The sequence below is a fragment of the Ensifer sp. Root954 genome (assembly GCF_001429005.1).
In the GTDB taxonomy this organism is placed as follows: Bacteria; Pseudomonadota; Alphaproteobacteria; order Rhizobiales; family Rhizobiaceae; genus Ensifer; species Ensifer adhaerens.
The window spans coordinates 519-56901 of sequence record NZ_LMJM01000023.1; the positions used below are offsets into that span (position 1 = coordinate 519).

A 56383-nucleotide genomic window follows, 5' to 3' on the forward strand; every position below is an offset into this window, starting at 1 on the left:
TGACATGAACGAGGAATCGACCCGCCTGAAGGCTCTGCAGACGCAGCAGCAGCTCGGCATCCAGGCACTCACGATCGCTAACACCAACTCGCAGAACATCCTGTCGCTGTTCCGTTAATCGATCGACCGAACATGACGGGCGATCTTCGCCCGTCACTTCGAAAAGAAGCCGCACATCCCCCGTGGATCCTGCGGCTTTTTCGTTTTGCGCTCCGGTATTCCATGGCCGCCAGGCGTGCCGCATGCCGCCGGCATTCGTTCCATGGGTGACGGTACGCATCTTAACGCTTCGTCCATCTTCCCTTATTTTTGTTCACCTTTGTTACCGACTTCCTAACGGCATTAACCATTTGTTAACTATGAGATCGTTACATCTTGGTTAAGAGCGAAGGGTCGCCTCCAGGGCAAAACAGGGGCGATTCGCATGATGCCAGTCCCATCGCTGCCGGTAACACTCCGGAATGTCCTTAGGAATTCATTCGGGACAGGTGACCAATGACAAGCATCATGACCAACACCGCCGCCATGGCGGCTCTCCAGACATTGCGTTCGATCAACTCCGACATGGCGGAAGTCCAGGACCGCATCTCCTCGGGCTACCGCGTGCAGACGGCTGCCGACAACGCCGCCTATTGGTCGATCGCGACCACCATGCGCTCCGACAATGCCGCGCTCTCCACCGTTCAGGACGCCCTCGGCCTCGGCGCCGCCAAGATCGACACGGCCTATGCGGCAATGAATTCGTCGATCGAGGTCGTCAGCGCGATCAAGAGCAAGCTCGTCGCGGCGAGTGAGCCGGGCGTCGACAAGCTGAAGATCGACAAGGAAATCACCGAGCTCAAGAACCAGCTTATCTCGGCCGCCCAGTCCGCATCCTTCTCCAGCGAAAACTGGCTCTACAACGCCGCCACAGCTCCGGTCGGCACGAAGTCCGTCGTGGCCTCGTTCAACCGTGACGCCAACGGCAATGTGTCGGTCACGACGCTCGACTTCGACACCTCGCAGTCGATGCTGATCGACAAGCAGAATGCGAGCCGAGGCATCCTGACCAGGAACTATGACGCCTCCCAGCTCACCTCTCCGCCCGGCACGGCGGGCGCGCGCCTGTACCACCTGATCGGCGCACCGGCGACGACGCCAATCGGTACGACGGCGGAAGTCAAGCTGACCGCATCGACGACGCCTGCCGAAATGGCCGATATGATCAGCGTCGTCGAACGTATCCTCAACCAGCTGACGGACGCCGGCTCCACGCTCGGCGCCATCACCAAGCGCATCGAGTTGCAGGAGGGCTTCATCGCCAACCTGATGGATACGATCGACAAGGGCGTCGGTCGTCTCGTCGATGCCGACATGAACGAGGAATCGACACGGCTGAAGGCGCTGCAGACGCAGCAGCAACTGGGCATCCAGGCGCTCTCGATCGCCAACACCAATTCCGAAAACATCCTGCGCCTGTTCCAGCAGTAAGGCGCAGCGGAGGACAGCGGCCGGAAGCGGCCGCCGATCCGCCAAACTGAGCCCATCACCCCGCATGCGGGTAACGGCACTTTGAGTTCTGCCACGTCGTCGGTCACGGCACCCGGTGGAAACGGTTGGACCGCGCTAATTGCCCTGGCGCGGTCCAACACATTCATTTTCGCACAAGTTTGACCGAATAGCCTTCCCTCGCAGTCCTGTCGGATGACTGCCGGCCAAAATGACCTTTGCGCCGCCGCCTGCATCAGATCGCTCCGGGAACAACCGACCCCCGGATCACGCTGATGTACGTCAAGAATGCTGGGTCTGCCGTATCCGACGGTCGGGCCCGAGGGAGACATGTCAGCAGTGCCAGGAGCAATGGAAGTCCGCGCCAGGGAGCGCCGCCTCTCAAGCAGATGGGGATCGCCGCATTGCCGCAGGTCCGCTGCAGGGGGCCGGCCATGAGTGCAATGCTCTCCCGTTATCTCAAGGACTTCAGCGCACCGAAAGTCGAGCTGTCGCTGATGCCGCCGAAATATTTCCCCGATCTGGATACCGACTATGCCGATGGCGAGCGCCTCGGCGCGAGACCAGCCATGCCGGAAATCGATATCGACGCCGAACGCCGGCGCGCCTTCGCCGAAGGGCGGGCCGAGGCGACCGCCGAACTCGTCTTCGAACAGGAAAAGCAGATAGCCGAACTTCAGGCGGCGCACGCGGCCGAACTCGAGGCGCTGACGCGGCGCTTCGAAGAGGAAACCGCGATCCGTCTCGCGCTGCGCATCGACGAAATGACCGAGGGGCTTGCCGTCGCACTCGGCGATCAGGCCGCCCGCGTGCTCGCGCCCGTCATGGGCGATGCCCTCATGCAGCGCGCCGTTGCCGATATGGCGCAGATGCTGCGCCAGGGACTTGTGGCCGGCGAAGGCTGCACCATCGTCGTCAAAGGCCCGGCGTCTCTCTTCGAGGCGCTGAAGCGCCAGCTCGGAGAAGATATGCCGTCCTTGCGGCACGTCGAATCTGACGATGTCGATCTCGCCGTCGAGATGGATGGCACCATCCTCGTGACGCGCATGGCCGCCTGGGCCGATACAGTTCGGAAAGTTCTCGCATGAGCGACGAAAACCACCACAACGGCAAGCACGAGATCATCATCGTCAAGCGCCACAGCGGCAGCCATGATGGTCACCACGGCGGCTCCTGGAAGATCGCCTATGCCGACTTCATGACGGCGATGATGGCCTTCTTCCTCGTGATGTGGCTGATCAATGCCGCCAACGAAGAGACGAAGGCGGCGATCGCTTCCTATTTCAACCCTGTGCAATTGACCGACCAGAAGCCTGCCGAACGTGGCCTGAAGGACCCGGCCAAGGATGCGCAGGGCGAAGAAACGCAGCAGCGTTCGAAGGTTGACGGCGAGCAGGAAAAGTCCGGTGGCTCGGCCAAAACCGGCGATCAGCTGACGGCGACGTCGGGCGAAGAGACGAAGTACTCCGACGCCGACTTCTTCGAAAACCCCTATTCCGTTCTTTCCGAGATTGCCCGCGAGGTCGGCCAGCAGGCCAACATCAGCGTCAAGGGCGAGGGCGGTGCGGCCCAGTCCGGCCCGGCCACCGGCGCCGATGGCGGCGAAGCCTATCGTGACCCGTTCGATCCGGACTTCTGGACCAAGCAGGTCGAAGTGAAGGACGCCGGCAACACGGCCGAAACCGTTGCTGCCCTTGCCGACAAGTCGACGGAGCCCGCAGGCGCGACGCCGGCCGTCAAGAAGTCCGAGGCGGACGCGTCGCAGGAGCCGCATGAAGCGGCCGACAAGCAGGCCGGTGACGGCAAGGACACCGATACGGGAGCTGGCAAGGACCCGGCGGACGCCGCAGCCGGCGAAAAGCCGAAGACCGAGGCCGCCGAGGCCGACGCCAAGGAGCAGGCGGCCGAACTCCAGGCCGAGCTGAAGAAGCAGCTTGCCGGCGAGGCGGGTCAGCTGGCCGAGGGACTTGTCGTGACACCCGCTGAAGGCGGCCTGATGGTGACGATCAGCGAGCGGACCGATGCGCAGATGTTTGCCGTCGGCTCGGCCGTGCCGCAGAAGGAACTGGTACTGGCGATGGAAAAGATCGGCCATCTGCTGGCTGAGCGTCAGGGCGCGGTTGCAATCCGCGGCCATACCGACGGCCGTCCCTTCAAGGATGGCACTTATGATAACTGGCGCCTCTCCGCCGCCCGCGCCCAGAGCGCCTATTACATGCTCGTCCGCGGTGGCCTGAAGGAAGATCGCGTCAGCCAGATCAGCGGCTTCGCCGACCGGCGGCTGCAGATCCCCGGCGATCCCTACGCCCCGGGCAACCGCCGCATCGAGATCCTCTTGCAATCGGCTCCGGGTTAAGCACCATGCTGAGACGCCTGCGAACCGCTCTGATGGCCTGCTGTGTGCTGGCGACCCCCGTTTTAACCGGAGGTGCCAGGGCGAACGATATCGAGGAGCTCGCACCCTTCAAGATGATCCGGTCGCTGCAATATGTGCAGGACTCGGTCGTCCTTGGCGACCATTCGGCGATCGAAATGCAGCGCTTCATGCTGGGCGCCATCGACAAGCGCCTGCGTGCGGCCGACGCGGCGGTCTTCCGTGATCCGCGCAACGTCGATGCGGCGCTGGTCTATGCCATGAGCGGCGGCAATCCGGAGACGCTGAAGTACCTTGCGGATCACGATGTGGCCGGGAACTTCGATTCCCGCGTCACCGAGGCGCTGACGCAATATCTGAATGGCAAGGGCGGCCTGATCGTCGAGAGCCTGTCCAAGGCCGCGCCTGAGTACCGCAGCGCCCGCATCGGCCCTTATCTCTACCTCATCCTCGGCAACGCGACGTCGCAGCAGGATCCTGTGGGCGCGATGAAGTACTACGACTGGGCCCGTCTCGCGGCCCCGGGTACGATCATCGAAGAGGCTGCCCTGCGTCGCTCGGTTTTCCTCGCGGTTCAGGCGGGCGACGCGGACAAGGGCTTCCGCTATGCGTTGACCTATGCCCGCCGCTACCTGACCTCCCCCTATGCCAGCCAGTTCGCGGATGTCTTCGTCGAACTCGCCGTCGCCCATTTCGATGGCGGGGCGCAGGGGCGAATTTCGGAGATCCTGGGTTTCATGGACGCGCCGCGCCAGCGCGAAGTCTTCCTTCGCGTCGCCCGCCGCGCGGCGATCGCCGGCAAGCAAGAACTCGCAAAGCTCGCGTCTGAACGCGCCGAGGCGCTCGGCGCAGACGGCGCGCCGCAGCCGAAACTGCTTGCCAGCTTCTATGCCGGATTGGCCTCGGTGCCTTCCAATGACGTGTTTGCCGCGACGGCGAGCCTGGCGGCGATATCGGATGCGGAGCTTTCGCCGCGCGACCGCGCCTTGCGCGACGCTGCAAAGGCGGTTGCGGACGCCGTCGTCCGGCCACCTGTCGGTGAAAGCCTCACGCAAGCGATTGCGTCTAAACCCGATAGACCGGTTGAGGCGAACGCGTCGGCCGCAAGCGAGGAAACTGGCAGCGGCATGAGCCCCTTTGGAAGCGGGCAGACCCCGGCGGTTGCGCCGGAGACCGTGGCCGCATCCGGCGCTGACGAGGTGGCGGACCCGAAGCACGATGGCTTCGTGGCGAAAGGACGATCGAAGATCGAAGAGATCGACGCTCTCCTGAAGGGAGAAGACAAATGAGGGCTGAGGACACCCTGCGCATGCCTCCGACACCTGTCGGAACGGGAAGCGGACGAGCGGGCGGCAAGGAGCAGGCCGGTGGTGCATCGGCCGGCGCGTTTGAAGATGCCGTGGCCAATGCCGGGCGGCAAAGAAACAACGACCAGCCGGGTTCAGGCAAAGGCGGCAACGACGCCGCTGCTGGCAGCGACGCGGAGGCGGGAGCCTTGATCGACAAGGACAATATTGCCAAGGCCGCGGGCAGGGCCCTGACACGCAGCATCAGCCTTGGTCGCAACGACCAGTTCGACGAACACGCGCTGCGCGACCATTTCCAGGCGGCCGAGCACGGCGTTGGCGGCAAACGTGCCGTCGACAAGACCGATCCGGCCAAATCGGCTGCCGTGTCCGATGATCTGGCTCAAGTGGAGGCCGATGAAGACCTCGCCAAGCGCATTGCCACCTTGACGAAAGGCATTGGCAAAGCGCCGGCAGATGGCGCCTCGGTCGATGGCGACGTCAGCGCCGGCGGCGAGGGCGCAGAAGCCAAGCATACACCGACAGCGATGGACGATCTGCTGACGCTGCTGGGCGGTGCCCAGGCGACGCAGCCTCAGGGACAGACGGCGGCCGCGCGCCAGGCAGCGGATGGCCAGATTGAAGGCGCGGCGCCCGTTGCCGGTGGCAGCGAGCATGGCGCGAAAGCCGAGGCACAGGCGGGCGAGAACGACCCCGACCGGCTCTTCCGCTTCGCCCGGGCTGACGGCAAGGGACAGGCCGTTTCCATGAGTCTCTCGAAGGACGGTGATGCGGCGTTCGACGCTGCCCGCTCGCAAGGCTCCGCCAAGGTCGAGAATGTCACCGTGCTCGAGGCCCGGCGTTATCTCGGCATCTCGATGAGCCCGAACACCAGCGCCGTGGCAGACGCCATCGCCGGTGAGGCCACCACTTCCCTGCAGCCAAGTGCTGCACTCGGTCAGCCGGGCGCGTGGACGCAGGCCGGCAAAACGCTCAACACCCTGAAGATCCAGCTTCACCCGATCGAGCTTGGCCTCGTCACGGCCACGCTGCGCCTGAAGGATGACGAACTGCAGGTCGAGCTGAAGGTCGAGAACGGCGACGCCTTCCGGCAGTTGCGCGACGACCAGAACGACTTGGTCAAGGCGCTGCGCGCTCAGGGCTTTGCGGTCGATCAGGTGAACATCGTGTTCAACTCCGGCGGCGACACGTCGTCCGGCGGCGGGTCGCAGGCGCAGGCGCAAGCCCAGGCCGGGCAGCAGGGCCGAGAACGCGCCGATGGCAACGGCCAGGGACGACAGCAGCGACAGGACGACAGCCAGTCTTCGGCGGCGGAAAGGTGGGTTGGCAATGGCGGGACGGACGATGCGGCTGCCGGCACTGAGCGCTCTCGTACTGGTCACGTCTACATGTAGTGCTTTTGCCAGCGCGGACGCAGGCGTCTGCGAGCGCGAGATCATCAGCGCAGCGGCGAAGTACGATATCCCGGCCGGGATCCTCTATTCGGTCGGGCTGACCGAAACCGGCCGCAAGGGATCGCTTCAACCCTACGCGATGAACATCGAAGGCAAGGCCTATTTCGGTAGCAGCGAGCAGGACGTTCTGACCCAGTTCGGCAACGCGCGGGCACAGGGTGCCAAGCTCATCGATCTCGGCTGCATGCAGATCAACTATTACTTCCATGGCGAGCATTTCAGCTCGCCGCAGGAGATGCTTGACCCGCGCAAGAATGTCGAATATGCCGCGCGCTTCCTGGCCAATCTCCATGCGAGGCACGAGACCTGGACAATGGCCGTTGCGCGCTATCACGCAGGCCCGAACAACGACCCGGCGCAGAAGAAATATGTCTGCCGGGTGATCGCGAATCTCGTCGCGACCGGCTACGGCAAGTGGACGCCGAACGCCACGCAGTTTTGCCAATAAGCAACCATCAATTGTATTAGCATCCCATTTGCCGCATTGTGGCGACAATGCGCGGACAATGTGACCGCAAGCGATTTGTCGTAGTCCGTTAACTTTTCCACATTATTTTAGTGCCGCCTTGAGGCGGGTGCTACTAGATATAGATCAAATCGGCGAAACATGGTTAATCAATTATTAATTCCACCCAGTAACTTCCTCTAGTTGTTCATGAATCCCTCGATTCGTACCTCTCAATCAGTGCGGAGCCATACTGATTCGGAGGCGGGCGAATGATCGTAGTGGTTGATGAAAGAGAGCTGGTGAAGGACGGGTATACGTCCCTCTTCGGACGTGAAGGTATTCCCTCGACGGGTTTCGATCCCAGGGAGTTTGGAGAGTGGGTAAACGCGGCTGCCGATTCGGATATAGATGCCGTGGAAGCGTTCCTGATCGGGCAGGGCGACACCACCTTCACGCTGCCGCGGGCCATCCGCGATCGCTCGATGGCACCGGTCATCGCGATGAGCGACACGCCGTCCCTCGAAAACACGCTTGCACTCTTTGATTGCGGCGTCGACGACGTTGTGCGCAAGCCTATCCACCCCCGCGAAATCCTTGCCCGCGTCGCCGCGATCCGCCGGCGCCTGAAGGCGATCGCCAACTTTACCGACATTGGTCCGATCCGCGTTTTTGCCGACGGCCGTGATCCGGAAATCAACGGCGATGTCTTCGCCCTGCCGCGCCGCGAGCGCCGCATTCTCGAATATTTGGTCGCAAACCGCGGCCGTCGCGTCTCCAAGTCGCAGATCTTCAACGCGATCTACGGGATCTTCGACGAGGACGTCGAGGAAAACGTCGTCGAAAGCCACATCAGCAAACTGCGCAAGAAACTGCGCAAGAAGCTCGGTTTCGACCCGATCGATTCGAAGCGTTTCCTTGGCTACTGCATCGACTGGAACTGAGCGCCACGCCGATGGGCGGGCACTGAACCAAGACAGGTTCACGCAAGGCCCGCTTCCTAGTGTCGCCGTAACAAGGAAATGAGGATCCGATATGAGTCTCTATGGCAGCATGAGAACGGGTGTGTCCGGTATGAACGCCCAGTCGAACCGTCTGGGCACGGTCGCCGAAAACATCGCGAACGCCAACACGACCGGCTACAAGCGCGCCTCCACTGAGTTCTCGTCGATGATCCTGCCTTCGGGCGGCGGCAACTACAATTCCGGCGGTGTCGAAACGCAGGTGCGCTACAGCATCTCCCAGCAAGGCGGCACCAGCTATACGACGTCGGCGAGCGACCTTGCGATCAACGGCGGCGGCTTCTTCATCGTTTCGGGCAATGGCGGTGAGAACTTCCTGACGCGTGCCGGCTCCTTCGTTCCGGACAAGAACGGCAACCTCGTCAACACCGCCGGCTTCACGCTGATGGGCTACGAGTACAAGGCCGGCGTCGATCCGACCGTCGTCGTAAACGGTTTTGACGGCCTGGTACCGGTCCAGCTCAAGGACGAGGGCCTGGTCGCCGCCGGCTCGACCAAGGGTACGATGGAAGCAAACCTGCCGTCGGGCGCGGCCGTCAACGATCAATCGAAGACCTCGATGGTTGTTTACGACAGCCAGGGCAACACCCGCATCCTCGATTTCACCTACACCAAGACAGGTCCGAACGCCTGGGGCCTGAGCGTCGTCGATCGCACATCGGGCACTACAGTCGGTACCCAGACCATGACGTTCGACGCGGCCGGCAAGCGCATCGGCGCCGTCCCCGCGACGCTGACGACGACGGCCATCAACAACCTGCCCGGTACCGGCGCCAACCTTGGTGCGATCACGATCGACACCTCCAAGACCACGCAGCTCGGTGGAGACTTCAGCAGCACCGGCGGTGGCATCGACGGCAGCAAGCCGAGCAAGATGTCGGGCTTCGAGATCGACAAGGAAGGCATCGTTTACGTCAAGTATGGCGACGGCAACCTCATCCCCAAGTTCCGGATCGCCCTTGCGACCGTCCAGAGCCCGGACAAGCTGCAGCCGCAGTCCGGCAACGTCTACTCGCAAGGGGCGGATTCAGGCGTTATTGTCACCGGTTTTGCCGGCTCTGGCGCTTTCGGCAACATCCAGTCCAAGGCACTCGAAAACTCCAACGTCGATATCGCCAACGAGCTGACCTCGATGATCGAGGCGCAGCGTAACTACACGGCAAACTCCAAGGTGTTCCAGACCGCCTCGGACCTGCTTGACGTGCTTGTCAACCTGAAACGGTAATTGAAAGAGATACGGTCCGCGTCATGTCGCTGTCCTCCGCAATATCCATCGCACAGCAGGCCTTCAGCAACACGGCGCAACAGACCGCGATCGTGTCGAAGAACATCGCGAATGCGGGCAATGCGGATTATTCGCGTCGCCTTGCCCTCTTGGGCAGCACCGGCAACGGCGCGCAGGTCGTATCCATCTACCGGGCACAGAACGAGGCGCTGCTCAAGCAGAGCATCGCCAGCATCGGCGAAGCCTCCGGCCAGGCGCGGCTTCGCGATGGCCTGGAACTCCTGAAATCGGCTCTCGGCGGTAACAACTACGAGACTGCGCCGTCAAAGCTGCTGTCGGAGTTTCGCAACAGCCTGCAGACGCTGGCCTCGACCCCGGGCAACAAGACGATTGCGGCGGCAGCGGTCACCAGCGCCCAGGACCTTGCCGATTCCCTGAACAAGACCTCTGCCACCGTGCAGAACATGCGCGAAGATGCCGACAAGGAAATCGCTCTTGAGGTCGACAAGCTGAACAGCCTGCTTGCGGACTTCGAGCGGGTGAACAACGAGGTCAAGTCGGCGACTGCATCCGGTGGCGATGCGAACGATGCGCTTGACCAGCGCGACAAGATCCTGAAGCAGATTTCGGAGATCGTCGGCATCTCCACCGTTACGCGCGGCAACAACGATACGGTGATCTTCACCACCGACGGCACGGTGCTTTTCGAGAACATTCCGCGCCAGGTGACGTTCGCGCCGACAACGACCTATGACGCCACCGTCACCGGCAACAAGATCTTCGTCGACGGCGTACCGATCGCCCCCGGAAGTGGCGCAGATACGACCGCCAAGGGCAAGCTTGCGAGCCTCGTGCAGCTGCGCGACGACATTGGGCCGAAGTTCCAGTCGCAGCTGGACGAGATCGCCCGTGGTCTCGTCGAGCTTTTCAAGGAAGGCAACCCCAGCGGGGTGCCGCCGGTTCCCTACCAGCCGGGCCTCTTTACCTGGGGAAGCGCGGGTGTGCCGGCTGCCGGCACCGTCGTTCCCGGACTGGCATCGAAGATCACTGTCAACGCTCTGGCCAAGGCCAACCCGCTTCTTTTGCGTGACGGCGGCTTCAACGGCGTTGTGTCGAACCCTGGCGGTGCGGCAAATCCGAGCCCCGGTTACACGGGCCTTCTCGACGGCTTCATCAACAAGATGGGCGAGAACATGACGTTCGACCCGTCGACCGGTCTCGACGGAACCAGCAGCCTGCTGAACTTCGCGACCGGGTCGGTCGGCTGGCTGGAGCAGACCCGAAAGACGGCATCGACCGCCGACGACAACAAGCGCGCTATGCTGTCGCGCACCCAGGAAGCGCTCAGCAAGCAGACCGGGGTCAGCATTGACGAGGAACTGTCGCTGCTGCTCGATCTCGAACAATCCTACAAAGCATCGGCCAAGCTGGTGAGTACCGTGGACGCCATGATGGCGGCCTTGATGGAAGCTGTGAGGTAATCATGAAGACGTCCTACGTTTCTAATCTGGCGATCCAGACCGCCATGCGCATGACGATTCAGCAGAACCAGATGGATCTGCTGAAGGCGACCCAGGAGCAGACGACGGGTCGGCACTACGACGTCGGCTTGACGCTTGGTGCGACGGCGTCGCGCTCGCTCAACCTTCAGCGCGAGATCGACCGGCTGAACTCGATGAAGAGCACCAACTCGGTCGTAACCCAGCGCCTCTCGGGCTCGCAGGGTGCGCTGGAAACGATGGCGAAAGCGGCCGAAAAGGTGCGCGACACGCTCGTTACCTACAAGGGCAACGATGCCGCGAGCCAGCTTAAGATCCAGAAGACCGAGATCTTGGGCGCGCTGCAGACCTTCACTGCCGCCGCAAACACGTCCTTCAACGGCGAGTTCCTGTTTTCGGGCATCAATACCGACGCCAAGCCTCTCGCCGACTACACCGCTACGTCGGCGGCAAAGACTGCCTTCGACGCTGCGTTTACGGCGTTCAAGACCGCCAACAGCATCACGTCCGACGACCAGATCACCGTCACCCAGATGCAGGACTTCATCAAGAATACGGTCGAGCCGATGTTCACCGGTACGGGCTGGGATGCAAATTGGTCGGACGCATCCAGCCAGAACATGACGAGCCGGATCAGCGCCAGCGAAGTCATCGAAAGCTCGACCAACGCCAATACCAACGGCTTCCGCATGTTTGCCATGGCAAGCGTAATCACGGCCGAGCTGATGGACAAGAACGTGACCCCCGAGGTGCGGGCGGCGATCGGTGTCGAGGCGTTGCAGTATGCAGAGCAGGGCATCGCCGGCCTCAATGCAGAGCGCAGCCAGCTCGGTATTTCGGAATCGCGGGTGAAGAAGGCGAACACCTCGATCGACGCGCAGCTCAAGCTGGTCAACACGCATGTCGCCGACCTCGAAGGCATCGATCCGATCGAGACATCGACCCGGATCAACACGCTCAAGGTGCAGTTGGAAACGTCCTATACACTAACGTCGCGACTACAGCAGATGAGCTTGCTCAATTTCCTCTAGTGTGAGGAGCCGGACAAACATGAAGGATGTCTGAATGTACCAATTTTCCTATGCCGAGATCATGGAGGACGGCGTCGCCGACTCCAAGAATCGAGAACGGCAGGTACTCGATCGCTCGATCGCGCTCATGGAAGCAGCGAAACAGCAGAAAGGGTATTCGAGAGAGGCCATCGAGGCCATCTACTTTACCCGGCGCCTGTGGATCCGTTTCATCGAGGATCTGCGTGCACCGGAGAACCAGCTGAACGAAGAGCTGCGCGCCAATCTGATTTCGATCGCCATCTGGATACTCAACGAGACGGAAAAGATCCGCAAACGCGAATCCTCCAACTTCCAGGGCATAATTGACATTACCACCATCATCAGGGATGGACTGAAATGAAGAGCACACTGCGTATCTCGCTGAAGTCGGGCGAACGGATTTTTGTAAACGGCGCGGTGCTGCGCGTGGACCGGAAGGTCGCGGTCGAGTTCCTGAACGATGTGACGTTCCTGCTCGAAAACCACGTGCTGCAGCCCGAAGACGCAACGACGCCGCTGAAGCAGCTCTATTTCATCGCGCAGATGATCCTCATCAATCCGGAAGGCGCCGAGCAGTCGACCGCGATGTTCCGCAAGTCGATCGTCATGCTGCTCAACTGCTTCAAGAACGAAGAGATCCTCGCCGAACTGAAGCGCGTCGACGGGCTGGTGACCAACGGCCGCGCCTTCGAAGCGCTCAAGGCGATCCGCGGCCTCTATGCCATCGAAGACCGCATTCTCAACACGCAGGAAATCACGCCGGCAACAGTCGAGCAGATTCGCAAGGAGATCGCACCATGGCGGTAAGCGGCGTCAGCAACAACGGCTACACCCCGAATGTTTCGGCCCAGGATTCGGGCGGCGACGCCGCCAAGGCATCGCTCAACTACGAGAGCTTCCTGAAGCTGCTCGTCGCCCAGATGAAGAATCAGGATCCGACGCAGCCGATGGATGCGACGCAGCAGATCGCCCAGCTTGCGACCTTCTCGCAGGTGGAGCAGACGATCAAGACCAACAAGAACCTTGAAAGCCTGCTGCAGCGCACGTCGCTGAGCGAGGCGGACGCCGTCATCGGGCGCACCGTCACCAGCGAAGACGGCAAGACCACTGGCGTGGTTAAGGAAGTGAAACTATACTCTGACGGAATCATTGCGGTGCTGGATAACGGCAAGGAGCTTGTTATCGGCCCGGGCGTCAAGGTGAAGTGATAACTCCATGAATGAGGCGGATGCCCTCGATATTGTACAGGCCGCGATCTGGACCGTGATCGTGGCCTCAGGGCCCGCCGTTCTCGCCGCCATGGTTGTCGGCGTCGTCATCGCCTTCATTCAGGCGCTGACCCAGGTCCAGGAAATGACGCTGACATTCGTCCCGAAGATCCTTGCCGTCATGATCACGGTTGCCGTGTCCGCGCCCTTTATCGGCGCCCAGATTTCGATCTTCACCGACATCATCTTCTCGCGGATCCAATCCGGTTTCTGAAGCCGCAGCTTTAAAGCTTGTTCGCATGCAGCGGCATGAAACCCTCGCGCAAGCTTGGGTCGCTATCTCCGTCTCTATAGTGGGGCAGCGCGTGTGAATGCTGCCTTGATCTCATGATGAGACGGAAGAGACATGGCACAGCAAGCAGCGCTGATCATCCCGAAAGTAGCACCGAAGGGCCGGGACGTCGGCTTCGCGCTCGGGATCGTCGCGATCCTGTCGATCCTCTTCCTGCCCATCCCGCCCTTCCTGATCGACATGGGGCTCGCGTTCTCGATCGCCTTTTCCGTGCTGATCCTGATGGTCTCGCTGTGGATCCAGCGTCCGCTCGAGTTCTCCTCGTTCCCGACCATCCTGCTGATCTCGACCATGGTGCGCCTGGCGTTGAACATCGCCACCACCCGAGTCATCCTTTCGCACGGCCACGAGGGCCACGGCGCTGCCGGCGGCGTCATTTCCGGCTTTGCCAGCCTCGTCATGTCCGGCGATTTTGTCATCGGTCTGATCGTCTTCCTGATCCTCATCACCGTGAACTTCATCGTCATCACCAAGGGTGCGACGCGTATCGCCGAAGTCGGCGCGCGCTTCACCCTCGATGCGATCCCCGGCAAGCAGATGTCGATCGACGCCGACCTGTCGGCGGGCCTGATCGACGAGAAGGAAGCCCAGCGCCGCCGCCGCGAACTTGAAGAGGAAAGCTCCTTCTACGGCGCCATGGACGGTGCTTCCAAATTCGTGCGCGGCGATGCGATCGCCGGCCTGATCATCACCGCAATCAACATCTTCGGCGGCATCATCATCGGTTACCTGCGTCATGGCATGCCGATCGGCGAAGCGGCCGACGTTTTCGTCAAGCTGTCGGTCGGCGACGGTCTCGTCTCGCAGATCCCGGCGCTCATCGTCTCGCTCGCCGCCGGCCTTCTGGTGTCGCGCGGCGGCACCGCCGGCTCCACCGACCAGGCGGTCGTCGGGCAGCTCGGCGGCTATCCGAAGGCGCTGATGGTCGCCTCCGGTCTTATCATTCTCCTGGCGGTCGTTCCCGGCCTGCCGTTCCTGCCCTTCGCCGTGCTCGGCGGCGGCATGGCGTTCCTGAGCTGGCTCGTGCCGCGCCAGATCGAGGCTGCCAATGCCGCGCGTCGCGCCGAAGAGGCGGCCAAGGTCCAGCAGACCAAGGAAGGCGAGCAGGATTCGGTCAAGTCGGTGCTGAAGACCGCTGAGATCGAGCTGCTTCTCGGCAAGCAGGTCTCGACCCGCCTGCTTGGCGCACACCAGGAACTCGCCTTCCGCGTGGGCAAGATGCGCCGCAAGTTTGCTGGCCAGTACGGCCTCGTCATTCCCGAGATCAAGGTTTCGGACGACATCAGCATTCCGGACAAGGCCTACCACATCCGCATCCACGGCACGACGATCGCGTCCAACACGGTGCGCGTCGGCGAAGTCCTGGTGGTCACCGGCGGCGGTCGCCGGCCGAGTGTTCCGGGCGACGAGATCCGCGAACCCGCCTTCGGCATGCCGGCGGTCTCGATCCTCGAAACCTTTACCGAGGACCTCAAGCGCGAAGGCTTTCATCCGATCGATAACGTCTCGGTGGTGTTGACGCATTTGAGCGAGGTGATCCGCAACAACCTGCCGCACCTGCTTTCCTATAAGGACGTCAAGGTGCTGATCGAGCGGCTCGATCCGGAGTACCGCAAGCTCGCCGACGAAATCTGCACCTCGCACATGTCCTATTCGGGCCTGCAGGCGGTGTTGAAATTGCTGCTTGCCGAGCGTGTCTCGATCCGCAACCTGCATCTGATCCTTGAAGCGGTCGCCGAACTCGCGCCGCATGTGCGCAAGACTGAGCAGATCGTCGAGCATGTGCGCGTGCGCATGTCGCAGCAGCTTTGCGGCGACCTCGCCGACAACGGCGTCCTGCGCGTGCTCAGGCTCGGCAACAAGTGGGACATGGTCTTCCACCAGGCGCTGAAGCGCGACGCCAAGGGCGAGGTCGTCGAGTTCGACATCGATCCGCGTCACCTCGAAGAGTTCAGCGAGCAGGCGACGAAAGTTATCCGTGAACATCTCGATCGCGGCATGCCCTTCGTGCTGGTAAGTTCGCCCGAATCCCGTTCTTATGTGCGCATGATCATCGAGCGCCTCTTTGCCACCTTGCCCGTGCTCTCGCATGTCGAGCTTGCCAAGGGCCTTGAGATCAAGATCATCGGCTCCATTTCATGATCACCGACCCGGAGGGCACGGTGCTGGCGCTGTTTGCGGCCTTCTGCCGGATCGGCGGCTGCATCATGATCATGCCCGGGTTCTCCAGCGCGCGCGTTCCGATGCAGGTGCGGCTGTTCATTGCAGTCGCGGTTTCCATGGCGATCCTGCCGGTCATGTGGACGGACATCTATCCGCAGGTAACCGGCAAGGGGCACAGCTACATCTACTTGATCGCCGCCGAGACGGCGGTCGGCGCGGTCATGGGCCTTGTCGCCCGCTACTATGTCCTTGGACTGCAGTTCACCGGAACGGCGATCACCATGTTGATGGGCTTTGCCTCGCCGCCATCGTCGGACGTGATCGAAGATACGCCCGAAAACCAGGTGACCAGCTTGATCAGTTTCGCCGGCCTGATGGTGCTGTTCATGCTGGATTTCCATCATGTGATGATCGAGGCGATCGTTCAATCCTATCGGGCCATGCCGATCGGCACTCCCTTCGACCCGCAGGGTGTGCTGATCACGCTCACGGATTCGCTGGCGCAGATCTTCATGATCATGTTGAGACTCGCGAGCCCCTTCATCATCTATGGCCTGCTTTTCAACGTGGCGATCGGCATGGTGAACAAGCTGGCGCCACAGATCCCGATCTACTTCATCTCGCAGCCCTATCTGATCATGGGCGGCTTGTTCCTGCTCTATCTCGGTATCGCTGCGATGCTGCGCCTGTTCGGCGACGGTTTCGCGCTGGTCATGCAGGGAGGATAGCCGCATGAAGACCCGCTCGCAGAAGCTCAAGCGCCTGGTCGCCGTCCAACGCCATCTGGAGCAGATGGCGGAGGCGGATTTCGTCGAGATGGTGCGGCAGCGCGAGGTCCTGGCTGAGACGATCGATGTCGTCGTCGATGCCATGGGCTCGGCTCATCCGATGCACCGCATGTTCTCCGGCCACTATTCCTCGCAGATCGGACGGCTTGTGCAGAAGGACCAGATGCTGCACGGCATCCAGCAAACGCACGAGGCGCGCATGCTGAGGGAGCGCGCGAAAGCCGACCGGCTCGAGGAAAACATGAAGGAGGCCCGCCAGTCCGAGGACCGCGAAGAGGCCGACAATTCCATCTACGACCTGATCGATCAACACGTTACGGGCAACGCGCCAGCTTCCCGTAAGCTTGACGGGCGATAGTACGTCATTCCCGGTTTGCTCCGATGGCGGAGCGGATCCGGGCCGACCAATGCCCAGGCTCGATTTTGAGAGGATTCGTCATGGCCATCTCTCCGCCCAGCGATCTGGTGATGGATGTCGTGCGCGCCGCCGACCCCACCGAAGTGCAGGAAGCGCAGGCGCGGTTGAAGGCCAACCGTGCCGCGTTCAAGGCGACGAGTCTGGCGGAAAACGGCAACGGCTTTGCCGCTGCCGTCAACGTTCTCAATCTGTCGCCGGAAGGTTCGAGCGGGCTCGGCGACCTCAACAACCGCGTCGAACAGAAGAAGATTCCGGAGACCTATCGCAAGTTCGAGGCCATGGTGCTGCAGAACTTCGTGAAGTCGATGCTGCCGACCGAAAGCGAGAACGTTTTCGGCAAGGGCAATGCGGGTGATATCTGGAAGAGCATGATGGCCGAGCAGATCGGCGACGTGATCTCCAAGAGCGGTGGCATCGGCATTGCCGAACAGCTCGCGGGCGCCGAAGGCACCGATCGGGTTCAGGCATCGCTGGACGGTAACAGCCGAAACCTCGCCGCAAGCCTCGTGCAGGAATACGAGCGCAAGACGCTGACCGGCTTTACGACCGACAACGACAAGAACAAGCAAGCCTAGGGCGGGTGGGGGAACTGCTTGCAGTTTTCCGTCCGCACTTCGCTCTAATTCATAGAAATAGTTCGCGCTTGAGAATCCGGTCGATCCGACCAGAAATCATCGTGATCCAAATGGGAGTTGATTCATGGAAGCCATGGCATCCAATGACGTCCGGATCCAGAACGTGCTCGGCCGCCTGGAAATGATCCTCGACAACGAGAACAGCCGGATCGGCATCGACCCGGAATTCGATATCAAGACATCGAACGCGCACAAGAGCCGTTGCCTCTACGAACTGACGATGCTGCACCGTGACATGCTGCCGGGCGAAAACTCTTCGGCTTTCTCCTCGCATGCTCTGCACCTGCGCGAAAAGCTGTCGGTCAATTCGCAGAAGGTCGAGGCCCATCTCGAAGCCGTTCGCGCCGTCGTCGACCTCCTGAAGACCGCCGCCCAGGATGCCGATGCGGACGGCATCTATTCCGAAGCGCAGTTCCGCTATAGCGATTTCTGATGCTGAAGCTCGTTTTCACCGGGGTCTGGGTCTGCGCGGTCACGCTCGGATCCGTCTACTTCTCGATGCAAAGCGCCTCCGCGCCCGCCGTCCCGGACGGCGAGGCTGCCCGGCGCGCATCGGAGCAATATGTTCCCGGTGAGATGATCACCATTCCGGTCATCCGGGATGGTTCCGTTCAGGGCTACTTCCTGACCAAGCTTTCCTTCTCCGCCACCAAGGAGGGGATCAACAATCTTCGCGCGCCACTGCGCCAGATGGTCACCGATGAACTCTACGATTTGCTCGTCGGTTCGAAATTCATCGACATCGCCGACACCGGTACGTTCGACCTGCCCACCTTCAAGACGACGGTAAAGGACGGCCTGAACAAGAAGCTCGGCGACGAGGTGATTACCGAGGTGCTCGTCGAGCAGCTCGAATATCTGACCAAGGAAGACGTCAAACGCGTCGCCAACAGCCAGAATGTGCCGCGGCAAAAGCCGGTCCCGATCACCGACAAGAACGGCAACGTCGCCGGCGACAAGTTGCCTGAAGGCGCCGTCAAGGCAAGCAGCGCGCACTGATGATTGTTGGAAGGGACGCCCGGGTGGGTTTCCGCTCGGCCGCTTGCCCTCGACGAGGCGGTATCCGTCAGTTCTTTTCCGGGGTGCGGTACTGCTCGTTGATGAGGCCGAGTTCCGCCATCAGCCGGCCGATCGCCACATAGAAGTGGTATAGTCCGGCCGCTGCCAGCCCGCTCTTGTTCCACAGTTCCAGCCCGCGCGGCACCGATGCGCCAAGCAGCGCCAGCGATTTGCCGAAGGTCCTGAGCCGGCCTTTGAAGCTCGGGTCACGCCGATGTTCGAGCATCGTCGAGATCGCGCCGTTCCTGAGGCTGCGCGCCCGGATCCAGGATGCGCTGGTGCGGCGGGCGGGCACGGTCTCGGCAACCCAGGCGTCGGTTGCCCAGGCAAAGGAAAACCCTTTCGCCTTGCAGCGGCTGTAGAAATCCGCATCGCCGCCGCCGATGAAGTTGAAGGCGGGATCCAGGAAGGGTTGCGGCATCGCGTCCAGCACTCCACGCGTAACGAGCACGTTGCCGGAGGAATAAAGGATGGGCACCGGCCCGGTCGCGTCATAATGGGGCGTGAAGACCGGATGGCGTTTCCACTTCTGCCCGCCATCGCCTTCGAAAACCGGAAGCTGCGGGCCGCCGACCATATCGGCACCGGTCGTTTCCTGTGCCGCGATGAGGCAATCGAGCCATTCGGGCGCCGCCACTTCGTCGTCGTCGATGATCGCGATCGCCTTGAGGTTCGGGTAGGTTTGGAGCGCCGTCGCCCAACCGGCATTGTAGGCGTGGCAGTTTCCGCGCTGATGCGCGACGATCACGACAGAATCCGAAGGATGTCCCAGGAAGAAGTCTTTGGCCGCCGCAGCCCCGGCCAGCCCGTCGGCATCGTTTTCGACGACGACCGTGGCGTAGGAGATGTCAGGCCTTTGGGAAACAATGGTTTTCAGCGTCTTGACGACATGATCCGGCCGACGGAACGTCGGCAGCACGACGACGAGTTCGATGTCGCCGGCGTCTTCCAGCTCTGTCCGGAAGTAGACGGAAATGTCCTGGCCGGTCGTCGTCATGGCGAAACCTGTAGAAGCAAAATTGTGTCGCAATACAGCAGATCTTCCTAAACAGATGCTGAACCCTGGCGGCAGATTTTGAAAGGGGTCTTTAAGCGCTCCTTCACCCCATGCTGCTAATGAAGGCCGCAGTTCCATTCATGACGTGTGGCAAAATGCATCTGGTCCTGGTCTCTTCGCTCGTTCCCGTCGCCAATCCGGCGTCCGGTTTCGACATTGCCAACCGGGCTGTGCTCGATGGTCTGCGCGCGCTCGGTCACCGCGTCAGCGTCATCGGTTTTCTCCAGCCGGGACGCGTGCCCGCGCCCGATTGCGATATGCATCTTCTCGGCGAGCTGGAAGTCACCAATGCCAAGGTTGGCACGTGGCAGAAGTTGAGCTGGCTCGCGACGGCCTTCCTCAACCGCACGACCGTCTCATCCGGCAAGATGCTGATGGTGTCGTCGAGCCGGATTCAGTCGATCCTCGAGAGCCTCGCTCCGTTCGACGGTCTCGTGCTCAACTCGGTGCAACTGCCGGCCGCTTTCCAGCAGGTTTTCCGCCCCCATCCGTCGATCTATGTCGCGCACAATGTCGAGGCGGATTCTGCCTTTGAGAATGCCGAGCGGGCCAAGGGTACGGTCGAACGCTTTCTTTTCCGGCGCGAGGCGCAGTATCTCGAACGCTACGAGCAGCAACTGGCGCAGAATGCGGTGGCCGTCTGGACGTTTGCGGAGGCCGATCGCTTCGGCTTCGGCCGCGCCGTGAGCGACCGGGCCTTCGTGCTGCCGCTGGTCACCGGTTGGGATGCGGCAGTAGTGCCGACAGAAGCAGCCGACCTCCAGCAGGACCTCGGCTTGATCGGGACCTGGAGCTGGCGGCCGAACCGATTGGGGCTCGACTGGTTTCTCGCCGAGGTCGTACCGCATCTGCCGCAGGATCTTTCGATCGCGATTGCCGGCCAGATGGACGGCATACCGGCGGTTTCCCATCCCGGTGTTCGCTTCGTCGGACGGGTTCCTGATGCACGCGCCTTCGTCACGGAAAGTGCGGTCATACCGCTCGTCAGCCGGGGCGGTACGGGCGTCCAGCTGAAGAGCATCGAGACCTTCGAGCTTGGCATGCCATCCGTGGCGACGCAGGCGTCGTTGCGCGGCATCGAGGCGCTTCCTGAGAATTGCGCCGCGGCCGAAGATCCGGCCGAGTTCGCGCGCCTGTTGGTCGACAAGGTCACCCGCGCGCGCGGCGGCGACCGCCAACGCCTTGACGGTTCGGTCTTCCATCGCGCCCAGAAGGCGAAGCTGATGCGGGTCATGCGCAATGTGCTGGCCGGCCTCGCTCCGAGTGCCTCGGCCGAGACACCCTCGGTTCCGCCCGAGCTGAAGGTCCATGACGGGGGGCGGTCGTGACCAAGACGACCACCGGCGCGAACGCCGCCCTGTCCGGGCGCCTCATCCTGGGCATGCCGGTGGTCGATTTCGATTGGGGGAGTGCCTTTGCCTTTGCGGCCGACGCGCTGTCGCGCCCGGGCGGGCAAACAACGCTCGCCTTCCTCAACGCCAACAATGCCAACCTGATGATGCGCGACGGCGAGTACCGCGAGGTTCTCGGTCGCCAGGTCGTCTTTCCCGACGGTCACGGCGTCGATATTGCTTCCTATCTCTTTTACGGCAGCATGTTCCCGGCCAATCTCAACGGCACGGACTTCGTGCCGGCGCTGCTGACCTTCATCGACCGGCCGCTGCGCGTTGCGATGATCGGCGCCCGTGCGAAGGTGCTTGCGCGCGCGGCCGAGAATTTTCGCAGGCACGCGCCATGGCACGAGTTCCTCCCCGTTTCCGACGGGTTCTTCGATCGTGACCACTCCGAGCAAGTGCTTGCCGATGTCCGGGCGCTGAATGCTGATATCCTGCTGGTGGCGATGGGAAGCCCCGGTCAGGAGAAATGGGTCGATGCCCATGTGGGGCCGCAGGACGCCCGGCTGGTCATTACCGTCGGCGCGCTCTTCGATTTCGTCGCCGAGGCGTTTCCGCGGGCGCCGAAGTTCCTGCGCCGGATGCGGCTGGAATGGTTCTTTCGCCTGGCGGTCGAGCCGCGGCGCATGTGGCGTCGCTATGTCCTCGGAAACCCGCTTTTCCTGTTTTACGTCCTCTGGCACAAGCTGTCGGGGCGGGCGCGGGAAAACGTCGCCGACACCAGCCTTCGGACGGGAACATCGTGAACGGTCAGACCATGCGCACAGCCATTGTCACAGCGTCCTACGCCAATGACTTCGAGCGCTGCCGGCTGATGTGCGAAAGCATGGACCGCAAGCTTCAGGGCGATTGGAAGCACTATCTGCTGGTTGCCGATTTCGACGTTAAGCTCTTCCGGCAACTGGAGGGCTCCAGACGCCAGGTTATCAGCGAACGCGATCTCCTGCCCTGGTGGCTGCATCCCGTCACCGACCCGCTTTCGGGCGGCCGCCGGAAGCTGTGGCTCAGCCCCTTTGGCCTGCCGCTGCGTGGCTGGCATGCCCAACAGCTTCGCCGCCTGGTGCTCGCGCGCCACATCGACGAGGCGGCGATGTTTGCCGTCGATTCCGATGTCGTCTTCCTGCGCGCCTTCGATCCCGGCAGCCTCTGGCAGGGAGAGCGGTTGACGCTCTACCGCAAGGACGGGGCGATTAATGCGCAAATGCGCTCCAACCATCTCGAATGGCTCGCCCATTCCGACAGGCTTCTCGGGATCGGCCCCTACACGTTGCCGGCCAACGACTATATCAACACGCTGATCGCGTGGCGCACCGATACCAGCCGCAAGCTGCTCGAGCACATCGAGACGCTGCACGGTCGGAACTGGGTGAGGGCGATGACCCGCACCCGCGCCTTCTCCGAATGCACGATCTACGGGCGCTTCGTCGACGAGGTGCTGGGCGGGGAAGGTCATGTTCCCTCTGATGCCGCGCTCTGTCATGTGCTCTGGTTCGAAGACAGCTACCGGCAGGATCTCTCCGGTCTCAGGGCGTTCTTGAAGGACATGGCGCCGCATCAGGTCGGCATCGGCGTGCAGTCCTTCGTCGGCCACGATCTCGACGATATTCGCCGGGCGGTGTTCGAACTCGCGGCCTGAGGCATCTGTCTTGCTTCAGATGACCCGATCAGTCGGCTTTCTGAGCGCCGAATAGGTCAGTCCGAACGAGAGCGCGTAGAGGACCAGGAAGATCCCGTTGAGCGCCGGCGCCCAGGTCGCGACATCGGTCGTCGTCTGCAGCAACAGAACCAGCAGCCCCACCTTGACGACGCCGGCAATCAACAGGTTCAGCATGCGCCGCACAGTGCGGCCGGTCGCGTAGAGCAGTTCGGAGTGGTACTCGATCAGGTTGCGGAACGAGGGCACGAGCACGATCATCGCGACAATCGGCGCGGCTGCCGACACGTTGCGCCCGAGGCCATCGGGGAAGACCCACAGATAGAATGCCATGGCCGCGATGGCGGCAAAGGACGCAAGCGCCACCAGGAGTTCGATCGAGAGCCGGACACGCCAGCGAGCAATCGCCTCGGGCGTTCGCATGATGCGCTGGACGAGCAAGGTGTTGAACGACCGCACCGGTAGCGCCGTCAGGTCCGCCAGCCGCATCAGGATGGCATAGAGGCCGGACACCGCCGGCCCGCCAATGGCGAGTACCGCAATCTTGTCGAACTCCGATTGGATGTAGAAGAGCACCTCGGCGCCGGCGACCGACACCGAATCCGCCCAGCGCCGGAAGTAAAGCCGTGGCTGCCAGCGCAGCCGGACAGGCGGGTAGAACCAGAGAAGGGCCACCAGAAGGCCGAGCGCATTCGCAAGCAGATAGAGGTAGGACCAGGCTTCGAGCGTTTTCCAGGGGAGCAACGCAAGGAACAGGGCAGCGGCGGTGCGGATCGCCGTTCCGATCACCACGAGGAGGGCGCCGCGCCCGAAGCGACCCAGACCGTTCAGCACGATGACGGCGGTCTCCAGCCCGCGCCAGCAGAGGATCTCGGCCAGCATGAAGGCAGCAAAAGTGCCGGCAGCCATGTCGCGGGAAAAGAGGGCGAGGAAGGTGATCGCGCAGATGATTGCGATCAACGGCAGCGACAGCACGGCGCCGACCAGGAAGCCGGCGCTATAGGTGCCGACAAGCAGCGGCTTTACGGTCGCGACCCGATAGAGCGGCGACATGAAGCCGAAGGCAAGCACGCGCGATATCATGATGCCGGCGGCAGACGCGGTCGCGAACAACCCGAAGTCGGCGATGGCGAGCGTGTTGGCAACGGCGATAAAATAGACGAGCGACAGCACGAGCCGGCCCGCCGAACCTCCGGTCATCGAGAGGTAAGCGTGGATGAGCGCCCGGTGGCGGAGATAAAGCGCTTTGATGCGATGGGGCACGGCCGACATTTCCAGTAGCGCGTTTCCCGCTCGATGCCGATGGAAACGCTCTATCTCCTTGATATCTCGCAGTTCCAAGGGCAGGGCGCGCAAAGCGTTCGCCTGGAATTGCGCTCGTCCCTCCGTCATAGGCGGGAAAGCTTAATAAGGCGTGAGATCACGCCGTTCGCGCCGTCACTTCCCGTCGAAATTAACGATTTGTTTTCCATGTTTCCTTAGGTTGGCTTCACTATTCGGAATTCGCCGTTTCGGCAGCCGCGGGATCAGTCATGTTCAACATCGACGACGAGAAACGCCCGGTTCCGCGTGCATCGTTGCTCGATTTTGCAGCAGAGGACGCGCGCGATCCCGCGCGTGCGCGAGACAGGCGCACCGCCGACCCGCAGGGTGCAGGCTCGTCCTTGCTCGGTCGTCTGTCCGGTTCCGGTGGATCAGCCAATCAATCAGCGGCCCGGCGCGAAAACCGTTCGAAAGGTCAGCCCCCGCGCGGCGAAACGGTGCGGCCGACAGCCAAGGCACCCGCCGCCCGTAACCAACCCGGCCTCGGCGGCATGCGTGGCAAGTTTGCGCGCTGGCTTGCCGATAGTCCTGCCGATAGTCCGCCTGAGGGGGCTGCGCCGGGAGTGACAGCCGACGGGCGAGCCGCAGGTGACCGCCCGCTCGTGGATATCAAGACCGTGGTGCGCGCGGTCTGGCAGCTCCGCAAGATCATTCTCGCGACCACGGCGCTCGGCGCCGTCGGTGGCGTCCTGCTGGCGTTGTCGACGCCCAGCGTCTTCGTTTCCGAAAGCAAGCTCTACGTCGATCCGCGCGAAGTGCGGCTGACGGATTCCGACCTGTCGAAACAATCGCTCGCAACCGAAGGCATTCTCGCCATTGTCGACAGCCAGCTCGAAGTGTTGCGCTCGCGAACGGTTATGGAAAAGGTCGCGGCCAGTCTCGATCTGGAAAAGGACCCGGAATTCGCCGGCAAGGGAGCCGGTGGCGACGCGTCCGCGCGCGTCCTGAAGACCTTGGGCGAGGCAATTCAGGTCTGGCGCGATCCGAAAACCTTCATCGTCACCATTGAGGCGAAGACCAGGGATCCCGAGAAGTCGGCACTGATTGCCAACCGATTGGTGGACACGTTCCTCGGCGAGGAGACCGCCGCGCAATCCGGCTTCTTCCAGAAGACGACGGTTGCGCTCGACGCGCGTATCAAGGAACTGAAGGCTGAACTGGACGCGGCCGAAAAGGCCGTCGAGGATTACAAGGCGAGCAACGACATTGTCGGCGCCGGCGGCGAATTGATCGCCGACAAGCAGCTCCTCAGCCTCAGTGATCAGGTCGCTGCGGCCCGCAATCGCATCGCCGAGGCGAAAGCCAAGGCCGAGGCGTCCGGCAAGGTGCAGCTCACCGATGTTCTGACGGGCGCCTACCCCGAGGAAATCAGTTCGCTGGCGCTCTCCGAACTGCGCAAGCAATACGCGGCGACCAGGGCGCAACTGAGCGCCCTTGATGCGAGCCTCGGGCCCCGCCATCCGCAACGCATCGCCGTTCAGCAGGCACTCGAGTCGTCGCGCTCGGAGATCGCCAACGAGTTGCGCCGCATCGCGGCTGCGGCGGGGACCGAGCTTGACCGCGCCCAGCGAACGGAACAGAACCTCGTGCAGCAGCTTGCCGTCCAGAAGGCGCGCCAGATCGATTCCTCCGCCGAATTCGTCGAGTTGCGCGAGCTGCAGCGAAAAGCGGCGGCGACCCGCGGGATCTACGAATCCTTCCTGAAGCGCGCCGGCGAGACGCGCGAAGAGGAAAAGCTGACCGCGAAGAACATCCGGGTGATCTCCAAGGCCGAGCCGGCGCTGCAGGCAAAAGGGCCCTCCCGCAAGATCATCGTGATCGCCGCCACCATGGCGGGCTTCTTTGCCGGCCTCGGCCTCGGCGTGCTGCTCGGCATCTATCGCAGCTTGAACGGATTGTTTCCCGCAACCCGGAAGGTCGAGGACGATGAGGCGCCCGAGCCGCCGGAACCCGATGGCGGCCCCGAGCCCACACGGCGCCAGCAGCCGCAGCCTGATCCGGCTTCGGCCAAGCTCGAGCTGCCGCCGCAGTTCAGCCCGGCTGCGCACCACGCGCAATCGCTGAACGCTGCCTATGCCGTTGCTCGCCGGAGCGCAACGGCGGGTCCTGTCACGGCTCAGCCTGTGCCGCAGACCGTAGACGAGGATGACGCCGACATCGCCAAGGTCCAGGAAGGCCTTCGCGCGCTGAGGTCTCGCGTCGAGCACTATTCCCGCCAGAAGCTCGCGCGCCGTTGATACGACGGGCGGAGAGGCACGCTTCATTCGCGGACGTCTTGTGAGGCTGAGACCTCACGGCTTTCGGCGAAACCACGTGCACCTCTCAGTCTTGAGAGGAAATATCATCGGGGCACTCGAAACGGCAGCCAACCTCGTTGTCGCCTCTTGCATTTATGCGTTTGGGACAGCATAGGGCGCGTTGAGGCCATCGCCTTCTCTGAGGCGAACTAGAGTATGCCGCGTGAACAGGAAGCCAGGAGGAACATGCCGTGACGACTGTGATTGATGGCAAGAAGGTCGCCGCTTCGGTGATCGAAAGCGTGAAGGCCGCGACCCGTGCGCTCGAAACGGATGCGGGTGTTCGCGCAGGTCTCGCCGTCGTGATCGTCGGCGACGATCCGGCAAGCCACGCTTATGTTTCTTCCAAGAGCAAGATGGCCAAGGAGTGCGGTTTCCTGTCGGTCCAGCACACCTTGGCCGAGGCAACGACCCAGGAAGAGCTCGCTGCACTCGTGGCTAAACTCAACGCCGATCCCTCTATCCACGGCATCCTCGTGCAGCTTCCGCTGCCGAAACATCTGAATTCCGAGCCGATCATTCAGTCGATCCTGCCCGAAAAAGACGTCGACGGCCTGCACGTCGTCAATGCCGGCAAGCTTGCGACCGGCGATCTCGAAGGCGGTCTCGTCTCCTGCACGCCGGCCGGCGCCATGGTCTTCGTGCGCCAGACCCATGGCGACGATCTCTCCGGTCTGAACGCTGTCGTCATCGGTCGCTCGAACCTGTTCGGCAAGCCGATGTCAGCGCTGCTGCTTGCCGCCAACGCGACGGTGACGACCGCCCATTCGCGCACCAAGGATCTGGCCGCCGTCTGCCGCAACGCCGATATCCTCGTTGCCGCCGTCGGACGCCCCGAAATGGTGAAGGCCGACTGGGTGAAGCCGGGCGCGACGGTCATCGACGTCGGTATCAACCGCGTACCAGCGCCGGAGAAGGGGGAGGGCAAGTCCAAACTCGTCGGCGACGTCGCCTTTGCGGAAGCCGCCGAGGTTGCAGGCGTGATCACGCCGGTGCCGGGTGGCGTCGGACCGATGACCATCGCCATGCTGATGGCCAACACCGTGATTGCCGCCTATCGCAAGGCCGGCCGCAAGCCGCCGCGCTTCTGATCCTGGCTCATATGGGATGATGAGACGCGTCGCGATTGCGGCGCGTTTTCATTTTTGCGGGGCAGGTCCGGTCGAGGCGCGCACGATGAGTTCGGCGCGCCAGAGTTCCTGCTCCGGATAGTCGCCGCGTTTCAGGATGCCGCCGATCAGCCGTGTGGCGATACGCGCCCCGGCGGCCCGCAGCGACGAGCGTGTCGTTGTCAGCGGGATGCTGAAATTTTCGGGCTTCAGCATCGGCAAGACGTCGTCATGGGCGATCAGCGAAATGTCTTCGCCGATTTTCAAGCCCGCCTGGTTGATCGCCCTGACAGCGCCAAGCGCCAGCACCGTACTTGAACAGAGCACCGCCGTCGGCGGCTGCGCGTGCTGCAGGAAGGGCTGCATGCTGCGGTAGCCGTGCTCGTCGGTCATCAGCGAATGCTGGACAAGTGCCTCGTCGAGCGAAAGGCCGTGTTCGGCGAGCGCCCGCAGCATGCCTTTTTTCCGGCGAATGGAAAAAGCCAGATATTCCGGCCCGTTGATCAGCGCAATCCGCTGGTGTCCGAGCTGTATAAGCAGCCGTGTCGCGTCGTAGAAGGCACTCGTATTGTCGATGTCGAGGAACGGATAGTCGCGGCTTTCGCCGATCGACCGACCGTGCACGACGAAGGGGATCGAGAGCGATTTCAACATGGCGATGCGCGGGTCGTTGGCGCGCATATAGGCGAGGAAAAGCGCATCGACATTGCCGCTGGCCGCCAGGCGCCGGAAGGTCACCTCCTCGTCCTCCGGCGCGCTCGGATTGAGCACGAAGTGGAAGTCGTGCTTGACCGCCTCTTCCGCCAGCCCTGCCAGAAACTCGCCGAAATGCACGTCGGAATCGATGCCGGGCGCGATCGGCATGACCATGCCGATCGAATAGGCCTTGCCGGTGGCCAATCGCTGCGCGGCGCGGTTCGGCCTGTAGCCGGTCTCACGCACGGCCTGCAGCACGCGCTGACGGGTTTCGGCGTTGACTTCCGGATAGCCGTTCAGCGCCCGGCTGACCGTCGTCTGTGACAGGCCGAGCAGCTCCGCCAATTGCTTGAGATTGACCGCCATGGTCGGGATTCCTCTCAAAGCGCTTTGGATACCCATATGATTTTTGGTGTTTGGCCCCAGCGCCCTCCGGTTTGTGTAGCATCCGTTTTTCGAGCAACAAAGCGGAATTCAACTATTGCGCGGTGCAAAACGTTACCGCAGGGCACAAATACGTCGCATGGAGAACAGCGATGGGAAAGCTCTTGACTCCGCGCGTGTCGCAATGGTTTGTTAGCGAACTCAAAGCGCTTTGAATTTTTCGCGCATTGTCGTCTGCCCGGCGGGATCCGGGTTCATCTTTGGGAGGAGAAGAACGTGAAGAGATCATTGCTGTTGGGCGTGGCCGCCTTTGCCCTGATTGCAGGTGCAGCCGGCGCCGCCGACCTCAAGTTCAAGCCGGGCGAAGATACGAAGTTCAACTGGGCGAGCTTCGAGGAGTTCAAGAAGGGCCACGACCTCAAGGGCCAGACGCTGACGATCTTCGGCCCCTGGCGCGGCGAAGACGAGGCGCTGTTCAAGAGCGTCTATGCCTACTTCACCGAAGCGACGGGCGCCGAGATCAAGTACTCCTCGTCTGAAAACTACGAGCAGCAGATCGTCATCGACACCCAGGCCGGCAGCCCCTCCGAAATCTCGATCCTCCCGCAGCCGGGTCTGATCGCCGATCTCGCCTCCAAGGGCTACCTGACGCCGCTCGGCGACGAAACCCAGAAGTGGCTGCTCGACAACTATGCCGCCGGTCAGTCCTGGGTCGATCTGTCGACCTACAAGGGCAAGGACGGCAATGCTGCGCTCTTCGCGTTCCCCTACAAGATCGACGTGAAGTCGCTCGTCTGGTACTCGCCGGAGAACTTCGAGGACGCCGGCTACGAAGTGCCGAAGACCATGGAAGAGCTGAAGGCGCTGACAGAGAAGATCGCCGCCGATGGCGGCAAGCCCTGGTGCATCGGCCTTGGCTCCGGTGGTGCCACCGGCTGGCCGGCCACCGACTGGGTGGAAGACATGATGCTGCGTACGCAGCCGGCCGACGTCTACGACAAGTGGGTGAAGAACGAGATCCCGTTCACCGATCCGGCCGTCGTCGGTGCGATCGACGAGTTCGGTTGGTTCGCCAAGAACGACAAGTTCGTCGATGGCGGTGCAGCAGCGGTTGCCTCGACCGACTTCCGCGACAGCCCGAAGGGCCTCTTTGCCTCGCCGCCGAAGTGCTACCTGCACCACCAGGCGTCGTTCATCCCGTCCTTCTTCCCCGAGGGCACGAAGATCGGCGAGGACGCCGACTTCTTCTACATGCCGCCTTACGAGAGCAAGAAGGAGCTCGGCAATCCGGTGCTTGGCGCCGGCACGCTGGCGATGATCACCAAGGACACGCCGGCTGCACGCGCCTTCATCGAGTTCCTGAAGACCCCGATCGCCCATGAAGTCTGGATGGCACAGACGAGCTTCCTGACGCCCTACAAGAGTGTCAACGTCGACACCTACGGCAACCCGCCGCTGAAGAAGCAGGGCGAGATTCTTCTGAACGCCACCACCTTCCGCTTCGACGGTTCGGACCTGATGCCTGGCAAGATTGGCGCCGGTGCGTTCTGGACCGGCATGGTCGATTTCGTCGGCGGCAAGTCGTCGGCCGACGTCGCAGACGGCGTGCAGAAGGCTTGGGACGCCATCAAGTAACAACAGATGACGGGCGGCAGAAATGCCGCCCGTTGCCGACCCGGGTTCGCTGCCAGGGCGGGACGAGGAAAAGCGTTGCGGTCTCCGTGCGTTTCCGCCCCCAACCCTTGAGAGGCCGCGCGCCCCAATGAGAACGGCGACAATCGCCAGCCCTGCACGGGGACGTGCACCCAAGGGGAGGGACATGTCATGTTTTATCAGCTAGCCGCTGCTGCGGGGTTCATGCTGGCCGGGGTGCTCGGCTGCGCTGCCTATTTCTGGGGAACCAGCCTTGTTCTCGACCTGATCTTCCCGTCCAAGGGAAAATCAGGTGTGGTCGCCTCGCGAAACCTGCGCATCACCAATGCCATCCGCCCGTGGCTGTTCCTCGCACCCGCGCTCTTTGCTCTGGCGACCTACCTCATCTACCCGGTGATCATGTCGCTCTGGTACAGTTTCCACGACCGCGCGGGTCAGAATTTCGTCGGCGTCAGCAACTATGCCTGGATGGTCAACGACGGCGAATTCCGCCAGTCGATTTACAACAACTTCCTCTGGCTGCTCGTCGTCCCGGCGCTCTCGACCTTCTTCGGTCTCGTCATCGCGGCGCTCACCGACCGGATCTGGTGGGGCAATATCGCCAAGACCCTGATCTTCATGCCGATGGCGATCTCGTTTGTCGGTGCCGCGGTCATCTGGAAGTTCATCTATGATTTCCGCCCCGAGGGTGCAGAACAGATCGGCCTGCTGAATGCCATCGTCGTTGCCTTCGGCGGCGCCCCGCAGGCCTGGATCACGCTGCCCTTCTGGAACAACTTCTTCCTGATGGCGATCCTCGTCTGGATCCAGACGGGTTTTGCCATGGTCATCCTGTCGGCAGCCCTTCGCGGCATTCCGGAGGAAACGATCGAGGCCGCCGTCATCGACGGTGCCAATGGCTGGCAGATCTTCTTCAAGATCATGGTGCCGCAGATCTGGGGCACGATCGCCGTCGTCTGGACGACCATCACCATCCTGGTGCTGAAGGTCTTCGATATCGTGCTCGCGATGACCAATGGCCAGTGGCAGAGCCAGGTGCTCGCCAACCTCATGTTCGACTGGATGTTCCGCGGTGGCGGCGACTTCGGCCGCGGGGCTGCGATCGCCGTCGTCATCATGATCCTCGTCATTCCGATCATGGTCTGGAACATCCGCAATGCGGCCAAGGAAATGAAGGGGCACTGAGATGAATCCAGCGACACGCTCTCCCCTCATGTGGGTCGTCCACCTCTCGGTCTTTCTGATCGTCGCACTGTGGACGCTGCCGACCGCAGGCCTTCTGATCTCGTCGCTGCGCGACAAGGACCAGCTCGCCGTTTCCGGCTGGTGGACTTCCCTTTCGACTTCGTCGCAGAACACCGTCGTGAGAGCGCCCGGCCCCGAAAGCCAGGTGGAGCGCGACGGCAAGTTCGTGATCTCCGGCAATTTGCTCGAAGGTCAGCCGGGCCAGATCTCCGCCTTCGGCTTCAACAGCCGTGAGCCGACTGCGTTCAGGGCCGGCGAAACCGCCGAGCTCAACGACGGCGAGAAACTGACCGTTCAGGCCGACGGCAACTTCGAGATCGTTTCCGACAAGAAGATGGAGGGATCGCGCGGCCAGCGCGTCTTCGTCACCGCATCATCGCCGCCGCGCTTTACCTTCGACAACTATGTCGAAGTCCTGAGCGCCGAAGGCATCGGCCGCTCCTTCATCAATTCGCTGACGGTCGCCGTGCCAGCGACCATCATCCCGATCATGATCGCCGCCTTCGCGGCCTATGCGCTTGCCTGGATGCCGTTTCCGGGCCGTGCGATCCTGATCGCCGTGGTCGTCGGCCTCCTCGTCGTGCCGCTGCAGATGTCGCTGATCCCGCTCTTGAAGCTCTATAACGGCGTCGGCGCCTTCTTTGGCGTGCCGGCCAAGACCTATGTCGGCATTTGGCTCGCACATACCGGTTTCGGCCTGCCGCTGGCGATCTATCTGCTTCGCAACTACATGGCCGGCCTGCCGCGCGAAATCATGGAATCCGCCCGCGTCGATGGCGCCAGCGATTTCGATATCTTCGTCAAGATCATCCTGCCTCTGTCCTTCCCGGCGCTCGCTTCCTTCGCGATCTTCCAGTTCCTGTGGACCTGGAACGACCTGCTGGTCGCCATCGTGTTCCTGGGCGCGGGGCCCGACGAACTGGTTCTGACCGGCCGGCTCGTCAACTTGCTCGGTTCACGCGGCGGCAACTGGGAGATCCTGACGGCCTCCGCCTTCATTACCATCATCGTTCCGCTGATCGTCTTCTTCAGCCTGCAGCGCTATCTCGTGCGCGGCCTGCTGGCGGGCTCGGTCAAGGGCGGCTGACATCTGAGGACTTTCGACGACAATGAGCATGACCGAATTGAGCACTTCCACTTTGCAGGCCGATCGGGATTGGTGGCGCGGCGCGGTGATCTACCAGATCTATCCGCGCTCCTACCAGGACTCCAACGGCGACGGCATCGGTGACCTCAAGGGCATCGTTGCCCGCTTGCCGCATATCGCCGCCCTCGGGGCCGACGCAATCTGGATTTCGCCGTTCTTCACCTCGCCGATGAAGGACTTCGGTTATGACGTCTCCAACTATAGCGATGTCGACCCGATCTTCGGCAGCCTTGCCGACTTCGACGCGGTCATAGCCGAGGCGCACCGCCTCGGCATCCGGGTGATGATCGACCTTGTTCTCTCGCACACGTCGGACCAGCATCCCTGGTTCGTCGAAAGTCGGTCGAGCCGGACGAACGCGAAGGCTGATTGGTACGTCTGGGCTGATTCCAGGCCGGACGGCACCCCGCCCAACAACTGGCTGTCGATCTTCGGCGGCTCGGCCTGGGCGTGGGATCCGACGCGCCTGCAATATTACATGCACAACTTTCTGACCTCGCAGCCGGACCTCAACCTGCACAATCCGGAAGTGCAGGATGCACTGCTGGCCGTCGAGCGTTTCTGGCTGGAGCGCGGCGTCGACGGCTTCCGCCTCGACACCATCAACTTCTATTTCCACGACAAGCAACTGCGCGACAATCCGGCGCTGGCGCCGGAGCGCCGCAACGCCCAGACAGCACCCACGGTCAACCCCTACAACTATCAGGAACATCTCTACGACAAGAACCAGCCGGAGAACCTCGAGTTCCTGAAGCGCCTCCGCGCCGTTATGGACGAGTTCCCGGCGATCGCTGCGGTCGGCGAAGTCGGCGACAGCCAGCGCGGTCTGGAGATCGCCGGCGAATATACCTCCGGCGGCGACAAGATGCAGATGTGCTACGCCTTCGAATTCTTGGCGCCGGATCCGCTGACACCGGCGACGGTCGCCGAGGTTCTCCGAAACTTCCAGAAGGCGGCGCCAGAAGGTTGGGCCTGCTGGGCCTTCTCGAACCATGACGTCGTGCGCCATGTCAGCCGCTGGGGAGCGGGTGTTGCCGATCGCGACGCTCATGCGAAACTGCTTGCGAGCCTTCTGATGTCGCTGCGCGGCTCGGTCTGCATCTATCAGGGCGAGGAACTGGCGCTGTCGGAAGCCGAGCTTGCCTATGAAGACCTGAAGGATCCCTATGGCATCCAGTTCTGGCCGGATTTCAAGGGTCGCGACGGTTGCCGCACACCGATGGTCTGGGACGGTGCCACGGTCAATGGCGGCTTCGGCAGCGCAAAACCCTGGCTGCCGGTGCCGGCGGAACACCTCAAGCGCGCCGTGTCGGCGCAGCAGGGCGATCCGGCCTCGGTGCTCGAGCACTACCGTCGCTTCCTGCATTTCCGCAAGGCGTATCCGGCGTTTGCCAAGGGCGAGATCGAGTTCCTGAGCACGGACGGCTCGGTGCTTGCTTTCGTGCGCAGCCACGGCAACGAGAAGCTTTTCTGCCTGTTCAACATGAGCGGCGTGCCGGCTGCGGCCACGCTGCCGAACGAGCCGGTGGCTGCATTGGAAGGGCACGGCTTCGTGTCCGAGGTCAAGAACGGAACGGTGCATCTGCCGGCCTGGGGCGCCTACTTCGCGCGGCTGGTGTGAAGGCAGATGACAACAGAGATAGACGGGAAGAACCGAAGAGGAGGGTGCAATGACGGGTCTGCTGCTTAAAGATATCCGCAAGTCCTACGGCGCGGTCGATGTCATTCACGGCATCAATCTCGACATCAAGCAGGGCGAGTTCATCGTTTTCGTCGGCCCGTCCGGCTGTGGAAAATCGACGCTTCTGCGCATGATCGCCGGTCTCGAGGAGATCACTGGCGGCGACATGTTCATCGACGGCGAGCGCGTCAACACCGTGCCCCCGTCGAAGCGCGGCATCGCCATGGTGTTCCAGTCCTACGCGCTCTATCCGCACATGACCGTCTACGACAACATGGCTTTCGGCATGCGGATCGCCAAGGAAAGCAAGGAAGAGATCGACCGTCGCGTGCGCAACGCCGCCGATATCCTGCAGCTGACCAAGTATCTCGACCGTCTGCCGAAGGCGCTCTCCGGCGGGCAGAGACAGCGCGTCGCCATCGGCCGCGCCATCTGCCGTGACCCCAAGGTCTTCCTGTTCGACGAGCCGCTCTCGAACCTCGACGCGGCCCTTCGTGTCGCCACCCGCATCGAGATCGCCAAGCTCAGCGAACAGATGGCGGGCACGACGATGATCTACGTCACCCACGACCAGGTGGAGGCAATGACGCTCGCCGACCGCATCGTCGTGCTGTCGCAGGGGCACATCGAGCAGGTAGGCCCGCCGCTCGAACTCTATGAGCGTCCGGCCAATCTGTTCGTCGCGCGCTTCATCGGCTCGCCGGCGATGAACATCATCCCTTCGACGATCACGGCGACCGGCGCGCAGACGACGGTGAAGCTGACCGGCGGCAAGAGCGTGACGCTCGATATCCCGACCGACTCCTCGCAGAACGGCAAGATTGCGAGTTTCGGCGTTCGCCCGGAAGACCTGCAGGTCTCGACAGGCGACGACTTCCTGTTCGAAGGCACGATCTCGATCGTCGAGGCGCTCGGCGAAGTGACCCTGCTCTATATCGAGGGTCTCGTCGACAAGGAGCCGATCATCGCCAAGATCCCCGGCATCCTGCCGGTTCACCGCGGCGACAAGGTGCGCTTCACGGCCGACAAGGCCAAGCTACACCTCTTCAACGACGAGGGCCGCAGCTACCGCGTCTGAAGCAATTGCAGGAAAAGTGCGAAGCGGTTTTCCGTCCGGAGTTGCGGCCTACTTCCAAGGAAACGTGCGAAGCGGCTTTGCGTTGAGGATTGCGTAACCAAGATTCCTGGTCACGAACTTGCTCCGCCCGGTTTTTGCCGGGCGGTTTTTCATCCGGTCGTCGGACCAACCGTCTGTTAAATCTCTGCCGCTAGTCTGTATCAAAAGGGGATATGGAAAGGCATTTCGATGAACGGCGCGGCACCTGTCTTGCAGCACTTCCTGAACAAGGAAGAGTCCTTCATGTACGATCGGGAGACCAGTTTCCCGATGGAGGACACGCGAAACGAGGCGCGCATCGAATACACTGAAAAGGGCATGACGCAACTGAGCTCTCGTCGCTGCGAAATCATCAAGCTTTCGAAAAGCGGCGCGCTGATCAGCATCCTCACGCAGTACCAGCTGCCACAGAATTTCTACCTGGATATCCCGAGCGCACGCATCCAGATGGTCGGCTGCCTGTTGAAGCGGGTGCATGCCAACAACGTCATCGAGGCGCGCTTCCTGCGCATGCTGACGGACCGCGACCTCAATCGTATCTTCGTCTACAGCAGCCATCCGAACCACCGCAACCGGACGCTCGACATCTACCGCTGAGTGCCATGCTGGGCTTGACGGCTCCACCGCGCTCAATGGATGGTTGTGGTCTCAATCAACGGATTCGGACCTGAACCATGCAGCGACCCTATCGGCTTTCGTGCCATTGCGGCGATATCGCCGTCGAAGTCGACGAAAAGCTTGGTGGTCTCGTCGACTGCAACTGCTCGACCTGCCGGCGCTCCGGCTTTCTGCACTGGAAGGTGGATGCCGCAAAGGTAAAGCTCTTGACCGAAAAGCGCCGCCTGTCGAGCTACATCTGGCGCGGCGTCAACGAGGGGCACCATTTCTGCCGACCTGTTCGACCCCGATCATGCGCAGCGGCTATCCGGATAACAAGATCTCGATCAATGCGCGCTGCATCGAGGGGGTCGATGTCTTCACGCTGGAAATCAAGCGCTATGACGGGCGCAACGACATGTTCCCCGGGCCACTGCCCTGAGCTTTTCACGATCGTTTGAAGACCAAGCGCCGCCCCAATGGGAGCGGCGCTTTTCTATGTCAGTGGAAGAGAACGCTGGCGCCCTGATCAGCCGCACCCGCGATCGCGCGGAAGGGCGCGAACAGCTCGCGGCCCATGCCGAAGTCGTTGTCCGACAGATCCGCATGCGCGGGCACGCGTGTCTTGAGTGCGATGTCTTCGACCAACACCTCGATCGTTCCGGCAACAGCGTCGATGCGGACGATATCGCCTTCCTGGATGCGAGCGATCGGACCGCCGTCCTTGGCCTCCGGCGTCACGTGGATTGCCGCCGGCACCTTGCCGGAGGCGCCGGACATGCGGCCGTCCGTCAGGATGGCGACGCGCTGGCCGCGGTCCTGCAGGATGCCGAGCACGGTCGTCAGCTTGTGCAGTTCCGGCATGCCGTTGGCCTTCGGGCCCTGGAAGCGCACGACGGCGACGAAGTCGCCCTCGAGCTTGCCGGCCTTGAAGGCGGCATTGAGCTCGGCCTGGTCGTGGAAGATCTTGGCTGGCGCCTCGATGATGTGACGGTCCGGCTTGACGGCAGAGATCTTGATGACGGCCTTGCCGAGATTGCCGGTCAGCATTTTCAGGCCGCCCGAATGCTGGAACGGCTGATCGATGGTCGCAAGCACCTTCGGATCAGCACTTTCCTTCGGCGTCGGCACGCGCTCGACATTGCCGTCGGCGCCAAGCCGGACGTCGATCTTGTAGGCGTCGAGGCCCTGGCCGATGACGGTGCGCACGTCGTCATGCAGCAGGCCGGCGCGAAGCAGCTGGCTGATCAGGAAGCCCATGCCGCCGGCAGCGTGGAAGTGGTTCACGTCGGCAAGCCCGTTCGGATAGACGCGGGCCAGCAGTGGAACGATGTCCGAGAGCTCTGAAATGTCCTGCCAGGTGAGCACGATGCCGGCAGCCCGCGCCATGGCGACGAGGTGCATCGTGTGGTTGGTCGAGCCCCCGGTCGCATGCAGGCCGACGACGCCGTTGACGATCGAGCGCTCGTCGATCATTTCGCCCGCCGGGGTGAACTCGTTGCCCATGGCGGTGATCGCCAGCGCCCGCTTGGCGGCTTCCTTGGTCAGCGCGTCGCGCAACGGCGTGCCCGGATTGATGAAGGAAGCGCCGGGCAGGTGGAAGCCCATGATCTCCATCAGCATCTGGTTGGAGTTGGCGGTGCCGTAGAAGGTGCAGGTTCCCGGTCCGTGGTAGGACTTCGATTCCGCCTCGAGCAGTTCGTCGCGGCCGACCTTGCCTTCGGCGAACAACTGGCGTACCCGCGCCTTCTCGTCGTTCGGTAGGCCCGAGGTCATTGGTCCGGCGGGCACGAAGATCGCCGGCAGGTGGCCGAAGGTGAGCGCTGCGATCACGAGGCCCGGCACGATCTTGTCGCAGACGCCGAGATAGACGGTGGAATCGAACATGTTGTGCGACAGGCCGACGCCGGCGGCCATGGCGATCAGGTCGCGGGAAAACAGCGAGAGCTCCATGCCCGGCTGCCCCTGCGTGACGCCGTCGCACATGGCCGGCACGCCACCGGCGACCTGGGCGACGCCACCTGCCTCGCTTGCCGCCTGGCGGATCAGCGCCGGATAGGTCTCGAACGGCTGATGCGCCGAAAGCATGTCATTGTAGGAGGTGATGATGCCGAGATTGGCCACGCGGTCGCCCGCAAGCGCTACCTTCTCGGCGGGGGAACAGACCGCAAATCCATGCGCGAGGTTGCCGCAGCCGAGCACGCTGCGATGCGGACCGCTCGATGCCGCCCGGCGGACGCGATCGAGATAGGGCTCGCGGTGGGGTTTCGAGCGCTCGACGATGCGAGCCGTGATCGAGGCAATGCGGGAATCGGCGGACATGACAAATCCTGTTCCGGAGTCTTCAGACTCCTCATCTTCATCCAGTCATCGTCCGGAGCGCGGCGAGCTTGGGAGAGCGCAAGCCGCGTCCCGGCGTTTCTCAGAAACACCTGTCCATTCCGACGGGAGCGCGCCACCGGCTGAACGTGTCTCCAAAGTTCCTATCGGGCCGGTTCGGCCCAACATCATTCCGATCTACGGCGCCCAGTAAATCTGCACCGGCGACGCGGCGCGGCGCAGCATCGCGCGGATCGGCATGTCCTTCTCGTCGCCGGCTTCTTCGGCCTTGGCGAGAACCGTCTTCTTGCCTTCGCCTTCGATGTGCAGCACCAGAAGCCGCGCATCCTGGAGGCTGGCAAAAGTAAAGGTCAGCCGGGTTTCGCCGGCACCCTCGGCTTCCATCGTGATCACGCCGCGCGGCGTTGCCGGATCGATGGCGCGCGCGAGCTGCGATCCGCCCGGGAAGAACGATGCGGTGTGCCCGTCCGTTCCCATGCCGAGGATCGCCACGTCGAACGGTGCACCGATCTTCGCCGTTTCCCGGCTTGCGAGATCAGCCGCGGCCTCCGCTGTCGGGGCCGCCTGGTAGAGCGGCAGGAAAGTTGCTGCAGCGGCCTTGTCCTGAAGCAGGTTGGCCGCCACGAGGCCGTGGTTGGAGCGGTCGCTTTCCGGCGGCACGAAGCGTTCGTCGACCAGCGTCACCGTCACCTTGTCCCAGGCGATGTCCTTCTTCGAAAGCGCCTGGAAGAATGCCTTGGGCGTGGAGCCGCCGGAGACGGCGATGCTTGCGGAGCCGCGTGCGGCGACACCGGCAGCAAGAGCGCTGCTGACCGCATCGGCAAGGCCTTGCGCCAGTGCTGCGCCGTTTTCGAATGTATGAAGTTTAGACGTCATCGGCGCACCTATATCGCGTCGTTCCAGGTCCGGCCGTCACGCTCGATCAGCGCAATTGACTGGCTCGGACCCCAGGTGCCGGCGGTGTAGCCCTGAACCTGCTGCCCGGTTTCTTCCCAGGCCTTCAGGATCGGATCGACCCACTTCCATGCGGCCTCGACCTCGTCGCGGCGCACGAACAGCGTCTGGTTGTTGCGGATGACGTCGAAGAGCAGCCGCTCATAGGCATCGGCATTGCGCACGGCGAAGGCTTCGGCAAAGCTCATGTCCAACGAGACGCTGCGCAGGCGCATGCCGCCCGGGCCCGGGTCCTTGATCATCAGCGACTGCTTCACGCCTTCGTTCGGCTGCAGGCGGATGACCAGCTGGTTGGCCGAGATGCGGCCGGCATTGTTGTCGAAGATCGAATGCGGGATCTGCTTGAAGGTGATGACGATTTCCGACATGCGGCCGGCAAGGCGCTTGCCGGTGCGGATGTAGAAGGGCACGCCGGCCCAGCGCCAGTTGCTGACCTCGGCCTTGATTGCCACGAAGGTTTCGGTGTTCGAGACGCCGCCTTCGAGCTCTTCGAGGTAGCCCTTGACCGGGCCACCGGCCGAAGCGCCGGCGCGGTACTGGCCGCGCACCGTCACCTGCTCGACATTCGACGAGGTGATCGGCTTCAGCGCGCGCAGAACCTTGAGCTTCTCGTCGCGAACCGCTTCGGCGTCCATCGAGGTCGGCGCTTCCATGGCGACGAAGCAGACGAGCTGCAGGATGTGGTTCTGCACCATGTCGCGCAGCGCGCCGGCCTTGTCGTAGTAGCCGGCGCGGTTTTCAAGGCCGACGGCTTCCGACACGGTGATCTGCACGTGGTCGATATGGGCGGAGTTCCACAGCGGCTCGTAGAGCGCGTTGGCAAAGCGCAGCGCCATCAGGTTCTGCACCGTCTCCTTGCCGAGATAGTGGTCGATGCGGAAGATCTGCTCTTCGCGGAAAACCTTGCCGATCGTGTCGTTGAGTTCGGTCGCAGAGGCGAGGTCGCGGCCGATCGGCTTTTCGACGACGATGCGGGTGTTCTTGGTGATCAGCTTGTGATCGCGGATGCGCTCGGAGATGTCGCCGAAGATCGCAGGGCCGACGGCGAGATAGAAGGCGCGGATGCGCTCCTTGCCCTCTTCGAGGATCTTCTTCAGCGAGTCCCAACCCTGGTCGGACTTGGCGTCGACAGAGACGTAGAACAGGCGTGCAGCGAACTTCGCGACTTCCTCTTCCTTGTACTCTTCCGCCTTCAGGTGTTCCTTCAGAGCATCGACGGCAAACTTGCGATAGTCCTCATGGCTGAGTGCCGCACGCGAGGCGCCGATGATGCGCGTCGGCTCGGTGATCTGGCCTTCCAACTGGCGGTGATAGAGCGCCGGCAACAACTTGCGCTCCGCAAGATCGCCGGTGCCCCCGAACACCACATAGTCAAATGGTTCGACGGGGATGATCTGGCTGCTCATGGGATATCTCGATCTGTTCAGGTCAGGGGCACATATAATCTAATCGATTTAAAGGCGCTAGAGTGCGGCGCAATAAAATGCCGCCGCAAGCGTTTTTCAAAACCTGTCGCGTAATGCGTACCAGCTAAGCGCGAAGAAGAGAAGGGCGGAGCGGAACCGGGTTCCGCCCGGAAAAGCCGGGATTTTCAGAGCCTTCAAGAGGTCGAGCTCGGTGTCCTGGCCGAGTGCCAGATCCGCATAGAGCTTGCCGCAATAGTTGGAGAGCATCACACCGTGGCCGGAATAGCCGCCGATCGAGGTGACGCCCGGGATGACCTCGCGACAAAAGGGGGTGCGCGGCATGGTGATACCGACGGAGCCGCCCCAGGCGTGGGTGATCTCGACATTGGCGAGCTGCGGGTAGATCTCGCTGATCTGCCGGCGGATATGGGTGGAGATGTCGCGCGGATTATCGGCCGTATAGGCTTCGCGGCCGCCGAACAGCAGCCGCCCATCCCGCGACTTGCGGAAGTAGCGGACGACGAAGCGCGAATCGTCGACCGACTCTCCGCCGGGAATGACGTTTGGGTGGTCGGAAAGCACCGTCGTCGCGCCGATGAAGGAACGGATCGGCATGACGTGGCTGGCGCTCACCGGCTCCAGGTTGCCGATATAGGCATTGCAGGCGACGAGAACGCGGTCGGCGGTGATGGTGCCGCGGTCGGTGGCAATGACGATCGCGCCACCCTGGCGGTCGATTTTCAGGGCCTTGGTCTGCTCGAAAAGGTTGGCGCCGGCAAGCGCCGCCTGTTTCGCAAGGCCGACCAGCAGCTTCATCGGGTGGATATGGCCGGTGCCGGCATCGCGAATGCCGAAGTGGTAATGGTTCGATCCGAGCCGGCTTGCTGTTTCCTCGCGCTCCATGAAAGTCAGATGCGGATAGCCGAAGCGTGCCGCCATCGCTTCGGCATGGTCGCGATAGTCTTTTTCGAGGCTTTGCTTGTGCCCGACCGAGAGCTGGCCTGGCACGAATTCGATGTCGATCCCGTTCCCGTTCGCGAAGTCGAGCACGTAACGCTTGGCGTTCTCGGCCATGTCGAACAGCGCCTGCGCCCGCTCATGGCCGAGGCTTTCCTCCGTCTCATCCGCCCACGCGCGTTGACCTGTGCCGAACTGGCCGCCATTGCGACCAGAGGCGCCGTCGCCGAAGCGGCAGGCGTCGATCAGGGTGACGTCGACGCCTTGCTTGGCAAGGTTGTAAGCCGCCTGCAATCCCGTATAGCCGCCGCCCACGATCGCGACATTGGCTTTCCGCGATCCCGGCATGGCCGGATACTCCGGTCGGTCCGGAACCGTCGCCTCATACCAGGAATAACCGGGCGAGATCGGGCTTTGCCAGGACATGGAGAACCTCTGAGGTCAGACGTTGAGAAGCAGGAATTCGCGTTCCCAGGGACTGATGACCTGCATGAAGGTCTCGAACTCGCCGCGTTTGACGCCGGCATAGATGGCGATGAACTCCGGGCTCAGTACCTCGGCCAGCGACGGTGCCGATTCCAGCAGCGCCACGGCTTCGAGCAGGCCGCGGGGCAAGTCGATCTCGCCCTCGTTGGCCGTGTCCTCGGTCGGCGCCGTCGGTTCGCGCTGTTCGATGATGCCGAGATAACCGCAGGCAAGCGAGGCCGCGAGCGCCAGATAGGGATTGGCATCTGAACTCGGCAGCCGGTTCTCGATACGCCGGGCGACCGGCTCCGACACCGGGATGCGGAAGGCGGTGGTGCGGTTGTCATAGCCCCAGGCGGTGTTGACCGGCGCCGACATGTCGGGCGTCAGTCGGCGGAAGGAGTTCACATAGGGCGCCATCATCACAAGCGTGCGCGGCACATAGTGCTGCATGCCGCCAATGAAGTGGAAGAATTCCTTCGATGCGGAACCGTCCGGGTTGGAGAACAGGTTGCGGCCGGTGTTGATCTCGACCACCGACTGGTGAATGTGCATCGCCGAGCCCGGCTGGCCCTGCATGGGCTTCGCCATGAAGGTGGCGTAGATGCCGTGTTTCAGCGCCGCCTCGCGGATGGTGCGCTTGAACAGGAACACCTGGTCGGCCAGCTCGATCGGATCGCCATGGCGTAGGTTGATCTCCAGCTGCGCCGGCCCTTCTTCGTGGATCAGCGTATCGATCTCGAGACCCTGCTTCTCCGAGAAGTGGTAGATGTCGTCGATCAGTTCGTCGAATTCGTTGATGCCGGCGATCGAATAGCCCTGGCCGCCGAGAATCGAGCGACCGGAGCGGCCTTTCGGTGGATGCAGGGGATAATCCGGATCGTCATTGGTGGCGACGAGGTAGAATTCGATCTCGGGTGCTACGACCGGCTTCCAGCCTTTCTGCTTGTAGAGATCGACCACGCGCTTCAGCACGTTGCGCGGCGTGTAGCTGATCTGTTCGCCCTGCGAGCCGACGATGTCGCAGATCACCTGCGCCGTCGGGTCGGTCTCCCAGGGCACGACCGAAAGGGTCGAGAGATCGGGCACGAGCTTGATGTCGCTGTCGCGGGAATCGTAGCGGAACTGGCCGGTTTCGTCTGGATATTCGCCCGAGATCGTGTGGCGATAGACGGCGGACGGCAGCGCCAGCGAGGTATTGGAGGTGAACTTCGAGGTCGGCATCATCTTGCCGCGCGGAACGCCGGCAAGATCGGGCGTGATGCATTCGACGTCTTCGATGCCGCGGATCTTGAGCCAGTCCGTGGCTTCCTTCCAGGTCTTTACACCTCGGAGGGAGTGGAGGGCGGGAGGTATTTTCGAAGTTTTGCTGATTTTCGTTGTTTGTTGGGCAGCACTTCTCTTGGAGGGCATAAATCACCGGTTTTGGCTTCGGATAGCGCATCATAACCACAGATTGGCAATTGGCTAGATGGGCTTGATCATTGACTTTCTGCTTTGCCCCCGGAATGGAAGGACAAACGAGCGGAGTGTTTCGTGGCTGAAAAGACAGATGTGATCATCATTGGCGCCGGTGCCGCCGGCATGATGTGCGCCATCGAGGCGGGCAAGCGCGGCCGCCGCGTGGCCGTGCTCGACCATGCCAAGGCGCCGGGCGAAAAGATCCGCATCTCCGGCGGCGGCCGCTGCAATTTCACGAACATCCATGCGGGACCGAAGAACTTCCTGTCGACCAACCCGCATTTCTCAAAGTCGGCGCTGGCGCGCTACACCCCGCGCGATTTCCTGGCTCTTGTCGAAAAGCATGGCATAGCCTGGCACGAAAAGACCCTCGGCCAACTCTTCTGCGACCATTCGGCGAAAGACATCATCAAGATGCTGCTTTCCGAAATGCGTGACGTGCATGCCGATCTTCGCCTCGAAACGGCGATCGAGAGTGTCGAGCGCCATGGCGCCGGTTTTCGCGTGATGACGGGCGAGGGGCCGATCGATGCGCAGTCGCTGGTCGTTGCCAGCGGCGGCAAGTCGATCCCGAAGATGGGGGCGACCGGGCTTGCCTACCGGATCGCCGAGCAGTTCGGTCTCGGGCTCATTGAAACGCGGCCCGGTCTCGTGCCGCTGACGCTCGACCCGGCGCAGCTCGAAGCGATCGGGGAACTGGCCGGCGTCGCCGCAGATGCGGAAGCGCGGTCCGGCAAGACGGCGTTCCGCGAGGCGGTGCTGATCACCCATCGCGGCCTGAGCGGCCCTGCGATCCTGCAGATATCCTCCTATTGGCGCGAAGGGCAGGAGATCGTGCTCAGGCTGATGCCCGACATCGACATTGCCGCGATCCTGAAAGAAATCCGCCGCACCCACGGCAAACAGGCGGTGCAGACGGCGCTCGGCGATATCCTGCCGCGGCGGCTGGCACAGTTTTTCGCCGACGGCGCAAAGCTGACCGGGCGCCAGCTTGCCGACCTCTCGGATAAGGCCATCAATCAGCTTGCTACCTCGATCCAGGCCTGGACCATCAAGCCAGCCGGTTCGGAAGGCTACCGGACGGCCGAAGTTACGCTTGGCGGCGTCGATACCAACGGGCTCGACTCCAAGACGATGCAGGCCAAGGCGGTGCCGGGGCTCTATTTTGTCGGTGAGTGCGTCGATGTGACCGGATGGCTCGGCGGCTACAATTTCCAATGGGCCTGGGCATCGGGCTTTGCGGCCGGCCAGGACGCCTGATCTCCCCGCTTTTGGCGGATCGAGCTTCAGTGATTGTTAATGTATCTCGCCGAACCTTTATCCTTGTCGGCACAGCCGGCAGTTGGTGGATCGGATTGTCGCGTAACGGAAATAACACTGTTTCTAATTTTTTGACTTTCTTCCGCCACGGCATGGCTGCAATATAACTGTGACAGGCAATGCGGGGTCATCCGGACCGAACGTTGCCGGTCAATGTGACAAGGACAGGATGCCATGAACCAAATCCGCCGCCGTCCCCGCGCCATCGCGATCGCCCGCACCGATGAAAGCCGTCAGCAGAAGGCCGTGCTCACGCGCCTCGCCTTGATTGCATTCTTTGCCGTTGCTGCCCTCGCAGCCCTCCCGGCTCTTTGGTTCTGAGTTCAGGGGATCGGCCCTGAGCGGCCGCCTCTCGGGCGCATTTGACGCGTCCGCGCACGCCTACGGATTTTCTGTCGCGGGCGGAACGCGCTTATACAAATTTTAATCGTTCAAAACAGATAGTGTGACGATGTGAGTTTCGTCAGGTTCACGTTGCCGAGGAGTGGCGCCGTGGATCCGCAATGATTGCCGACGGACTGGCGGTGTGCGCCGCATGATTTTTCGAAAAACATCAGCCTGTTTGCGCATCGGGTGGCTCTCGATCGTTCGCACATTCACGCCTTGTCGTTGAGTGCGAAGACGTAGTGAGCCGTCGGGGGAGGCGAATGCGAGCTGCGAGCCAAGGTGTTTTCCATGTTCATCGATAGAATTCTTGCCCGCTTCAAGATCCAGACGAAGGTGCTGTTTTTCATCCTGCCCTTCGTCGTCAGCATCTGTGCCGTCGGTATCACCGGCCTCTATGCATCCGGCCTGCTTCAGGGACGCATGGAGATTTCCAACAGCGTGTTGCAGACCTTGAGCGGCTTCAAGGATGTCTATGCAGGCATGAACGCCTTCCTGCATTCGACCACCGAAGAAACCCGTGATGCCGTGCAGTCGACGATCTCGGCGCAGAAGGACGTGCTCGCCGATACCGCTGCACAGGTTACCGGCCAGAACGGCCAGGACGAATTGAAGGCTGCGATCGCGGCGACCAGCGACATCGAGGCCCGCATTGGCGGCCTCTGGACGCTGCACGTTGGCGAGCAGGACTTGCGCACGGCAATGAGCTCGAACCTCGACGCCTTGCTGATCGAGCGCGCCAAGATCAATGAAGAGTCGAACCGCCTGCAATACGCCGTTCGCAAGAGCGAGAACGCCGCCAAGACCATGCTGCGCGAAGCCGAAAAGCTGATGCGCGCAAGCCGCTTCTTCAACGAGTTCGGCACCGAAGTGAGCAAGGCGATCACCGTCGAGGAGAAGCTGAAGGCGGTCAAGGAACGCTTCCCGATGATCGGCCGCACCGAGCGTGACATCTTCCGCCTGCTGCCGAAGGACGAAAAGTCGCTCACCGAGACCATCACCTCGGCTTCGAGCGAGATCGGCTCGATCCTGCAGGCGCCCGCCGGACCAGAAACGCTTGCCGGCATTTCCAAATATGTCGACCGCTTCCGCACTGCGAGCTTCCGCCTGGAAGCGGCTTCCGTCGGCAAGATGCGCGACGCCACGCGGATTTTCGCCGAACTCGACGAACAGATCGTCACGACGGAATCGGTTCTGACCGCTACCCGCAGGCTGTCGTCGTCGATCACCGATATCCAGATTTCCGCCGCCACCTTCATGGGGCAGACGAACGAGGGCAATCGCCAGAAGCTGCTCGACAAGTCGCTCGCCGTTCAGCAGAACATGGCGACGCTTCGCGGTGTCGCAAGCGACGGCGCATCCTTCGACAAGATCGCCGACACGCTGATGCCGATCCTGACCGCGATGAAGAAGGATGCCGCAGCGCTCGTCGAAATCACGGTCAAGCGCACCGCAGACTTCGACGCCGCCGGACAATCGATCAACCAGATCTGGACCGATCTCACCGAATTTGCCGAACAGCAGAAGGTTGCCGCCGGGACCGAGCGCAACGAGGCGAACCAGATCTCGGTTGCCGCCACCGTTGCCGGCGTCGTCATCGCGCTTCTGGCCGGCATCGCGCTGACGCTGACGCTGAAGAAGCCGATCGGTCAGATCACCGCGGCGATGCGTCGTCTCGCCGATGGCCGCCTCGACACGACGATCGATGGCGACGGTCGTCGCGACGAAATCGGCGACATGGCCCGTGCGCTCGGCGTGTTCAAGGAGAACGCGCTCTCCAAGGTCCGCATCGAAGCGGAAAGCGAGGAGCAGCGCAGCCGCGCCGAAATCGAGCGTAGCCGTAACGACCAGGAAAAGCGCGAGCTCGATCGCCAGATCGATCTCGCTGTCAGCGAGCTTGCCGCTGGCCTCGGCCGCCTGGCCCAGGGCGACCTGTCGCGCCAGATCGACGTGCCGTTCCATGGTCGCCTCGAACAGCTTCGCCAGGACTTCAACGGTTCGCTGATCCGCCTGCAGGACACGCTCGCCCAGATCCGCGCCAATGCGCAGGCGATCCAGGAGAGCGGCTCCAGCATGCACCATGCGGCAGATTCGCTGTCGAAGCGCACGGAGGCCCAGGCCGCCTCCCTCGAAGAGACGGCGGCCGCCGTCGACCAGATCACCGTCACCGTGCGTTCCTCGGCCGAGCGTGCCGGCGAAGCCAACCATGCGGTGATCCAGACGAAACGCAGCGCCGATAGCTCGGCGACCGTCGTCACCAACGCGATCGCCGCCATGGGACGCATCGAGGAGGCCTCGCGCCAGATCGAGCAAATCATCGAAGTGATCGACGACATCGCCTTCCAGACCAACCTCCTGGCGCTGAACGCCGGCATCGAGGCGGCACGGGCGGGTGAAGCCGGAAAGGGCTTTGCCGTCGTCGCCCAGGAAGTGCGTGAACTGGCCCAGCGCTCGGCAGAAGCTGCGCGCGAGATCAAGGGCTTGATCAATAAGTCGACCAACGAGGTCAATGCCGGCTCGCACCTGGTCAAGGAAACCGGCGAAGTGCTGGCCTCGATCAGCGCCCAGATCGTCACGGTCAGCCAGCACGTCGAGATGATCGCGACTGCCAGCCGCGACCAGGCCGTGGCGCTCAACGAGGTCAACGGCTCAGTCAACCAGATGGACCAGATGACGCAGCAGAACGCCTCGATGGTGGAAGAGGCGACGGCGACGAGCCGCGCGCTCTCAAACCAGGCCGACACGCTGATGATGCTGGTCGAGCAGTTCCGGCTGGAGCCGGCGGCGGAAGACTACGACAACTACCGGGCGGCCTGAGGCGTGCGGTAGACGGTTTCGCTGGCGGCAGGCAACGCCGCCAGCCGAAAGCACGGCAACCGGTGCCGTGCGATATAACAAGGGCAGGGGCTAACATTGCACCGCGTGGCCGCAGGGCTTCGCGGTGCTTTTTTTATCGGCGTAGAGGCTGCTCTTGCGTCGCTTGGTGACCGCGGCCGCGAGTGTTGTGAAGGTCCGACGTAGAAGGCCGGGCGGTTTCGGATCGAAATCCTCGTCCCAGCGGCGCGTTTTCAGGGCCATGTCGGCGATGTAGACCATTGCCATCATTTCCATCGTGATGCTCCTTAGTTGATGGGCATCACTTCTTTTATGCAGCAAAACTAGTTTTACATACATCGGATATCGCTCTATGTTTTTCACCGATGAAAGACATGGATTGGGATATCTATCGCTGTTTCATGAGCGTGGCGCGCGCTGGTGGGCTCACCGGAGCGGCGCAGGCGCTCGGCTCCAGCCCGGCGACCGTTGGCCGGCGGATGCTGGAACTCGAGGAGCGCACGGGCCGCGCGCTGTTTCTGCGCAGCCAGACCGGCTACCAGCTTACCGGCGATGGTGAACTGCTGTTCGAGCAGCTTCAGGAAATGGAATCGGCGGCGCGCCGGGTCGAGAGCTGGCGGCAGGAAGGTGAGGGCGTAACGGTCCGCATCACCGTCGGTACCTGGATCGCCTGGCTGCTGGCGGAGAACTTTCCGGCGCTCTGCACCGAAAGGGACGGCTTCAGCCTCGCGATCACGGTCGGCGAAACACGCGCCAGCCTCGCCTATCGCGAGACCGATATCGGCATCCGCGCCTTCGAGCCCGAGGAGGCCTATCTGGCGGCAAGTCCGGTCGGCGACGTCGCCTATGCCGCCTATCGTCAAAAGAACGCGCCGTCGGGCGCGAGCGCGCGATGGGTGGCCGTCGGCGAGGAGGAGGCGATCTCCGCCTATCTGCGCTGGCCGCACGAGCAGATGAAGGGGGGCTGGGAGGGGCGGATCGTCGCCACGGTCACGCGGCCGCGCTCGCTGCTCGATCTCGCCCGCGCCGGCGCCGGCTGTGCGGTGCTTCCTTGTTTCGTCGGCGATCTCGATCCGATGCTGGAGCGCGCCGGCGAGGAGATCCCGGCGCTCCGGCACCGGCAATGGATCGTCATGAACAATGAGGATCGGCACCGCAAGGAAATACGAACGGTCGTCGACCGCATGACCAGGCTGTTGCGCAGTCACGTGGATATCTTTGCCGGAAAGCGGCCGCGCCGCAGCTGAGGCGAAGCAAGGACTAACCCTGCTGCTGGGAACGCTGCCGCCGTGGTCCTTTTTGTATATGGGTCAGCGCATCAGCAGCTTGACGAGTGCCGCCTGCGAGTTGACCCGGGTCTTGGCGTAGATGCTTTTGAGTTGGGTCCGGATCGTCTCATAGCTGACGCCGTTGGCCTGCGACATTTCCTTCAGCGTCAGGCCGGCGGCGATACCGCAGGCGATGCGGATTTCGGCGGGGGTCAGACCATAATTGTCCTTCAGATGGTCGTGCCTGAGATCGCCGAGCAGCGACGTCGCAGGCTCGACCAGAACCGCCACAGTCGGTCCGTCGAGAAGTTCGGTAAAGATGCTGGCACTTCGCCGCACCAAGGTAATGCGGAAGGCGCCGTGCTCCGCGGTCCTGACGACACGCAGTTGCGGCTGTGCCGGTGCGCCGACCGGCGAGGCCAGAAGCTCGAGCGCCGCATTGGTTTCCGGTTCGTCCATGAACAGGCGGCCGTTGACCGCGACCCGGAACGGTGAGCCGTTCGCCGCCATTCGCTCGGCGTTGTGGTTCATCGAGCGGATGCGCAGATTGCCGCCCACATAAATCACGCCGACGCCGATCGTATCGAGCAGGGTCCGGCCCTCATGCTGCTCGGCCATCATCAGGTCGCGCCGCCGCAGGAAGTCGAAGGCGCGCTTCAGGTGAGGCGCGAGAAGCGTGTATTGATCGGCCGCCTGCTGGTTGAGTTCCGCGTTCGTCGACGAGGTGCAGGTCGACACGAGCAGGGTCCGCGTCGGGCTGCGCACGATGGTCACGCCGACGGTGGTCTCGCTGCCGGTCTGGCGCTTCAGCCAGTCATTGTAGAATTCCGATTTCATCAGCTCCGAGCGCGAGACGATATGCTCGCCGGAGAGACCGCGGCCCACCGGCACGAGAACCGATTTCGGTATCCAGGGATTGATCGCCGCGAAGTGATCGTTGAACTGGTCGATGGCATCAGAGGTAAAGCCGGAGACATAGGGCACGCACGACGCTGGCGCTGTGAGGTCATGATAGTGGAGCGCAGAGCATCCATCGGGCATGGTCGTCGTCAGCCGGTCGAGAAAATCCTGCCAGCCGCAATCGCCAAAGGCGGCGCCGTAGATCAGCTCCGTCAGTTCGGCGGTATCTGCAGGTTTCGTCGAACGATACATGCGTGCCTTTGTCTAAGACAGGTATGACTAATATAGTCAGGCATCACGGGTTCGATCAACCTGAAATAGCGGAGACAAGCATTCGTTGCGTGCGCTGCCATCCTGACAACGCAGAATAGCCGGCAAAGAGCCGGCTATTCCAATTTCTCCCACTTTCAACCGGTTTCGGTGAAATCAACTTTTGGTTGCTCTCACGCTCGCGGCCACAGCTGTGTGGCGGAGCGCTAGCGGCGACAGCAGGATCGCCGCGAACAGCGTTGTGGCGAGCATCATGGCCGGCCCTGGGTGACGATAACCGGGATCAGCAGGTCGCCCCAGTTGCCTTCGCCGCCGTGGTGGCGGGCGGAGCGCACGAGCTCGACCGAAACGCCGGCATCGACGGCCTTCATGACGGACTGGTTGAGGCGGTGCAGGTCGTTGGCGACCATGCGGATTGCCGCCTGCTGGTCCGGGGTCATCGCCGAAGACTGTTCCTCGGCCCGTTCCTTGACGCGTGTCTGGACTGTCATTGGACTTCTCCTTGAGGTTCGAGGCTGGAGGTGCTTGCGGTTTTCCGCCCGCATCCATTTCACTTACGAGGGGTCGGCAGGAGCGCAGCGGGCAGGGATTGCCACGCTCCCGCCGGGCTTTCACTCTGCGGCCGGGCGGAACTGATCGTGCTCGGTCGATTCCTTCATGGCTGTTGTCGAGGACTGGCCGCCGGTGATCGCCATCGAGACGGCGTCGAAGTAGCCGGTGCCGACTTCGCGTTGATGCTTGGTCGCGGTGTAGCCGTTGACCTCGGCGGCGAATTCCGCCTCCTGCAGCTCCGAATAGGCGGCCATCTGCCGTGCCTTGTAGCCGCGCGCCAGTTCGAACATGCCGAAGTTCAGCTGGTGGAAGCCGGCGAGCGTGATGAACTGGAACTTGTAACCCATCGCGCCCAGCTCTCGCTGGAACTTGGCGATCGTCGCGTCGTCGAGGTTCTTTTTCCAGTTGAACGACGGCGAGCAATTGTAGGCGAGCAGCTTGCCCGGATGCGCCTTGTGCACGCCCTCGGCGAACTTGCGGGCCTGTTCCAGGTCCGGCTTGGAGGTCTCACACCAGATCAGGTCGCAATGCGGCGCATAGGCGATGGCGCGGGCAATGCAGGGCTCAAGCCCGTTCTTCACCTGGTAGAAGCCTTCGACCGTGCGGCCGGCATCGTAGTCGACGAAGGGGCGATCGCGCTCGTCGATGTCGGAGGTGAGCAGTTTTGCCGCTTCCGCATCGGTACGGGCGATGACCAGCGTCGGCGTGCCCATGACGTCGGCGGCAAGCCGTGCCGCGTTCAGGTTGCGGATATGGGCTGCCGTCGGGATCAGCACCTTGCCGCCGAGATGGCCGCACTTCTTCTCCGAAGCAAGCTGGTCCTCGTAGTGGACGCCGGCAGCGCCCGCCTCGATGAAGGCCTTCATGATCTCGAAGGCGTTGAGCGGGCCGCCGAAACCGGCTTCGGCATCGGCGACGATCGGTGCGAACCAGGTGTCAACCGAAAGGCCCTTGCCTTCTGAGGTCTCGATCTGGTCGGCGCGCTGCAGCGTGCGATTGATGCGCTTGGCAAGCTCAGGCGCGGCATTGGCCGGATAAAGCGACTGGTCCGGATACATGGCCGAAGCGGTGTTGGCATCGGCTGCGACCTGCCAGCCGGAGAGGTAGATCGCCTTCAGGCCGGCGCGCACCATCTGCATGGCCTGGTTGCCCGAAAGTGCGCCGAGCGCGTTGACGAAGTCGTCTTCGTGAATGAGTTTCCACAAGCGGTTCGCGCCCATTTCGGCCAGCGAATAGCGGATCTCGACCGACCCGCGCAGCCGCTTCACGGTCTCTGCGGTATAGGGGCGATCGACGCCATCGAAGCGGCCTTGCGGTGCGCTGGGAACGAGCTTGTAAAAATCAGTCATTACTTCCTCCTGTCAAAATCAAACACCCATTCGACTTTTGTCGTATGGCGACTTGTGTTTCGAGTTCATGTGACAGTTTTTACATTGCGCTGCAGTATTCGGCTATTGGAAACGGTGGTTTGCAGAGATCAAAAGGGTTATCTTGTCTTGCCTTTGACAGGGCGGCGAAGTAAATTTGTAAAAAATGTAAAGCGCCTGCGTTGAGCGGATTGTAAAGGTAGTTACAAATGGCCGAGAACAAGATCTTTGCCGGCCCGCGGGTCAGGCGCATTCGTAACGGCCTGTCGCTGACGCAGACGGCCATGGCCGAGGCCCTCGGTATCTCGCCGTCCTATCTCAATCTGATCGAGCGCAACCAGCGGCCGCTGACGGTGCAGCTGCTTTTGAAGCTTGCCTCGGTCTACAAGGTCGACCTCGACGAGTTGCAGGGCGAAACCGGCGGCAGCCTCACGCAATTGCGCGAGGTTTTCGCCGATCCGCTGCTGTCGGCCGAGCTGCCGGGAGAGCAGGAGCTGATCGAGGTGGCGGAAGCGGCCCCCAATGCTGCCGGCGGCGTCGTCAAGCTCTATCGCGCCTATCGCGAGCAGGCAGCGCGCCTCAAAGACTTGGCTGACCTCCTGGCGGGGCAGGGGCACATGGAGGCGCTTTCGGGCACACGGTTGCCGATGGACGAGGTACGCGAGACCTTCGAGGGGCGGCCGAATTATTTTGCCGGCATCGAGGCGGCGGCGGAAGCCTTCCACGAGGCGCTCTCGCCGGGTGATGATCTCATCGGCGCGCTCAAGGCCTGGCTGAAGAAGGAGCATGGCCTCGTCGTGCGCAGCCTGCCGGTCCATGCCATGCCGAACCTGCGCCGTCGCTTCGACAGGCACTCCATGCGTCTCTTCGTTTCCGAGCGGCTGTCGCCCTACGACCAGTTGCGCGAGATCGCGATGGAGGCCGTGTCGATTGCCTGCCACGAGGCGATCACGGCCGAGCTTGGGGCGCTACGGCTTTCGACCGCGGAGGCACGCCGTATCGCTCGCTTCGAGCTGGCGCGCTATGGCGCGCATGCGCTGATGATGCCCTATGCTGCGTTCCTAGCCGCCGCACAACGGGCGAAGTACGACATCGATGTCCTGCGCGCCCGTTTCCAGGTCTCCTTCGAACAGGCGGCCAACCGGCTGACCATGCTGCAACGGCCGGGCGCCCAAGGGTTGCCATTCTTCCTGATGGAGATCGACAATGCCGGCCACCGCTTGCGGAGGGCGGGCGCATCGGGCTTCCCTCAGGCAAAGTTCGGCGGTGGCTGTCCCAAGCTCAACATCCATGCCGCCTTCTCAGTGCCGGGCCAGCTTCTGGTCGATCGTGTCGAGATGCCCGACGGCGCTGCGTTCTTGACCATCGCACGCACGCTGGAGGGTCCGCAGGCGGCGTTCCACGAGCGCGTCCGGCGCACAGCCCTGCTTCTAGGCTGCGAAGCTTCGGTTGCCGACGAGACCGTCTACGGTTCGGTGCTGCTGCCGGCGGTCGAAATCGGTGCCGGCTGTCGGCTCTGCGAGCGCCAGGGCTGCCTGGCGCGGGCCGAGCCGCCCGTTACCCGGCCGCTCGGACTTGATGAGATGGCGACCGGGCTCAGCGTTTTCGATTTTCAGTAGCTGACGGGGTGCTGGTTGGGCAGAAGCGGCGCATTCGCGGCAAAGCATTCCGCCGGTAGCCCGGTAGTATAGCCGCGGGTGATATGGGCCGTGTCCGCATAGGCCTTGTTGCGCATCAGGATCGCGTGCAGCTCCGGTAGATTGTAGAACGGCACACCGGGATACAGATGGTGCTCCAGGTGGTAGTTGATGTTGTGGGGCGCGAAGAACAGCTTCTCCCAGGCGTGCGGATAGACGGTGCGTGAGCTCGTCAGTTCGTCGCTATAGTCCATGCTGCCGAAATGCTCGGCGACGCTGCGTATATAAAGGAACAGGCAGAAGAAGGTGAGGAACGGCACCACCCAGTAGAGCGCCACTTCCCGCCAGATGCCGAAGAGCGTGAAGATCGCGGCGGCGGCGACGTAGAAGCCGACGCGCAGCAGCTTGTACTGCAGCGTTGAACGGTCGTTCTTGCCCATGCGTTTGGCCATATGCAGCATGTCGCGCAGCGAATTGACCGCGAAGAGGTAACCGAGCAATTGCGTGACGCCGCGCGCAACCTTTTGCGGAAAGGTGAATTGCGGCATGCCGAGCTTCGCTGTCCAGTCCGGATCCTCGTCGCTATTGGCGTGCTGATGGTGGGCGAGATGGTTTTGGCGGTAGCCATCGACCGTGGCCAGCACCGGCCAGGCGAGCAGCAGGTCGCTCATCCAGTCGCTGAGTTTCCGGTTGCGGATGATGCGATAGTGTGCCGCCTCGTGGATCATGCAGCCGAGCGCATGCATGCGTCCGGCGATCAGCACCACGGCAATCAGGTAGACGAAGACATTGCCGAAATACTCGCTGATGGCGATGGCTGCTGCGATCATCGCCCAGTCGAATGCGATTGCCGCAAGGGCCTTTTGCGGCTCGAGCACCGACAGGCGCTTCAACTGCTTCGGATCGATCCTGCGGCTTTTCCCGCCGACGATCTGCTCACCCATGACGACACCTGAGATCCTGAACCGCAACTGTCGGGAAAATCGCATGGCGATCATGGTTAATCAATCGTAAATGGCGGTCCGTACAGAGGCGGCAAAGCTATGGTTAACGGTGCCGCCGCGGCCGGGTCGAAGGCGACAGGCTGAAAGCAAGGCGCCATAAGTGCCCGTTTTTCTTCGACTTGTGAAACTGATGAGCCCACAGGGCGGCGCTTCTTATCGGCACGAAAGCGCTTGAGGTTATCGAGAAAGATGCCTAACCTCCGGCCTGAACGAAGCGGATTGGACGGTGTCCCGGCGTGCCGGGCCCGATACGAAAAAACCAAGAGGGGAGTTGTATGTCCAAGCTCATCGTCACAACCCTGGCGGCAGCCGTTCTGGCCGGCTCGACCATGCTGGCCTCGGCGCAGGAGCGCGTGGTCAACGTCTACAACTGGTCGGACTATATCGACAGCAGCATTCTGGAAGATTTCACCAAGGAGACCGGCATCAAGGTCGTCTACGACGTCTTCGATTCCAACGAGATCCTGGAGACGAAGCTGCTTGCAGGTGGCTCCGGCTACGACGTGGTGGTGCCGACGGCAACCTTCCTGCAGCGGCAGATCGCCGCGGGCGTGTTCCAGAAGCTCGACAAGTCGAAGCTGCCGAACCTTTCCAATATGTGGGACGTGATCATGGAGCGTACGGCCAAGTACGATCCGGGCAACGACTATGCCATCGACTACATGTGGGGCACCACTGGCATCGGCTACAATGTCGACAAGATGAAGGCGATCCTCGGTACGGACGAGAAGCCCAACTGGGACGTCATCTTCAAGCCGGAACTGGCGGCGAAGTTCAAGGATTGCGGCATCCACATCCTCGATTCCCCGACCGACGTGATGCCTTCGGCGCTCGCCTATCTCGGCCTCAACCCGGATAGCCACGAGGCGGCCGATCTCGAAAAGGCGGCTGAGCTGCTGGCGAGCATCCGCCCCAATGTGCGCAAGTTCCATTCCTCGGAATACATCAACGCGCTCGCCAACGGCGACATCTGCCTTGCAATCGGCTTTTCCGGCGACGTCTTCCAGGCTCGCGACCGTGCGGCCGAAGCCAAGGCTGGTGTGACCGTCGACTACGCGATCCCGTCCCAGGGCGCGCAGATGTGGTTCGACATGCTTGCGATCCCGGCTGATGCACCGCACGTCGAGGAGGCGCACGCCTTCCTCAATTACATGATGAAGCCCGAGGTCGTCGCCAAGGCATCGAACTATGTCTTCTACGCCAACGGCAACAAGGCCTCGCAGCAGTTCCTCGACAAGGCCGTCATGGAAGATACCGCCATCTACCCGACGGAAGAGGTGATGCAGAAACTGTTCACGGTGACGCCCTTCGAGGCGAAAGAGCAGAGGGTATTGACCCGACTCTGGACAAAGGTCGTAACCGGCCAGTAAGAGCGGAAAACGAATTGCCCGGACCTCAAAATCCGGGCAATTTTCTTAAG

The 56383-nt window shown here is 62.3% G+C and carries 53 protein-coding genes; 39 read left to right on the forward strand and 14 right to left on the reverse strand.

The annotated features are described in order from the left end of the window. Nucleotides 1-4: 4 nt before the first annotated feature. The 21 genes from ASE71_RS37605 (at nucleotide 5) to ASE71_RS14215 (ending at nucleotide 18429) form a co-directional block, all read left to right on the forward strand. On the forward strand, nucleotides 5-118 hold the full coding sequence (locus ASE71_RS37605; protein WP_413814644.1) for a flagellin: 114 nt from the start codon (nucleotides 5-7) through the stop codon (nucleotides 116-118). Between the two features lie 377 nt (nucleotides 119-495). Then, a complete protein-coding gene (locus tag ASE71_RS14120; RefSeq protein WP_034800723.1) occupies nucleotides 496-1470 on the forward strand; it encodes a flagellin in 975 nt (324 codons plus the stop codon). A 452-nt stretch (nucleotides 1471-1922) separates the two neighbouring features. Then, the gene (locus ASE71_RS14125) at nucleotides 1923-2576 is read left to right on the forward strand and encodes a hypothetical protein (RefSeq protein WP_034801362.1); all 654 of its coding nucleotides are present in this window, start codon (nucleotides 1923-1925) and stop codon (nucleotides 2574-2576) included. Continuing rightward, nucleotides 2573-3844: a MotB family protein gene (locus ASE71_RS14130; RefSeq protein ID WP_060516531.1), complete on the forward strand. Its 1272-nt coding sequence runs from the start codon at nucleotides 2573-2575 to the stop codon at nucleotides 3842-3844. The genes ASE71_RS14125 and ASE71_RS14130 overlap by 4 nt, the downstream gene beginning before the upstream one ends. A 5-nt stretch (nucleotides 3845-3849) precedes the next feature. Then, on the forward strand, nucleotides 3850-5151 hold the full coding sequence (gene motC / locus ASE71_RS14135; protein WP_060516528.1) for a chemotaxis protein MotC: 1302 nt from the start codon (nucleotides 3850-3852) through the stop codon (nucleotides 5149-5151). 206 nt (nucleotides 5152-5357) lie between these two features. After that, a complete protein-coding gene (locus tag ASE71_RS14140) occupies nucleotides 5358-6563 on the forward strand; it encodes a flagellar hook-length control protein FliK (RefSeq protein ID WP_244496831.1) in 1206 nt (401 codons plus the stop codon). Then, a complete protein-coding gene (locus tag ASE71_RS14145; protein WP_034800733.1) occupies nucleotides 6514-7071 on the forward strand; it encodes a transglycosylase SLT domain-containing protein in 558 nt (185 codons plus the stop codon). The genes ASE71_RS14140 and ASE71_RS14145 overlap by 50 nt, the downstream gene beginning before the upstream one ends. Nucleotides 7072-7340: 269 nt before the next feature. Next, a complete protein-coding gene (gene rem, locus ASE71_RS14150) occupies nucleotides 7341-8012 on the forward strand; it encodes a transcriptional activator Rem (protein WP_034800735.1) in 672 nt (223 codons plus the stop codon). A 91-nt stretch (nucleotides 8013-8103) separates the two neighbouring features. Next, nucleotides 8104-9315 (forward strand): flagellar hook protein FlgE, encoded by a 1212-nt coding sequence (locus ASE71_RS14155; protein WP_034800738.1) that lies wholly within the window; start codon nucleotides 8104-8106, stop codon nucleotides 9313-9315. A 23-nt stretch (nucleotides 9316-9338) separates the two neighbouring features. Beyond that, entirely contained in the window at nucleotides 9339-10796 is a 1458-nt protein-coding gene (gene flgK, locus ASE71_RS14160) for a flagellar hook-associated protein FlgK (protein WP_060516524.1), read from the forward strand. 2 nt (nucleotides 10797-10798) lie between these two features. Next, the gene (locus ASE71_RS14165) at nucleotides 10799-11845 is read left to right on the forward strand and encodes a flagellar hook-associated family protein (protein WP_060516522.1); all 1047 of its coding nucleotides are present in this window, start codon (nucleotides 10799-10801) and stop codon (nucleotides 11843-11845) included. A 34-nt stretch (nucleotides 11846-11879) separates the two neighbouring features. Continuing rightward, nucleotides 11880-12227, forward strand: coding sequence for a flagellar biosynthesis regulator FlaF (gene flaF / locus ASE71_RS14170; protein ID WP_034800744.1), 348 nt, complete (start codon nucleotides 11880-11882; stop codon nucleotides 12225-12227). Then, complete coding sequence (gene flbT, locus ASE71_RS14175; protein WP_034800746.1) at nucleotides 12224-12673, forward strand: flagellar biosynthesis repressor FlbT; 450 nt, start codon at nucleotides 12224-12226, stop codon at nucleotides 12671-12673. The genes flaF and flbT overlap by 4 nt, the downstream gene beginning before the upstream one ends. Beyond that, nucleotides 12664-13074 (forward strand): flagellar hook assembly protein FlgD, encoded by a 411-nt coding sequence (gene flgD / locus ASE71_RS14180; RefSeq protein ID WP_034800748.1) that lies wholly within the window; start codon nucleotides 12664-12666, stop codon nucleotides 13072-13074. The genes flbT and flgD overlap by 10 nt, the downstream gene beginning before the upstream one ends. Before the next feature lie 7 nt (nucleotides 13075-13081). Continuing rightward, nucleotides 13082-13348 carry a flagellar biosynthesis protein FliQ gene (gene fliQ, locus ASE71_RS14185; protein WP_034800750.1) on the forward strand — a complete coding sequence of 89 codons (267 nt, stop codon included), beginning with the start codon at nucleotides 13082-13084 and terminating at the stop codon, nucleotides 13346-13348. 132 nt (nucleotides 13349-13480) lie between these two features. Then, a complete protein-coding gene (flhA, locus tag ASE71_RS14190; RefSeq protein WP_034800753.1) occupies nucleotides 13481-15568 on the forward strand; it encodes a flagellar biosynthesis protein FlhA in 2088 nt (695 codons plus the stop codon). Further along, a complete protein-coding gene (gene fliR, locus ASE71_RS14195) occupies nucleotides 15565-16317 on the forward strand; it encodes a flagellar biosynthetic protein FliR (RefSeq protein WP_034800756.1) in 753 nt (250 codons plus the stop codon). The genes flhA and fliR overlap by 4 nt, the downstream gene beginning before the upstream one ends. 4 nt (nucleotides 16318-16321) lie before the next feature. Continuing rightward, entirely contained in the window at nucleotides 16322-16735 is a 414-nt protein-coding gene (locus ASE71_RS14200) for a hypothetical protein (protein ID WP_060516519.1), read from the forward strand. Nucleotides 16736-16815: 80 nt separating this feature from the next. Continuing rightward, nucleotides 16816-17370, forward strand: coding sequence for a rod-binding protein (locus ASE71_RS14205; RefSeq protein WP_034800760.1), 555 nt, complete (start codon nucleotides 16816-16818; stop codon nucleotides 17368-17370). A gap of 124 nt (nucleotides 17371-17494) precedes the next feature. Further along, on the forward strand, nucleotides 17495-17863 hold the full coding sequence (locus ASE71_RS14210; RefSeq protein WP_034800762.1) for a hypothetical protein: 369 nt from the start codon (nucleotides 17495-17497) through the stop codon (nucleotides 17861-17863). Continuing rightward, complete coding sequence (locus tag ASE71_RS14215) at nucleotides 17863-18429, forward strand: hypothetical protein (protein WP_034800764.1); 567 nt, start codon at nucleotides 17863-17865, stop codon at nucleotides 18427-18429. Before ASE71_RS14210 ends, ASE71_RS14215 begins: the two co-directional genes overlap by 1 nt. A gap of 67 nt (nucleotides 18430-18496) precedes the next feature. Here the strand turns inward: ASE71_RS14215 and ASE71_RS14220 are convergent, their stop codons facing one another. Continuing rightward, nucleotides 18497-19486: a glycosyltransferase family 2 protein gene (locus tag ASE71_RS14220; protein ID WP_034800766.1), complete on the reverse strand. Its 990-nt coding sequence runs from the start codon at nucleotides 19484-19486 to the stop codon at nucleotides 18497-18499. Between the two features lie 155 nt (nucleotides 19487-19641). On the opposite strand from ASE71_RS14220, the gene ASE71_RS14225 reads away from it, so the two are divergent. Genes ASE71_RS14225 through ASE71_RS14235 form a run of 3 tightly spaced genes read left to right on the forward strand, consistent with a single transcriptional unit; the run spans nucleotide 19642 to nucleotide 22576 of the window. After that, nucleotides 19642-20874, forward strand: a complete 1233-nt coding sequence (locus ASE71_RS14225; RefSeq protein WP_060516518.1) for a glycosyltransferase family 4 protein — start codon at nucleotides 19642-19644, stop codon at nucleotides 20872-20874. Then, complete coding sequence (locus ASE71_RS14230; RefSeq protein WP_034800768.1) at nucleotides 20871-21686, forward strand: WecB/TagA/CpsF family glycosyltransferase; 816 nt, start codon at nucleotides 20871-20873, stop codon at nucleotides 21684-21686. The genes ASE71_RS14225 and ASE71_RS14230 overlap by 4 nt, the downstream gene beginning before the upstream one ends. Before the next feature lie 11 nt (nucleotides 21687-21697). After that, a complete protein-coding gene (locus tag ASE71_RS14235; RefSeq protein WP_034801367.1) occupies nucleotides 21698-22576 on the forward strand; it encodes a DUF6492 family protein in 879 nt (292 codons plus the stop codon). A gap of 15 nt (nucleotides 22577-22591) precedes the next feature. On the opposite strand, the gene ASE71_RS14240 is transcribed toward ASE71_RS14235, so the two are convergent. Further along, entirely contained in the window at nucleotides 22592-23866 is a 1275-nt protein-coding gene (locus ASE71_RS14240; RefSeq protein WP_060516517.1) for a lipopolysaccharide biosynthesis protein, read from the reverse strand. A gap of 260 nt (nucleotides 23867-24126) precedes the next feature. Between ASE71_RS14240 and ASE71_RS14245 the strand changes: the two genes are divergently transcribed. Together ASE71_RS14245 and folD are read left to right on the forward strand one after the other, a co-directional pair. After that, nucleotides 24127-26154, forward strand: a complete 2028-nt coding sequence (locus ASE71_RS14245; protein WP_060516516.1) for a GumC family protein — start codon at nucleotides 24127-24129, stop codon at nucleotides 26152-26154. 251 nt (nucleotides 26155-26405) lie between these two features. Next, a complete protein-coding gene (gene folD, locus ASE71_RS14250) occupies nucleotides 26406-27305 on the forward strand; it encodes a bifunctional methylenetetrahydrofolate dehydrogenase/methenyltetrahydrofolate cyclohydrolase FolD (RefSeq protein WP_034800773.1) in 900 nt (299 codons plus the stop codon). Between the two features lie 48 nt (nucleotides 27306-27353). On the opposite strand, the gene ASE71_RS14255 is transcribed toward folD, so the two are convergent. Next, the gene (locus ASE71_RS14255; protein WP_034800775.1) at nucleotides 27354-28385 is read right to left on the reverse strand and encodes a substrate-binding domain-containing protein; all 1032 of its coding nucleotides are present in this window, start codon (nucleotides 28383-28385) and stop codon (nucleotides 27354-27356) included. A 294-nt stretch (nucleotides 28386-28679) separates the two neighbouring features. Between ASE71_RS14255 and ASE71_RS14260 the strand changes: the two genes are divergently transcribed. From ASE71_RS14260 to ASE71_RS14285, 6 genes are all read left to right on the forward strand, one after another. Continuing rightward, the gene (locus ASE71_RS14260) at nucleotides 28680-30038 is read left to right on the forward strand and encodes an ABC transporter substrate-binding protein (protein WP_034800777.1); all 1359 of its coding nucleotides are present in this window, start codon (nucleotides 28680-28682) and stop codon (nucleotides 30036-30038) included. A gap of 189 nt (nucleotides 30039-30227) precedes the next feature. After that, nucleotides 30228-31241 carry a carbohydrate ABC transporter permease gene (locus tag ASE71_RS14265; RefSeq protein ID WP_060516515.1) on the forward strand — a complete coding sequence of 338 codons (1014 nt, stop codon included), beginning with the start codon at nucleotides 30228-30230 and terminating at the stop codon, nucleotides 31239-31241. Between the two features lies 1 nt (nucleotide 31242). Further along, the gene (locus ASE71_RS14270; RefSeq protein WP_034800782.1) at nucleotides 31243-32388 is read left to right on the forward strand and encodes a carbohydrate ABC transporter permease; all 1146 of its coding nucleotides are present in this window, start codon (nucleotides 31243-31245) and stop codon (nucleotides 32386-32388) included. A 28-nt stretch (nucleotides 32389-32416) separates the two neighbouring features. Continuing rightward, nucleotides 32417-34069, forward strand: a complete 1653-nt coding sequence (locus ASE71_RS14275) for an alpha-glucosidase family protein (protein ID WP_413814638.1) — start codon at nucleotides 32417-32419, stop codon at nucleotides 34067-34069. Between the two features lie 49 nt (nucleotides 34070-34118). After that, complete coding sequence (locus ASE71_RS14280) at nucleotides 34119-35207, forward strand: ABC transporter ATP-binding protein (protein WP_060516511.1); 1089 nt, start codon at nucleotides 34119-34121, stop codon at nucleotides 35205-35207. Nucleotides 35208-35435: 228 nt separating this feature from the next. Continuing rightward, nucleotides 35436-35843 (forward strand): hypothetical protein, encoded by a 408-nt coding sequence (locus ASE71_RS14285; RefSeq protein ID WP_034800789.1) that lies wholly within the window; start codon nucleotides 35436-35438, stop codon nucleotides 35841-35843. Nucleotides 35844-35875: 32 nt separating this feature from the next. Here ASE71_RS14285 and ASE71_RS36910 read toward each other — a convergent pair whose 3' ends face one another. Next, entirely contained in the window at nucleotides 35876-36130 is a 255-nt protein-coding gene (locus ASE71_RS36910; RefSeq protein WP_244496829.1) for a hypothetical protein, read from the reverse strand. A gap of 26 nt (nucleotides 36131-36156) precedes the next feature. Here ASE71_RS36910 and ASE71_RS37370 point away from each other — a divergent pair, with 26 nt between their 5' ends. Then, on the forward strand, nucleotides 36157-36285 hold the full coding sequence (locus ASE71_RS37370) for a hypothetical protein (RefSeq protein WP_274533427.1): 129 nt from the start codon (nucleotides 36157-36159) through the stop codon (nucleotides 36283-36285). A gap of 59 nt (nucleotides 36286-36344) precedes the next feature. Here the strand turns inward: ASE71_RS37370 and edd are convergent, their stop codons facing one another. From edd to ASE71_RS14315, 5 genes are all read right to left on the reverse strand, one after another. Further along, nucleotides 36345-38165, reverse strand: a complete 1821-nt coding sequence (gene edd / locus ASE71_RS14295; protein ID WP_060516509.1) for a phosphogluconate dehydratase — start codon at nucleotides 38163-38165, stop codon at nucleotides 36345-36347. A gap of 195 nt (nucleotides 38166-38360) precedes the next feature. Then, complete coding sequence (gene pgl, locus ASE71_RS14300; protein WP_034800794.1) at nucleotides 38361-39059, reverse strand: 6-phosphogluconolactonase; 699 nt, start codon at nucleotides 39057-39059, stop codon at nucleotides 38361-38363. Between the two features lie 8 nt (nucleotides 39060-39067). Next, a complete protein-coding gene (gene zwf, locus ASE71_RS14305) occupies nucleotides 39068-40543 on the reverse strand; it encodes a glucose-6-phosphate dehydrogenase (protein WP_060516507.1) in 1476 nt (491 codons plus the stop codon). Between the two features lie 96 nt (nucleotides 40544-40639). Then, nucleotides 40640-41926 carry an NAD(P)/FAD-dependent oxidoreductase gene (locus ASE71_RS14310; RefSeq protein ID WP_060516505.1) on the reverse strand — a complete coding sequence of 429 codons (1287 nt, stop codon included), beginning with the start codon at nucleotides 41924-41926 and terminating at the stop codon, nucleotides 40640-40642. 15 nt (nucleotides 41927-41941) lie between these two features. Further along, nucleotides 41942-43378: a glutamine synthetase family protein gene (locus tag ASE71_RS14315; protein ID WP_034800800.1), complete on the reverse strand. Its 1437-nt coding sequence runs from the start codon at nucleotides 43376-43378 to the stop codon at nucleotides 41942-41944. Between the two features lie 123 nt (nucleotides 43379-43501). On the opposite strand from ASE71_RS14315, the gene ASE71_RS14320 reads away from it, so the two are divergent. The 3 genes from ASE71_RS14320 (at nucleotide 43502) to ASE71_RS14325 (ending at nucleotide 47947) form a co-directional block, all read left to right on the forward strand. Then, a complete protein-coding gene (locus ASE71_RS14320) occupies nucleotides 43502-44686 on the forward strand; it encodes an NAD(P)/FAD-dependent oxidoreductase (RefSeq protein WP_060516503.1) in 1185 nt (394 codons plus the stop codon). Nucleotides 44687-44920: 234 nt separating this feature from the next. Then, a complete protein-coding gene (locus ASE71_RS36425; RefSeq protein WP_089044690.1) occupies nucleotides 44921-45067 on the forward strand; it encodes a hypothetical protein in 147 nt (48 codons plus the stop codon). Between the two features lie 354 nt (nucleotides 45068-45421). Further along, entirely contained in the window at nucleotides 45422-47947 is a 2526-nt protein-coding gene (locus ASE71_RS14325) for a methyl-accepting chemotaxis protein (RefSeq protein ID WP_060516501.1), read from the forward strand. A gap of 90 nt (nucleotides 47948-48037) precedes the next feature. On the opposite strand, the gene ASE71_RS14330 is transcribed toward ASE71_RS14325, so the two are convergent. Next, complete coding sequence (locus tag ASE71_RS14330; RefSeq protein WP_060516499.1) at nucleotides 48038-48241, reverse strand: hypothetical protein; 204 nt, start codon at nucleotides 48239-48241, stop codon at nucleotides 48038-48040. Between the two features lie 89 nt (nucleotides 48242-48330). Between ASE71_RS14330 and ASE71_RS14335 the strand changes: the two genes are divergently transcribed. After that, the gene (locus tag ASE71_RS14335) at nucleotides 48331-49212 is read left to right on the forward strand and encodes a LysR family transcriptional regulator (protein WP_034800810.1); all 882 of its coding nucleotides are present in this window, start codon (nucleotides 48331-48333) and stop codon (nucleotides 49210-49212) included. 63 nt (nucleotides 49213-49275) lie between these two features. On the opposite strand, the gene ASE71_RS14340 is transcribed toward ASE71_RS14335, so the two are convergent. The 3 genes from ASE71_RS14340 to aceA all read right to left on the reverse strand — a co-directional run bounded on the left by ASE71_RS14340 (nucleotide 49276) and on the right by aceA (nucleotide 52304). Continuing rightward, nucleotides 49276-50385, reverse strand: coding sequence for a helix-turn-helix transcriptional regulator (locus ASE71_RS14340; RefSeq protein WP_060516497.1), 1110 nt, complete (start codon nucleotides 50383-50385; stop codon nucleotides 49276-49278). Between the two features lie 269 nt (nucleotides 50386-50654). Continuing rightward, a complete protein-coding gene (locus ASE71_RS14345) occupies nucleotides 50655-50894 on the reverse strand; it encodes a hypothetical protein (RefSeq protein ID WP_034800815.1) in 240 nt (79 codons plus the stop codon). Nucleotides 50895-51014: 120 nt separating this feature from the next. After that, a complete protein-coding gene (gene aceA, locus ASE71_RS14350; protein ID WP_034800818.1) occupies nucleotides 51015-52304 on the reverse strand; it encodes an isocitrate lyase in 1290 nt (429 codons plus the stop codon). A 227-nt stretch (nucleotides 52305-52531) separates the two neighbouring features. Between aceA and ASE71_RS14355 the strand changes: the two genes are divergently transcribed. After that, a complete protein-coding gene (locus tag ASE71_RS14355; RefSeq protein WP_060516495.1) occupies nucleotides 52532-53941 on the forward strand; it encodes a helix-turn-helix domain-containing protein in 1410 nt (469 codons plus the stop codon). Here the strand turns inward: ASE71_RS14355 and ASE71_RS14360 are convergent. Continuing rightward, nucleotides 53935-54903, reverse strand: a complete 969-nt coding sequence (locus ASE71_RS14360) for a fatty acid desaturase family protein (protein ID WP_060516494.1) — start codon at nucleotides 54901-54903, stop codon at nucleotides 53935-53937. The genes ASE71_RS14355 and ASE71_RS14360 overlap by 7 nt on opposite strands. Nucleotides 54904-55238: 335 nt before the next feature. Here ASE71_RS14360 and ASE71_RS14365 point away from each other — a divergent pair, with 335 nt between their 5' ends. Then, the gene (locus ASE71_RS14365) at nucleotides 55239-56333 is read left to right on the forward strand and encodes a polyamine ABC transporter substrate-binding protein (RefSeq protein WP_034800823.1); all 1095 of its coding nucleotides are present in this window, start codon (nucleotides 55239-55241) and stop codon (nucleotides 56331-56333) included. The last annotated feature ends 50 nt before the right edge of the window (nucleotides 56334-56383 follow it).

What these genes read in the sequence shown, in the direction of transcription:
- ASE71_RS37605 (WP_413814644.1), top strand. Translation starts at nt 5, where the DNA reads ATGAACGAGGAATCGACCCGCCTGAAGGCTCTGCAGACGCAGCAGCAG.
- ASE71_RS14120 (WP_034800723.1), top strand. Translation starts at nt 496, where the DNA reads ATGACAAGCATCATGACCAACACCGCCGCCATGGCGGCTCTCCAGACA.
- ASE71_RS14125 (WP_034801362.1), top strand. Translation starts at nt 1,923, where the DNA reads ATGAGTGCAATGCTCTCCCGTTATCTCAAGGACTTCAGCGCACCGAAA.
- ASE71_RS14130 (WP_060516531.1), top strand. Translation starts at nt 2,573, where the DNA reads ATGAGCGACGAAAACCACCACAACGGCAAGCACGAGATCATCATCGTC.
- motC (WP_060516528.1), top strand. Translation starts at nt 3,850, where the DNA reads ATGCTGAGACGCCTGCGAACCGCTCTGATGGCCTGCTGTGTGCTGGCG.
- ASE71_RS14145 (WP_034800733.1), top strand. Translation starts at nt 6,514, where the DNA reads ATGCGGCTGCCGGCACTGAGCGCTCTCGTACTGGTCACGTCTACATGT.
- rem (WP_034800735.1), top strand. Translation starts at nt 7,341, where the DNA reads ATGATCGTAGTGGTTGATGAAAGAGAGCTGGTGAAGGACGGGTATACG.
- ASE71_RS14155 (WP_034800738.1), top strand. Translation starts at nt 8,104, where the DNA reads ATGAGTCTCTATGGCAGCATGAGAACGGGTGTGTCCGGTATGAACGCC.
- flgK (WP_060516524.1), top strand. Translation starts at nt 9,339, where the DNA reads ATGTCGCTGTCCTCCGCAATATCCATCGCACAGCAGGCCTTCAGCAAC.
- ASE71_RS14165 (WP_060516522.1), top strand. Translation starts at nt 10,799, where the DNA reads ATGAAGACGTCCTACGTTTCTAATCTGGCGATCCAGACCGCCATGCGC.
- flaF (WP_034800744.1), top strand. Translation starts at nt 11,880, where the DNA reads ATGTACCAATTTTCCTATGCCGAGATCATGGAGGACGGCGTCGCCGAC.
- flbT (WP_034800746.1), top strand. Translation starts at nt 12,224, where the DNA reads ATGAAGAGCACACTGCGTATCTCGCTGAAGTCGGGCGAACGGATTTTT.
- flgD (WP_034800748.1), top strand. Translation starts at nt 12,664, where the DNA reads ATGGCGGTAAGCGGCGTCAGCAACAACGGCTACACCCCGAATGTTTCG.
- fliQ (WP_034800750.1), top strand. Translation starts at nt 13,082, where the DNA reads ATGAATGAGGCGGATGCCCTCGATATTGTACAGGCCGCGATCTGGACC.
- flhA (WP_034800753.1), top strand. Translation starts at nt 13,481, where the DNA reads ATGGCACAGCAAGCAGCGCTGATCATCCCGAAAGTAGCACCGAAGGGC.
- fliR (WP_034800756.1), top strand. Translation starts at nt 15,565, where the DNA reads ATGATCACCGACCCGGAGGGCACGGTGCTGGCGCTGTTTGCGGCCTTC.
- ASE71_RS14200 (WP_060516519.1), top strand. Translation starts at nt 16,322, where the DNA reads ATGAAGACCCGCTCGCAGAAGCTCAAGCGCCTGGTCGCCGTCCAACGC.
- ASE71_RS14205 (WP_034800760.1), top strand. Translation starts at nt 16,816, where the DNA reads ATGGCCATCTCTCCGCCCAGCGATCTGGTGATGGATGTCGTGCGCGCC.
- ASE71_RS14210 (WP_034800762.1), top strand. Translation starts at nt 17,495, where the DNA reads ATGGAAGCCATGGCATCCAATGACGTCCGGATCCAGAACGTGCTCGGC.
- ASE71_RS14215 (WP_034800764.1), top strand. Translation starts at nt 17,863, where the DNA reads ATGCTGAAGCTCGTTTTCACCGGGGTCTGGGTCTGCGCGGTCACGCTC.
- ASE71_RS14220 (WP_034800766.1), bottom strand. Translation starts at nt 19,486, where the DNA reads ATGACGACGACCGGCCAGGACATTTCCGTCTACTTCCGGACAGAGCTG.
- ASE71_RS14225 (WP_060516518.1), top strand. Translation starts at nt 19,642, where the DNA reads ATGCATCTGGTCCTGGTCTCTTCGCTCGTTCCCGTCGCCAATCCGGCG.
- ASE71_RS14235 (WP_034801367.1), top strand. Translation starts at nt 21,698, where the DNA reads ATGCGCACAGCCATTGTCACAGCGTCCTACGCCAATGACTTCGAGCGC.
- ASE71_RS14240 (WP_060516517.1), bottom strand. Translation starts at nt 23,866, where the DNA reads ATGTCGGCCGTGCCCCATCGCATCAAAGCGCTTTATCTCCGCCACCGG.
- ASE71_RS14245 (WP_060516516.1), top strand. Translation starts at nt 24,127, where the DNA reads ATGTTCAACATCGACGACGAGAAACGCCCGGTTCCGCGTGCATCGTTG.
- ASE71_RS14255 (WP_034800775.1), bottom strand. Translation starts at nt 28,385, where the DNA reads ATGGCGGTCAATCTCAAGCAATTGGCGGAGCTGCTCGGCCTGTCACAG.
- ASE71_RS14265 (WP_060516515.1), top strand. Translation starts at nt 30,228, where the DNA reads ATGTTTTATCAGCTAGCCGCTGCTGCGGGGTTCATGCTGGCCGGGGTG.
- ASE71_RS14270 (WP_034800782.1), top strand. Translation starts at nt 31,243, where the DNA reads ATGAATCCAGCGACACGCTCTCCCCTCATGTGGGTCGTCCACCTCTCG.
- ASE71_RS14275 (WP_413814638.1), top strand. Translation starts at nt 32,417, where the DNA reads ATGACCGAATTGAGCACTTCCACTTTGCAGGCCGATCGGGATTGGTGG.
- ASE71_RS14280 (WP_060516511.1), top strand. Translation starts at nt 34,119, where the DNA reads ATGACGGGTCTGCTGCTTAAAGATATCCGCAAGTCCTACGGCGCGGTC.
- ASE71_RS14285 (WP_034800789.1), top strand. Translation starts at nt 35,436, where the DNA reads ATGAACGGCGCGGCACCTGTCTTGCAGCACTTCCTGAACAAGGAAGAG.
- ASE71_RS36910 (WP_244496829.1), bottom strand. Translation starts at nt 36,130, where the DNA reads ATGGTGCCCCTCGTTGACGCCGCGCCAGATGTAGCTCGACAGGCGGCG.
- ASE71_RS37370 (WP_274533427.1), top strand. Translation starts at nt 36,157, where the DNA reads ATGCGCAGCGGCTATCCGGATAACAAGATCTCGATCAATGCGCGCTGC.
- edd (WP_060516509.1), bottom strand. Translation starts at nt 38,165, where the DNA reads ATGTCCGCCGATTCCCGCATTGCCTCGATCACGGCTCGCATCGTCGAG.
- pgl (WP_034800794.1), bottom strand. Translation starts at nt 39,059, where the DNA reads ATGACGTCTAAACTTCATACATTCGAAAACGGCGCAGCACTGGCGCAA.
- zwf (WP_060516507.1), bottom strand. Translation starts at nt 40,543, where the DNA reads ATGAGCAGCCAGATCATCCCCGTCGAACCATTTGACTATGTGGTGTTC.
- ASE71_RS14310 (WP_060516505.1), bottom strand. Translation starts at nt 41,926, where the DNA reads ATGTCCTGGCAAAGCCCGATCTCGCCCGGTTATTCCTGGTATGAGGCG.
- ASE71_RS14315 (WP_034800800.1), bottom strand. Translation starts at nt 43,378, where the DNA reads ATGCCCTCCAAGAGAAGTGCTGCCCAACAAACAACGAAAATCAGCAAA.
- ASE71_RS36425 (WP_089044690.1), top strand. Translation starts at nt 44,921, where the DNA reads ATGAACCAAATCCGCCGCCGTCCCCGCGCCATCGCGATCGCCCGCACC.
- ASE71_RS14325 (WP_060516501.1), top strand. Translation starts at nt 45,422, where the DNA reads ATGTTCATCGATAGAATTCTTGCCCGCTTCAAGATCCAGACGAAGGTG.
- ASE71_RS14330 (WP_060516499.1), bottom strand. Translation starts at nt 48,241, where the DNA reads ATGGAAATGATGGCAATGGTCTACATCGCCGACATGGCCCTGAAAACG.
- ASE71_RS14335 (WP_034800810.1), top strand. Translation starts at nt 48,331, where the DNA reads ATGAAAGACATGGATTGGGATATCTATCGCTGTTTCATGAGCGTGGCG.
- ASE71_RS14340 (WP_060516497.1), bottom strand. Translation starts at nt 50,385, where the DNA reads ATGTATCGTTCGACGAAACCTGCAGATACCGCCGAACTGACGGAGCTG.
- ASE71_RS14345 (WP_034800815.1), bottom strand. Translation starts at nt 50,894, where the DNA reads ATGACAGTCCAGACACGCGTCAAGGAACGGGCCGAGGAACAGTCTTCG.
- aceA (WP_034800818.1), bottom strand. Translation starts at nt 52,304, where the DNA reads ATGACTGATTTTTACAAGCTCGTTCCCAGCGCACCGCAAGGCCGCTTC.
- ASE71_RS14355 (WP_060516495.1), top strand. Translation starts at nt 52,532, where the DNA reads ATGGCCGAGAACAAGATCTTTGCCGGCCCGCGGGTCAGGCGCATTCGT.
- ASE71_RS14360 (WP_060516494.1), bottom strand. Translation starts at nt 54,903, where the DNA reads ATGGGTGAGCAGATCGTCGGCGGGAAAAGCCGCAGGATCGATCCGAAG.
- ASE71_RS14365 (WP_034800823.1), top strand. Translation starts at nt 55,239, where the DNA reads ATGTCCAAGCTCATCGTCACAACCCTGGCGGCAGCCGTTCTGGCCGGC.